Here is a 56,190-nt window from a genome sequence, read left to right on the forward strand (position 1 = left end):
TTCGGGCTGGCTCGAGCTCAAGGGGGCGCCCGGGCCGGCGAGGATTCCGGCCAAGGCGCTGGATGCCGCGGCCGCCGACCGTTTATGGCGGGAGTCGGAGCGATTGACCGGGCTGCGCTTGGAGGTGAAGGCGCGGCGTCCGGTGCCATTGGCAGCCTCGGTCGCCTGACTTCGGGCTCGCGCCCAGGGCTGGATGCGCGGGATCCGTCTCGATGCGGCAGATGCCGCATCGACGAAGGCGGGGACGTTCGAACGGAGCGGCGGGCTCAAGCGGCCTGTGTCGCGAAATCCCGTTCGGAAATCGTCAGCTGCGACAGGACGACCGTCTCGCGGACGTAGCGCCCGTCCTCCAGGACGTTCTTGATGAAGTCGGCGAGATCGACCCGGCTGACGGTGCGCTTGCGCCGATCGCCCGAGGTGCTCTCCACCCAGCGTCCGGTGGCTGCGCCATCCGTGAGTCCGACCGGCTGGACCAGCGTCCAGTCCAGATCGCTGGCCTTGACCAGCGTCTCCTGCCGATCCTTGTCGGCCAGCTGCTCGCCCAACTGCAGCACGCGGAACCAGACCTTGAACGCCCGCGACAGCCGGTCGCGCGTCTCGCCGACCCCGTAGGAGGTGACGCAGATCATTCGCTTGACCGAGGCCGTCCGCATGGCGGCGAGGATGTTGGCCGTGCCGGCCTCGCAGATGTTGGGCGGCGTGTTGCGCTTGACGCCCAGTCTGGCGCCCAGTTTCAGCACCACGGGGTTGAGCGAATCGCCCAGGCTGACGACGACGGCGTCCTGACCGGCCACGGCGGATGCCACGTCGGCGGGGTTCAGTGCGTCGCCCTGGAGGATCCTGAGCCCCTCGTAGGTGTGTTTGGAGAATTTCGCCGGGTCGCGGGCAAAGGCGGTCACCTCGTGCCCCGCGGCGAGCAGGTTCAATGCGACCGTGCGTCCGGTCTTGCCGGTCGCTCCGAAAACAACGACTTTCAAAACAGGTCTCCTGATGTCTGGCCGATCCGCATGCCCAATCCGGGTCCGACGATCGCCGATCCGGAGTCCGGCCGCTCGCTGCGGCGCTAGCGGATTTTCGCGGTCGGGGAGTCTAGCATCAAGGGGGGCGGGCGTCGCCCATGGTTTGCGGGCGGCGCCTATACAATGCCGATGAGCGTCACTATAATCCGCGCGCATTGTGGTTGTTTACAGCGACATCCTGCTCGTCGTCGAGGCCGATTGCGCCTCCCAGTTCGGGGCCGCCCGGTCGGTGTCCGAATCGCTCCGGTCATGCTCCAGCCAGAGACGTGTCTTCATATGACTATTCCAGCGTCGACTCCCCTGGGGGATCGGGATCCTTCTGTCTTCTAGCACTACGTGGTGAACCCCTGCCATGCTATATGCCTTCTTCAAATCCCTGCATATTCTCGGGCTTGTCTTGATGGCCGGGAATGTGACCGTTACCGCGCTCTGGAAGGTGTTCGCCGACCGCACCAACAAGACGCAGATCATGGCCTTCGCCCAGTGGCTGGTGACCGTCACCGATTTCTCCTTCACCCTGTCCGGTGGATTTCTGATGGTGATCGGCGGCTACGGCGCCGCCTTCGTCGGTCATTGGCCGCTGTTTTCGACCCCCTGGCTCGTCCTCGGACAGCTGATGCTCGCCGTGGCGGGCGCCGTCTGGCTCGGCATTCTCGTTCCGCTTCAGGTCAAGCAGGCGCGGCTCGCGCAGGAGTTCGCGGTCATCGGCGAGGTGCCGGCGGAATACCGGAAATACAGCCGCATCTGGCTGGTCTGGGGGCTGCTCTCGACCGTGCCGCTGCTGGCCGGGCTCTATTGGATGGTGGCCAAGCCGATGTCCTATTGGTGGTGATCCCTTGTCGGAGGTGGCGTGATGCGAGCAATCGATTTTGAGCAGCCCGGGACCTTGCGGGCGGACGATGCGCGAGGGAAGGGCGCCCCGGGAGACGGTCTCGGGCTGATCAGCGCCTGCGCGCCCGGGGTCGGGCCGCGCTTCGACGCGGGCGTGATGCCAGAGGGCTATCTCTGGTGGTATGTCGACGCGCTCAGCGACGACGGGCGTTATGGGATCACCCTCATCGCCCAGCTCGGCAGCTGTTTCTCGCCCTACTATGCAAAGGCCCGCCGACGCGGCGACAGCGATCCGCTGAACCACAATTCGCTGAACGTCGCCCTCTACGGCGAGGTCAAGCGCTGGACCATGACCGAGCGGGGACGATCGGCGCTGCGCCGCGACGCCTCCAGTCTGGAGATCGGGCCGAGCGCGCTGTCCTGGGACGGCAGCAGTCTGATCATCGACATCAATGAGATCACGGTGCCGATTCCCTCGCGTCTGCGCGGGCGGGTGAAGGTCTACCCCAACGCGATCGCGGCCAGGCCCTATCAGCTCGACCATGCAGGGCGTCATTACTGGGCGCCCATCGCTCCGCGCGCCCATGTCGAGGTCGAGTTGGACAAGCCGTCGCTGCGATGGTCGGGCAGCGGATACCTGGATTCCAACTGGGGCGTCGAGCCGCTCGAACGGGCATTCCAGCGCTGGGAATGGTCGCGGGCGATGCTGAGTGACGGGGGCGCCGCCATCCTGTACGACGTGACGCAGCGCGAGGGGCACAGGCCGCCGCTCGGTCTGCGCTTCGCCGCGAATGGCGATGTGGAGCATTTCGAGGCGCCGCCGCACGTGCGGTTGCCGAACACCTCCTGGCTGATGCGCCGCGGTACGCGGGTGGATGCGAACAAGTTCGCTCGCGTGGCGGAGACCCTGGAGGACACCCCCTTCTATACCCGCTCGGTGCTGGAGTCCCATCTGCTCGGCGAGCCGGTGACGGCGATGCACGAGAGCGTCTGTCTCGACCGCTTCAATTCGCGCTGGGTGCAGACGCTCCTGCCGTTCCGCATACCTCGGGTCGGCAAGTAGCCCGCGACGGCGGAGGCGGCCTCTTGCGAGGCCGCCGCCCGTCATGCGCTCGGGCGGCGCGCCGAGGCCAGGATGTAGTCGAATCCGGCGTAGAGGTCGGCCTTGGGGAAGCGGCGGACCAGCCAGCCCACGGGGCCGAGCCGCTGGCGCAATCCCTGGTCCTCGAACAGGGCGCCGTACCAGCCCGGGAATACCTGCTCGCGGATCGACTCCAGCTTCACGTCCTCGAACCCGGCCGCGGCGAGTTTCTCGGCATAGACGTCTCTCGGGTAGACGTTGGCGCGCGGAACCGCGAGCGCGGCCCGGATGGCGTCGTTCAGGAAGGCCCGGATCGGGTGCCGCCATGGGTTGACGTCAGGGCCGGTCGGGATCGAGTCCGCGAGCACCAGGCGCCCGCCCGGCTTGAGTATGCGGGCGGCCTCGGCGAAGAAGTGCTCGCGGGTATCGAAATGGAAGGCGCATTCGAGCGCGATGACCGCGTCGCAGCAGGCGTCCGGCAGCCCGGTGGCGGTCGCCGAGCCCTCGCGCAGATCGATTCGCTCCTCCAGTCCGAGTTCGCGGACGCGCTCGCGGGCCACCCGTACCTGTTCCGGCGTGATGTTGATGCCGATGATCCGCTTCGGGCCGAAATGCTGGATCCAGTAGATGTCCTGGTCGGCGAATCCGAAGCCGACGTCCACGACCTCGTCGTCGCTCGAGAGTCCGACCGTGCGGCCGATCAGCTCGACCATCGCCTCGCAGGCCTCGTCGATGTTCCTTGCCTCGGCCCAGTAGCCGAAATTGAGATACATGCCCCGCTCGGTGAAGGCGTGGGTCGAGGCGATGCGATACAGCATGCGTACCGGCAGTGTCGGGAATGTCATCCCGGTGCCGCTATCGCGTGCGCTCTTGGGTTCGCTCAAATGTGGTCTCCTTCTGCTTGCGCCAGGCGGCGCATGCTATGATTCCGCGCGGCCGAGGTGCGGCGAGTCCGGGGCGGGCATGTCCGTCTCTTCTGCATTGACGCCTCGGGTATTGATGTCTATTGTACATGACACCTTATAGTGTCAACTAAACCTTACATTTTTACAGTGAAAATGCGGTTACCGTGGGAGTGTACCGATGGATGCCACGACGAGAATTGAGCAGGCTTTGGCGGCAGCCATCGATCATGTGATCCCAGGCTCTCCTCCGCGGCTGGCCGAGGCCGTGCGGCACGCCGTTTTCCCTGGCGGCGCCCGTGTGCGTCCGCGACTCTGTCTGGCCGTCGCCGCCGCCTGCGGCAGCAAGGATTATGCAGCCGCCGATGCCGCCGCGGCCTCGATCGAGCTGCTCCACTGCGCCTCGCTGGTGCATGACGACCTGCCCTGTTTCGACGACTCTCCGCTGCGTCGCGGCGTGCCCTCGGTGCACCGCGCCTTCGGCGAGCCGCTGGCGGTTCTGGCCGGCGATGCGCTGATCATCCTCGCCTTCGAGCATCTGGCGCGCAGCCTCGAGTCCGAGCGTCTCGGGCCGCTTCTGCTGACGGTCAGCCGCTCGGTCGGCATGCCTTACGGCATCACCGCCGGTCAGGCATGGGAGTGCGAGCCGAGCGTCTCGGTCGAGGACTATCATCGCGCCAAGACCGGTTCGCTCTTCGCCGCCGCCACCGCTGCCGGTGCGCAGGTGGCCGGGGCCGACGCCGAGGTCTGGCGCGTGGTCGGCGATCGCATCGGCGAGGCCTATCAGGTCGCCGACGATCTGCGCGATGTCGCCGCGAGCGCCCAGGAGGTCGGCAAGCCGGTCGGGCGCGATGCGCTGCTCAATCGTCCCAGCGCGGCCGGCGAACTGGGCGTCGACGGTGCCATCGAGCGTCTGCGCGGTCTGGTGAAGGGTGCGATCGACGCCATCCCGCCCTGCCCGGGCGCGGAGCAGCTGGCCGAGGTGCTGATGGTCGAGTCGCGTCACATCATGCCCAAGGATCTCGCCCAGCGGGCGGCCTGAGGGTTTGATTCGCGATTCGGGGGCGTCCGCATGGACGCCTCTTGCCGCCTAGTGGAATCATGCGCGTGTCCTCGATGACGGGTCGGCTGCGTGCCCTCCCGTGTCTTCCCCGTTCCTTCCGCGCCGGGCGCGTCGCCTTGCCGGCGCCTCCCGTCGCTCAGCGCATGATCGCCGCAATCCCCTACATTTGCCGCCCAAGTCCGCGACTCGACTTTGGTTACACTGAGCGGCCCGTTTAGATCCAACTAGCCCAGAGTCCTATCTTGAACCCAGATACGCCGAAACTCGAAGCACTCGCCGTCGTCCTCGAAGAGCCCGAGCGTTTGTCGCTGAAGCGCCTGGAGCTGACGCCACCGGGCGACGCGGACGTCGTGGTCGACATGGAGTGGAGCGGTATCAGCACAGGTACCGAACGCCTGCTCTGGTCCGGCCGCATGCCGCCCTTCCCGGGCATGGGGTATCCGCTCGTTCCAGGATACGAATCGGTCGGTCGCGTCATCCATGCCGGCCCCGAGGCCGGACTGGCCGTGGGGCAGCGGGTCTTCGTGCCGGGTGCGCTTTGCTACGGCGAGGTGCGCGGTCTCTTCGGCGGGGCCTCCTCCCGCGTGGTGGCGCCGGCGGCGCGGCTGATGCCGGTCGAGGAATCGCTCGGCGAGCAGGGCGTGCTCATGGCCCTGGCGGCGACCGCCTACCATGCCATCGCCGGGCCCTCGCCGCACGTCGAGCTGATCGTGGGGCACGGCGTGCTCGGGCGTCTGCTGGCCCGAATCGCCGCGCTGGGGGAGGGGGGGCGTCCCGTGGTCTGGGAGACCAATCCGGTGCGTCACGCCGGCGCCGAGGGCTATGGCTACGACGTCACGACCCCGGACGAGGATCCGCGCCGCGACTATCGCACCATCTGCGACATGAGCGGCGACGCCAAGATTCTCGACAGCCTGGTCGCCCGCATGGCGCGCGGCGGCGAGATCGTGCTCGCCGGCTTCTATCACGAGCCGGTGTCCTTCACCTTCCCGCCGGCCTTCATGCGCGAGGCGCGCTTCCGTATCGCCGCCGAGTTCCAGCCGTCCGATCTGGCGGCGGTGCGCGCCTTGCTCGACTCCGGCCGGCTCTCGCTCGATGGGCTCATCACCCATCGCGTTCCGGCGACCGAGGCCGATTCGGCCTACCGAACGGCATTCGGTGACCCGACTTGCTTGAAGATGATTCTTGATTGGAGATCCATCGCGTGAATGTACCCGTCAATGCTCCGGCGCCGAGCGCCTCAGATTCGTCCGCCGCGCCGGCCGTGAAGGAGACCCAGATCATCGCCATCTACGGCAAGGGCGGGATCGGCAAGAGCTTCACGTTGGCCAACCTCTCCTACATGATGGCCCAGCAGGGCAAGAAGGTCCTGCTGATCGGCTGCGACCCCAAGAGCGACACCGCGACCCTGCTCTTCGGCGGACGCAACTGTCCGACCATCCTCGGCGCCTCCAGCGAGAAGAAGAAGGCGGGCGAGTCGGTCGCCATCGGCGATATCTGCTTCAAGCGCGACGGCGTCTACGCGATGGAGCTGGGCGGTCCCGAGGTCGGTCGCGGCTGCGGCGGCCGCGGCATCATCCACGGCTTCGAGCTGCTGGAGGGCCTGGGCTTCCACGAATGGGACTTCGACTATGTCCTGCTCGACTTCCTGGGCGACGTGGTGTGCGGCGGATTCGGTCTGCCGATCGCGCGCGATCTCTGCCAGAAGGTCATCATCGTCGGCTCCAACGACCTCCAGTCGCTCTATGTCGCCAACAACGTCTGCTCGGCGGTGGAATATTTCCGCGGGCTCGGCGGCAACGTCGGCGTGGCCGGCATGGTCATCAACAAGGACGACGGCACCGGCGAGGCCCAGGCCTTCGCCAAGGGCGTCGACATCCCGATCCTGGCCACCATTCCGGCCCACGAGGAGATCCGCCGCAAGAGCGCCAACTACGAGATCATCGGCGTCCCCGGCGGCGAATGGGGTCCGCTGTTCGCCGAGCTGGCCATCAACGTCGCCGAGGCGCCGCCGGTGCGGCCCAAGCCGCTCGCGCACGAGGCCCTGCTGGATCTCTTCAAGGGCGATCAGGTCGGTCGTCACGTGGTGCTGGAGCCGGCCCGTCCGGAGGACATGTGCGACGCGGCGGCGATCGCCAAGCCGTCGCTCGAAGTCGTCTACGACGATGTCTGAGCCCGAGCGGAGCAAATCGATGGCAAGCGATTCCTCTCGTGACCAGGCGCCGGAGGCGGGCGCCTGCGGCAATCCGGAGACCCTCAAAGCGGCCGCCGTCGCGGCGGGCAACGCCGAGCTGATCCAGCGGCTGGCGGCGGACTATCCGATGGGGCCGCACGATCAGCCCCAGACCATGTGTCCAGCCTTCGGCTCGCTGCGCGTCGGTCTGCGCATGCGCCGCACGGCCATGGTCCTGGTCGGCTCGGGCTGCTGCGTCTACGGTCTGAGCTTCACCGCGCACTTCTATGGCGCGCGCCGCTCGATCGGTTACGTGCCCTTCGATTCGGAGTCCCTGGTCTCGGGTCGGCTGTTCGAGGATGCGCGTGAGGCGGTGCTCAAGCTGGCCGACCCGGAGCGGGTGGACACCATCGTGGCCATCAATCTCTGCGTGCCGACGGCCTCCGGGGTGCCGCTGCGTCTGCTGCCCAAGGAACTCAACGGGGTGCGTATCCTCGGCATCGACGTGCCCGGATTCGGCACCCCGACCCATGCCGAGGCAAAGGACGTGCTGGCCGGCGCCATGCTCCAGTACGCCCGTCAGGAGGCCGAGCAGGGGCCGGTCCAGGCGCCGCGCGGCGGTCGCAGCGAGCGTCCCACTGTCACCCTGCTGGGCGAGATGTTCCCGGCCGATCCGGTCGGCATCGGCATGATGCTGGATCCGCTGGGGCTGGCGGTCGGGCCCGTGGTCCCGACCCGCGAATGGCGCGAGCTCTATGCGGCGCTGGACTGCCGGGCCGTCGCGGCCATCCATCCCCAGTATGCCGCTTCCTGTCGCGAGTTCTCGGTGGCGGGTCGCCCCATCGTGGGCTCGGCCCCGGTCGGGCGCGAGGGCACGGCGGCCTGGCTGGACGCCATCGGCGAGGCCTGCGGGGTCGCCAAGGACAAGGTCGACGCGGCCAAGAACAAATTCCTGCCCGCCATCGGCGGGGCGCTGGCGGCCATGCCGATCAAGGGCCGGGTGATCGTCTCGGGCTACGAGGGCTCCGAGCTGCTGGTGGCGCGTCTGCTGATCGAGTCGGGGGCCGAGGTGCCCTATGTCGGCACTGCCTGTCCGCGCACCCCCTGGAACGAGGGCGATCTCGCCTGGCTCGAGGAACGCGGGGTTCCCGTTCAGTTCCGTGCTTCGCTGGAACAGGACCTGGCGGCGGTCAAGTCGCTCGATCCGGATCTCGCCATCGGCACCACGCCGGTCGTCCAGGCGGCCAAGGAGCTCGAGATCCCGGCGCTCTATTTCACCAACCTGATCTCGGCGCGTCCGTTGATGGGTCCGGCTGGGGCAGGCTCGCTGGCGCAGGTGATCAACGCGGCCCTGGCCAACAAGGAGCGCTTCGTCGCCATGCGCAGCTTCTTCGAGGGCGTGGGGGAGGGCGAGACCAGCGGTGTGTGGCCGCAGATGCCGGTCAAGCGTGGAACCAAGCGTTCGGCGGCCGCCAAGCGCGCCTGACATCGAGTCTGAAGCAAGGGGCGTCGGCCTTGGCTCAGATCGGCGCCGGCGGCCCCATCCACTATCACGAGCGAGACCGCGCCGGCATTGCCGGGGCGGTCTTTGACGAGAGAGCGTTATCCGATGTTGATCAATGACCTCGACCGCGCGGGCGGTTACTGGGGCTCCGTCTATGTCTTCGCCGCCATCAAGGGGCTGCAGGTCATCATCGACGGCCCGGTGGGCTGCGAGAACCTGCCCGTGACAGCGGTGCTGCATTACACCGACGGGCTGCCTCCGCACGAGCTGCCGGTCGTGGTGACCGGGCTGGGCGAGGAGGAGCTGGGGCAGAAGGGTACCGAGGAGGCGATGCGCCGGGCCTTCGAGACCCTGGATCCCGCGCGTCCGGCCGTGGTGGTGACCGGCTCCATCGCCGAGATGATCGGCGGCGGCGTGACGCCCGAGGGAACCGGCATCCTGCGCTTCCTGCCGCGTACCATCGACGAGGACCAGTGGCAGAGCGCCAACCGGGCCATCTATTGGCTCTGGACCCAGTTCGGGCCCAAGAAGGGCGCGACGGTCAAACGCAAGCCGCGCGCGGAGGGCGAGCGTCCCAAGGTCAACATCATCGGCCCCATGTACGGTACCTTCAATTCGCCCTCCGATCTGGCCGAGATCCGTCGTCTGGTCGAGGGTATCGGTGCCGAGGTCAACATGACCTTCCCGCTCGGCAGTCATCTCGACGACGTCGCCAAGCTGGCCGACGCCGACGTCAACATCTGCATGTACCGCGAGTTCGGCCGTACCCTGTGCGAGGCCCTGGATCGCCCTTTCCTGCAGGCCCCGATCGGGCTGCACAGCACGACCAAGTTCCTGCGCGCCCTGGGCGAGCTGCTGGAGCTGGACCCCGAGCCCTTCATCGAGCGCGAGAAGCACACCACCATCAAGCCGATCTGGGATCTGTGGCGCTCGGTGACCCAGGACTTCTTCGGTACGGCGAGCTTCGGTGTCTCGGCGAGCGAGACCTACAGTCGCGGTCTGCGTCACTTCCTGGAGGACGAGCTGGGTCTGCCCTGCAGCTTCGCCTTCGCCCGGCGTCCCGGGGTCAAGATCGACAACGAGGCCATCCGCGCCGCCGTTCACGAGAAGACGCCGCTGGTGCTCTTCGGCAGCTACAACGAGCGCATGTATCTGTCCGAGATCGGTGCACGGGCCACCTATATTCCGGCCTCCTTTCCGGGGACCGTCATCCGGCGTCATACCGGGACGCCCTTCATGGGCTACTCGGGGGCGACCTATCTGGTTCAGGAGGTCTGCAACGCCCTCTTCGACGCCCTCTTCAACATCCTGCCGCTGGGCACGGATCTCGACAAGGTCGATGCCACCCCGGCCAGGATGCACCGCGAGCTGCCCTGGGACGAGGAGGCGCGGGCGGTCTTCGATCGGATTGTGGAGTCCCAACCCGTCCTGGTGCGCATCTCGGCGGCCAAGCGGCTGCGCGACGCGGCCGAGCGGTCCGCGCGGACCGATGGCGAGGAGCGCGTGACCGCGGAGCGCGTGACCCAGACCCAGAAGGCGCTGGCCTCCGGCGCGGCCTGATTTTCCCCGTTTTCCTCTCCTCTCGATGGTCGTCAGCGGCGCTCCTGTCGTCTCTGGCGGCCTTGTGGCGGCGTCTTGTAAAGAGGGTGTCTCGCCCTCCGTTCGACGGCGCTCTCCGGATCCGAAATCTCGTGCAGCGATGCTGGAAGTAGGCGGTCATTTCCGCTCGAATTCATGCTCGATACTCCCCTCCCGGGGTCTGGGTGTGGCGCGGTTTTCTGTTGCCGTTCTGGCGTGAGGTCGGTCTTCTCGCCCTAACATATACGGCTCTGGCCACATACTGCCCTCGATCAGTTTGTCCTTAAAAACAGGTGTAAATGTAGATTGACATCTGTGCCAGTCAAGCTAGACTGACACCCAAATTCGGCTACCCCTTGAGGGCCAATGTCATTGAGGTGCGCCGAGAGATCCGACGCTCGCGTCGGCATGTCCCGAAGTTGACGTTCATTTCCCGTCTGGGTGTCCTCTCCGTCGAGCGGAGTCGGCGACCGAGCGTGAGGGTGGTTCAGGGGCAGGTGAAACGAATTTTGCGGTCTGCTCGATGGGGATCGCTGAATGAGGATGTGCCCGTGCGAACGGGTTGCTTCTCTGTCGTGGCAGGTAGGTCCACGGCACTCCCGAGCCGCACGGGCTGAGTGCGGCGTAACTTTAAGATTCATCTCCAGATTCGGAGGGTTTAACGATGGCTGACAACACCAGCATGACCGGTCTGACCGAACAGGAAGCTCAAGAGTTCCATGGCATCTTCGTGCAGAGCATGACGGCATTTTTCGGGATCGTCGTTATTGCGCACATCCTCGCCTGGCTGTGGCGCCCCTGGCTGTAATTGTTCCAGGCATGGCTGGCCGACGCTCGAATCCGCTGGCTAACTGGTTTTGCCCTATCCGTTATTGATTAGAGGAAAAAACGATGATGTCTCCTGATCTGTGGAAAATCTGGCTCCTGATCGATCCCCGTCGCGTTCTGATCGCCCTGGGCGTTTTCCTGACCATCCTGGGTCTCGCCATTCACATGATCCTGCTCAGCACTGCCGAGTTCAATTGGCTCGAAGACGGCATTCCGGCCGCTTCGGTCCAGCAAGTGACGCCTGCTGTTCCGCAACGGTAATCGCGTCCTTGACGGGGGTGGCAGGCGAGGCATTGTCGACCGGGCAGCCTCCCCTACCGCCGACAGTGCTAAGAGGAGGCAGCCGTTCAGGATGCCTCCCCAGCAGAGGATTTTACGATGGCCATGCTCAGTTTTGAGAGAAAATATCGCGTCCGTGGCGGGACGCTAATAGGGGGAGACCTATTCGACTTCTGGGTGGGGCCGTTCTACGTCGGCTTCTTCGGAGTGTCGGGCTTCTTCTTCGCATTGCTGGGAGTGCTCCTGATCGCTTGGGGCGCTACCATCGGTCCAACCCCCGAGCTTCAGACCTACAATATCTGGCAGATCAGTATCAATCCGCCGGACCTCAGTTATGGCCTCGGGATGGCGCCTCTGACCGAGGGCGGTCTGTGGCAGATCATCACCATTTGCGCCATCGGCGCTTTTGGCTCGTGGGCCCTCAGAGAAGTTGAGATCTGCCGCAAGCTCGGTATCGGCTTCCATATCCCCTTCGCCTTCAGCTTCGCGATCGGTGCCTACATCACGCTGGTCGTGGTTCGCCCGATCCTTTTGGGCGCCTGGGGTCATGGTTTCCCCTACGGAATCCTGAGCCACCTCGATTGGGTGTCCAATACCGGCTACCAGTATCTGCATTTCCACTACAACCCGGCGCACATGCTTGCGATCGCGTTCTTCTTCACCAATTGCTTGGCGCTGTCGATGCACGGCTCGCTGATCCTGTCGGTGACGAATCCGCAAAAAGGCGAGTGCGTAAAGACGGGCGAGCACGAGAACACCTTCTTCCGCGATATCGTGGGCTACTCCATCGGTGCGCTCGCCATCCACCGTCTGGGCTTGTTCCTGGCTCTGAGTGCAGTCTTCTGGAGTGCGGTGTGTATCGTTATCAGTGGACCCTTCTGGACCCGCGGTTGGCCGGAATGGTGGAACTGGTGGCTTGAGCTCCCGCTCTGGTAGGAACTAGGAGACTACAATGCCTGAGTATCAAAATATTTTTACCAGCGTGCAGGTGCGCTCTCCGGCTTACCCCGGGGTACCGCTGCCGAAAGGCCAGCTGCCGCGCATTGGCAAGCCTATTTTCTCCTACTGGATTGGGAAGATCGGCGACGCGCAGATCGGTCCGCTTTACCTCGGGTTTACCGGCACTCTGTCTCTGATCTTCGGTGCCGTCGCGCTCTTTATCATGGGATTCAACATGCTGGCGACGGTTGACTGGAATGTCATCCAATTCGTCAAGCATTTCTTCTGGCTTGCTTTGGAGCCGCCGGCTCCGCAGTACGGTCTGAGCATTCCCCCTCTCTCCGAGGGTGGCTGGTGGTTGATGGCCGGGTTCTTCCTGACCATGTCCATCATCTTGTGGTGGGTGCGTACCTACAAGCGTGCCGAGGCGCTCGGGATGAGCCAGCACCTGTCGTGGGCGTTCGCTTCGGCGATCTTCTTCTATCTGGTCCTGGGCTTCATTCGCCCGGTGATGATGGGTAGCTGGGCGGAGGCCGTGCCTTTCGGCATCTTCCCGCATCTCGACTGGACGGCTGCCTTCTCGATCCGTTACGGCAACCTGTACTACAACCCCTTCCACATGCTGTCGATCGCCTTCCTCTATGGCTCGGCCCTGCTGTTCGCCATGCATGGCGCGACCATCCTGGCGGTGAGCCGCTTCGGTGGCGACCGTGAGATCGATCAGATCGTGGATCGTGGTACCGCTGCCGAGCGTGCCGCTCTCTTCTGGCGCTGGACCATGGGCTTCAACGCATCCATGGAATCCATCCACCGCTGGGCATGGTGGTTCGCGGTTCTGACCGTCATCACCGCTGGCATCGGCATCCTGCTGACTGGTACCGTGGTCGAGAACTGGTACCTCTGGGCGGTCAAACACGGTGTCGCTCCGCAGTATCCGAGCACCGTGACGATTGAAAACCCATATCTGACGGGGGTGTCGCAATGAAGATCGGGAAGCGCGTATCTGTACCCTTTGTCGCTCTCATTGCATCCGTAGCCCTCTTTGGTTGTGAGCGTCCAGGGCATGAGATCGTCCAGACCGGTTACCGTGGTCTTGCCATGCAGCAGAACTACAACCCACGGTTGCTCGAGGCGTCTCTGAAAGAGAATCTGCCGCCCGAGGCCATCCCGGCGGCGGCTCCTGGTGGCCCCAAGGTCTCCGACGTGTACGAGAACGTGCAGGTCCTCAGCGATCTGACCGTCGCCGAGTTTACCCGGACCATGGTTGCCGTCACTACCTGGGTGTCTCCGAAGGAAGGCTGTAATTACTGTCACGTCCCGGGTAACTGGGCCTCCGACGACATCTACACCAAGGTCGTGTCGCGTCGGATGTTCGAGATGGTTCAGGACACCAATGCGGGCTGGAAGCAGCACGTCGCGAACACGGGTGTGACCTGTTACACCTGCCATCGCGGCAACCCTGTGCCCAAGTACGTGTGGACCACGGATCCGGGTCCGGGTCAGCCCTCGGGCGTGACTCCGACCGGTCAGAACTATGGTTCGTCAACCGTGGCCTATGCCGCTCTGCCGTACGATCCCTATACTCCGTTCCTCGATCAGGCGAACGAGATCCGGGTCATCGGTCAGACCGCGCTGCCCGAGGGCAACAAGACCTCGCTCAAGCAGGCTGAATGGACCTATGGTCTGATGATGCAGATCTCCGACGCACTCGGCGTCAACTGCACCTTCTGTCATAACACCCGTTCGTTCTATGCTTGGGATCAGAGCACCCCGAAGCGGACGACCGCTTGGTATGCGATCCGTCACGTGCGCGACATGAACCAGAATTACATCTGGCCTCTGAACGACGTGCTGCCGGAATCGCGGAAGGGTCCCTACGGCGATCCCTTCAAGATCAGCTGTATGACCTGCCATCAGGGTGCCTACAAGCCGCTTTATGCAGCTCAGATGGTGAAGGACTATCCGGCTCTCCAAGGCCCCACGAAGGCGGCAGCGCCTGAAGCGGCCGCCCCCGTGGAACCGGCTCCAGTCGAACCTGAAGCTCCAGCCGCTCAAAAGCTGTAGTTTTGGATCGATTGCTGGCAAGGACGCCAGAATGGTGCTGACGATGGATCCGATGCGCCTGTTCAAAGCCACGGTCAGCCGGCCCTCGATAGGGTGCTTGGCCGTGGAGAGTGAGAATGGCCTTAGTGTCTAATTCGTAAAGCCATCCTGACGATCTTTGAGGAGTCATTCAATGGCTAGCGAGAACCGCTCGATATCTGGACTGACAGAGGATGAGGCCAAGGAATTTCACGGCATCTTCGTGTCCAGTTTCGTCGCGTTCACGGGGATTGTCGTCGTAGCACACATCCTCGTGTGGTTGTGGCGTCCTTGGCTGTAATAGCCTTGGGTTTTTTGTTGTTGACCGACCGGGCGATTGTTGAATACAGCAGAGCCCACCAGTAAGAGACCGGAGAATACACATGCATAAATTGTGGCTGATCTTTGATCCGCGTAGAACCTTGGTTGCCCTGTTCGGGTTCCTGTTCGTGCTGGGGCTGTTGATCCATTTCATCCTGCTCAGCAGCCCGGCCTTCAACTGGCTGAGCGGCTCCTGAGAGACGCAGCAGGCTTAGGCGGCGTCTAGAGGCACTCTAAGAGTCGTCTCTGACGCGCCATCGATTCCTCGCCGCGGGGACCTTCGCGGTAATGGCCAACGGGCCGAAGAAAAGAAATTGAGGGTATTTCAATGGCTGATAAGAGCATGACTGGACTGACCGAAGCTGAGGCTCAAGAGTTCCATGGCATCTTCGTGCAGAGCATGACCATGTTTTTCGGGATCGTGATCATCGCTCACATCCTCGCTTGGCTCTGGCGCCCCTGGCTGTAATTGCCGGGCTTCCACCTTCGGGTGGAGATAAGACGGGAGGCCGGTACCTCAACCGGCGTCCCGTGTTTCGTTCAGGAGACATCTAATGCAGCTGCATAAGATTTGGCTGGTCTTTGACCCGAGGAAGACGCTCATACTTTTGATGAGCTTCTTGCTTGTGCTCGCCTTCGCGATCCACTACATCCTGATGGTCAGCTCGTCCTACTACGATTTCCTTCAGGGTCCGCCGATCCCAGCAGAGGCGGCCGCACAGATTACCCCTTTGCCGTCAAACTGAGTTTGGGGCCAAGGGAATCGACGGGCGGGGAGAGTGTCGTAAACTACCCCGTCCGTTTTCATTTGAGCGCTGTTCGATGCGATTTCACTGCGAGAGCCTGACCATCCCGACGAGCGCCCCGATCCAGATCATCGATGTGACGGAGAGGGTTCGCGATCTGCTGAAGGCCAATCCGATCCGTAATGGCCATCTGATCCTCGCATCCTCCCACACCACGGCCTTCGTCGCCCTCAACGAGCGGGAGACGATGCTGCAGCAGGACATGCTGGATTTCCTCGCCCGCGTCGCGCCTCCAGGCGCCGGGTATCGCCACGATCGGGATCCGGTCGACGGGCGGCCCAATGCGCATTCGCATCTCATCGGGCTGTTCATGAACGCCTCCGAGATCATTCCCGTTGCCGATGGCGAGCTGATGCTGGGTGGCTGGCAGTCGGTCTTCTTCATCGAGCTCGACGGACCACGTGAGGCGCGCAAGCTCAGAATCCAGATCGCAGGGGAAGACTGAGGCATGAAGGATAGCGATTGGGTCGGCTTCTTCGCCGATCCGCAGGCTTTGGAGTCGGATGCCTATATCAGGCTCGAATACTATCTGGAATGTGCTGGCGATCCCGAGATGGCGGCGGCGCATTTCTGTGCCGAGCAGTCGACGGCGCAATGGCGCCGCGTCGGCACGGACGAGGACCTTCGGCCGCGTTTCGGCGCCCGTGTCCTGGGGCTCGAGCTGCTCGAGACCCGCGCCGAATTCAGCTATGGCATCGGCAACCCCAAGGGCGAGCCGGTGCATGCCTGTCGGGTCACCATTGCCCATCCGCATGGCAACTTCGGTCCGCGTATCCCGAATCTGTTGAGCGCCGTCTGCGGCGAGGGGACCTTCTTCTCGCCGGGCGCCCCCGTGGTCAAGCTGCTGGACATCCATTTCCCGGATGCCTACCTGACCCATTTCGAGGGGCCGAAGTTCGGTGTCGACGGTATTCGCGACATCCTCCATGCCTACGATCGTCCGATCTTCTTCGGTGTCATCAAGCCGAACATCGGTCTTCCGGCCGAGGCATTCAGCGATCTCGGTTATCAGAGCTGGCTCGGCGGCCTGGACATCGCCAAGGACGACGAAATGCTGGGCGACACCGACTGGTGTCCGCTCGCTGAGCGCTCGCGTCTGCTCGGCGAGGCGCGTCGGCGCGCCGAGGCCGAGACCGGGACGCCCAAGATCTATCTCGCCAACATCACAGACGAGGTGGACCGGCTCATCGAGCTGCACGATCTCGCGGTCGAGAACGGCGCCAACGCGCTCCTGATCAACGCCATGCCGGTTGGTCTGAGCGCGGTGAGAATGCTGAGCCGGCATGCACGTGTGCCCTTGATCGCGCACTTCCCCTTCATTGCGCCCTTCAGCCGTATGGGGAACTTCGGCATCCATTCGCGGGTCTTCTCGAAGCTGCAGCGGCTGGCCGGGTTCGACTCGGTCATCATGCCGGGCTTCGGCGACCGGATGCATACCTCCGACGAGGAGGTGCTCGCCAATGTCGATGCCTGCCTCGCGCCTATGGGATCGCTCAAGCGCAGTCTGCCGGTACCGGGCGGCAGCGACTGGGCGGGGACCCTGAAGACGCTCCACGACAAGGTCGGCACGGTCGATTTCGGTTTCGTCCCCGGCCGCGGCGTCTTCGGCCATCCCATGGGGCCCAAGGGTGGTGCCATGAGCATTCGACAGGCATGGGATGCCATCTCGGAGGGCGTGGCGCTCGATGAGCATGCGAAGTCGCATACCGAGCTGGAGGCCGCAATCACTGCATTTGGGGGTCGCCGCAAGTGATGGCGGCCGATGGATTCCACCGGACAAGCATTTGGGGGTAACCGTTGAGCGCCAGAATCGTTCCACCTTTGGCGGCAGATGAGCTTGAGCGTCTCAGTCAGCGCGAATCCCTGGAACAGCTGATCCTGGTCGACGAGCAGGACCGTCCATTGGGGGCGGCCGGCAAGTTCGAGGCACATCGCGAGGGTCAGTTGCATCGCGCCTTCTCGGTCCTGGTGTTCGACGCCGAAGATCGTCTCCTGCTGCAGCGGCGCGCCGACTGCAAGTATCATTTCGCGACCCACTGGTCCAACACTTGTTGCGGACATCCGCGGCCTGGCGAGTCGGACATCGTGGCCGCCGGCCGGCGTCTGAAGGAGGAATTCGGTTTCCGGGTGCCCCTCACCGAGCACGAGCAGATGCTCTATCGCGCCGAGGATCGATCCTCCGGCCTGATCGAGCACGAATATCTCCACATCTTCTACGGCGTCTATGCGGGCGATCCGAGACCTGAACCTTCGGAGATCGGTGCCTGGCGCTGGATGTCCATCCCAGCGATACAGCGCGCGCTCAGAATGCATCCGAACTGGTTCACGCCCTGGTTCCATCTCCTGATCGGGCGCTTGTTCCCCGCCTGATCCCGGTCGGATCGGCGTTCGACCGATCCCGGCCATTCCTGCTATTCCGAACGGGTTCGGCCATCCCTATCTGTCCCGTATCTCCACCGTATTCAGGAATCCCATGTCCGATCGCACGAACCTGATTCCACCATCGCGCACGACCCCGGAAACGCATCAGCGCGGTAAGGACAAGCTGTCCCGCATTCCGGTCAAGGTTGCGCCGACCCTCGAGCCGTTGCGCAAGCCGAGCTGGATTCGCGCCAAGGCGCCGGTCGGGCCGGGTGTGGCGCGTATCAAGCGTTTGCTGCGCGAGGCCAAGCTCTCGACCGTCTGCGAGGAGGCCATGTGCCCGAATCTCGGCGAGTGTTTCAACCATGGGACCGCGACCTTCATGATCCTGGGCGACGTCTGTACGCGCCGCTGTCCATTCTGCGACGTGGCCCATGGCCGTCCGAGCCCGGTGGATGCGCAGGAACCGGAGCATCTGGCCCAGTCGGTCGCGGCGATGGGGCTCAGATACGTGGTCATCACCTCGGTCGACCGCGACGATCTGCGCGACGGCGGGGCCGGCCATTTCGCCGCCTGTCTGCGCGCCGTGCGTGCCGGAAATCCGGAGACGCGTCTTGAGGTACTGGTGCCCGATTTTCGCGGTCGCGAGGCGTTGGCCCTGGACTGCTTCGTCGGCGATGGACTGCCCGATGTCTTCAACCACAACCTGGAGACAGTGCCGAGACTCTATCGCCAGGCGCGGCCAGGCGCGGACTACCTTGGATCGCTGGGGCTGCTCCGCGACTTCAAGGCGCGCCATCCGGGGATTCCGACCAAATCCGGGATCATGCTGGGTCTGGGCGAGGAACGCGACGAGGTTCTGGAGGTGATGCGGGACCTGCGCGATCACGGCTGCGAGATGCTGACGCTCGGACAATATCTTCAGCCCTCGCGCGATCACTTGCCTGTTGTGCGTTATTGGAAGCCAGAGGAATTCGATGCCTTGCGTATCGAGGGCGAGCGCATGGGCTTCGCCAACGTCGCCAGCGGCGCCATGGTGCGCTCCTCCTACCACGCCGACCGGCAGGCGAGCGAAATCGTCGATTGAGGAGAAGCGGTCAGCTTCCAGCCACCAGCCTCCAGTTTGTCTGGCGCTCGATTAGCATGTGCTGGCGGCTGGCGGCTGGCGGCTGGCGGCTGGCGGCTGGCGGCTGGCGGCTCTAATCCGGCTTGGGCAGGTGGTCCGAATAGCGTTCCATCAGGTAGCAGAGACAATCCTGGCGGATCACCGTCTCGTCCAGTGTGAGCATGGACGGCATCATGGGGCGGCTCAGACGGATTTCGCCGTCTTCCAGGCGGAAATAGCGTTTTCCGACCTCCTGTCCGTTCGCGTCCAGGACCTCGAATTCGAGCCGCTTGCCGTCGAGCAGTCTGGCGAAGGGCGTTCCGCGCGGTAGCTCGCTGAAATTGAAGCGTTCGAGTTCCGGGCTCAGCAGCAGATCGGCATCCTCCTCCGAGAATCCGAACCTCACCGATTCCGGTATCTTGACCTGGGCCACGGTGTGGAAGAGGTCGACATCCTGCGGTTTGACAGGGTGTTCGGGCAGTTCTGTCAGATGCAGCGCGGCGTCGACGAAGCGCAGGGCATGCTCGATTCCCTGCCGATCGCCGACCTTGCCGCATTCGACCGTCACCGCTGGACAGAGCTCGGCCATGGCCATGGATTGAACCCCGCTGGGGCGGGTGAAATAGACCAGGGTACGGCTGAAGAGCATTGCCAGGTGCAGAAAGGGATTCTGGAGCCGGTTGACGCAGGCGTAATGAGGATTGATGCCGGTGTTGTTGTGCAGGTCCAGACTGGCGAAGACGCCGCGCCGACGCATGGTTTCCACGACCCGGACCATCAATTGCCGCTCGATGCAGGGTTGGACATCGGTGCCTGGCCAGACTCGGTTGTAGTCCGGCTGACCGGGAAGGTGACGCACCCCGTAGGCCGCTGCCGTGACGTTGCCGATGAAGAGACTGAGCGAACGGGGCAGGCGAAGCTCGCCGAATCGTGCCAGCCGTTCGCTCAGCATCTCGCGCATGGCCTCCCAGCCGACCGTCTCGTTGCCGTGCATGAGCACGGAGACGAAGAGAGCCGGCTCTCGAATGCCGCTGAGATGGATCAGGGTCGGGGTGCCCAGACGCTCGGCCAGTTGGCGGCTGTCGCAGTCCAGGAGTCCATCGGGAAGCTGGTCGTATTCTTGAAGCATCGCTGTTCGTTCAACCCGTTCGTGCGCGTTTTTCCTCGCCCTTTCCGCTCTTTCCCGCCCTGGCCTGGAAGGCGGGCGGCCAGCGGCGATGCCGGTCGGCCGTCCTCGTGCCCTGAGGCAGGCGTCTGATCGGCTGGCGTTCATCCACCTCGATAGGGCGCGATCCGTCGCCGTCGTGGATCTCCTGGATCGTCACCAGCTCGAACCCTTTGGATTCGAGCGCCTTGACCAGAGTGCCGGTCGCGTCGATGCCCAGCGGCCGCCTGCCGCCCGGGCGTTCGGGGGCGTCGTGCAGCAGCAGGATATCCCCGTTTCTGGCGCGCTCGGCGATCTCCTGGGCGAAGGTGTCCGCCGGGCCCGACCGAATGGTGTCATACGAGCGTAGGCTCCAGCCGACCGGCGTGATCCCGGATCGACGCAGGACCCTCATCAGCGGTGGCGTCATGAGTCCGTAGGGCGGGCGGAAGAAGCGCCGCTCCCGGATGCCGGTCCGGCTCAGAACCTTCGATGCCTGCAGTACCAGTCTTCGCGCTCGTCCAGGCGAGATCACGAGCCACCAGGAATGCCGGAAGCCATGGCTGCAGACCTGATGCCCGGCCTCGTGCATGGCTGCGATCAGCTCCGGGTGGGCCCTGGCCTTTTCGGCGATGACGAAGAAGGTGGCCCGTTTGTCGCCCAGCGCCTCCAGAACCCGAGGTGTCGTCGATGGATCCGGTCCATCGTCGTAGGTGAGGGCGATGCGTGGGGATATTCCAGGTCTGGGGCCGCACAGTACCGGTCCGAACGTCTGCAGCCTGGGCAGGAAGACGCCGAGGGCGAAGAGTCCTGACAGTGCCAGCCCGAGCATCAGCTCCGGCCAGCCCGGACGGCGTCCGACCAGCAGGTCCAGATAGGGGACGACGGCGAACGATACGGCAAGCGGATTCAGCCAGCCCGCCCACCAGGGGCGGCGCCAGGCGGATGATGTCGAGGGATGTTCGAGACGCGATTCCACCCTGGCAGTCTACTCGGCACGGGCGTGGACGGGGTAGTCCGGGGTGCTCCACCGATCAATCCTCCAAATTCCATTCATGAACGGGCCGTCCGCCGCTCTGGCGATCCAGATAGGCCCCGATCAGTTCCGCCATATCGGGTCCGTGTCGCTGTACCCAGGCACATTGCCAAGCGGCGCCGGTCTGGCGCGTCTCGAGCCGCCGCTCGACGATCCCGATCCAGTGCGCGATCTCCGCCGCATCGATTCCCTGCTCGGCCAGACCGGTTCGGGCGCGCGGGATGAGATCCTCGGCAAGAATGCGCTCGACCGGGAGGTCCACGCTTCCGAACCAGGGGATGGAGGCATCCAGCCCCTCGCGGGCGCAGTCGTAGAAGCCCTTTTGGGCGTGCAGGAACATGAGCCGGGATTCGGGGGGCGGATCCTCCCGGATCAAGGTGCCGATCGCGCCGATATAGAGGGCCATATTGGCGATGACGTCCGGGATCGAAGGGCCCGAGGGCATGACGCGGTGCTCGATCCGGAGATGGGGTCTGCCGGCGTCGTCGAAGCCGATCAGCGGCCGGTTCCAGCGCCAGATGGTTCCATTGTGCAGGCGCAGATGGGTCAGGCGCTCGGTCGGTTCGTCCATGAGCTGGGGCAGCAGCACCGGGTAGCGGTCGATGTTCGACTGGAAGGTCTCCAGGATGGAGCTTCGGGCATAGCGGAAGCCGAAATTGACCCGCTCCTGAAGGACCGCGCCGCCGACCGAGACGGCCTGCTCGAAGAGTGGAATGCGGGTCTCCTGCCAGAGTTCGCGTCCGAACAGGAAGGGCGAGTTGGCCGCGATGGCGACCATGGGACCGCTCAGGATCTTGGCGGCGTTGTAGGCCCGCGCGGCCTCGGACGGGGCGACCTTGAGATGGACCTGGAAGGAGGTCGCCGCCGCCTCCAGCATGACGTCGTCCCATTCCAGGTCGAGCCGGTCGCGGCCCTCGATCAGGAGTCGCAGCGGGCGTCCGTGTCTCAGGGCGAAGACCTGCTCGTTGAGCGCGCGGTAGCGCTCGCGCGGGGTCATGAATTCGAGCCGCAGATGCTCCGGTCGGAGGGTCGGCAGAATGCCGATCATGGCCACTCGGGCGTCCGAGTCCTGCGCCGCACGATTGGCGCGCTCGAGCGTGGCCGAAAGCTCCTCGGCGAGTCTGGAGAAGGCGTCCGATTCGAGCGCCATCGGCGTGCCGTTGAACTCGATATTGAAGGTGGCGAGCTCGGGGACGATCAGCGGATCCGCGAGCGATTCCAGCATCTCCTCCACCTTGGGCGATGGACCCCGGTCGGAACCGGTCAGCCAGGCCTCGGCCTCGAAGCCGATCGTGGTGTCGTCGCACTCGAAGACCGATTCGGCGAACCAGCGTTGCAGCAGACGGGTTTCCTGACGCAGGCGCGCCGAGAACTCGATGAAATCCCGCTCGGTGAAACTCGATGCGGCGATGTTCTGACCCATATCTCAATCCGGAGGCCGGTTGGCGTCCTTCGAGTATGGTCGAGACTGGGACGAATGGAATCCTCGGCGCCCTTGCGGTTCAGCGATGGGTCGTCTATCTCCGTTCGAGCAATCTGTCCAGTTCGGCCAGCCGCTCCGGGGTGCCGATATCGAACCAGAGACCTTGATGGTGTCGTCCACCCACTCTCCCCTGATCCATGGCGCGGCGCAGCAGAGGGGCGAGCGGGAAGGCGCCGGGCGTGCAGCCGGCGAAGAGGTCCGGGTGGTAGATGCCGATCCCGCTGAAGGTCAGTCGGGGCGATCCCTGGGTTCGGACGCGTTCGTCGTCGTCGAGTGCGAAATCGCCCTCGGGATTGTGGGGCGGGTTGTCGACCAGGACCAGATGGGCCAGGTCGTCCCCGGCCAAGCCGACCTCGGGGATCCGGCAGTCGGTCCAGATATCGCCGTTCACGACCAGAAAGGGCTCGGGCCCGAGCAGCGGAAGGGCCCTGAAGATGCCGCCGCCGGTTTCGAGCGCCTCGCCCTCGGGCGAATAGCGGATGCGGACGCCGAAGGCCGAGCCGTCGCCGAGGGCGGACTCGATCTGTTCGCCCAGATGGGCGTGATTGATCGCCAGATCGCGGATGCCCGCCGCCGCCAGGCGCTCGATATGGTGGACGATCAGCGGCTTGCCGCCAGCCTGCAGCAACGGCTTGGGACAGGTGTCGGTCAGTGGGCGCATGCGTTCGCCGCGCCCCGCGGCGAGGATCATGGCGCGCATGCCTCAGGCCTTGCACTCGCGGAAGATGCGCGCCTCGCAGTTGGCGCAGACCTTCTTGTCGAGCTTCTGATAGATGCCGCGGATGGCGGCTGTCTTGGCCTGGAAGACGTTGCGCGCGCCCGTCGCGTCGAGACAGCCGCAGCGCTCCAGCGCATCCCACAGCCCCGGCTTGACCTGGATGAGATACATGCCGCCGCCATCCTTGAAGCGGCGCTGCATCTCGTGGCTCAGGGTCTGGCCGCCCTGCAGGTCGACGAAGTTGATGCCGTTGGCGAAGATGGCCAGATGCTTCTGATCCGGATGCTCCGCCCGCAGACGGTCGAAGGTCTGTTCGACGTGGGCGACCGAGCCGAAGAAGAGCGAGCCGTCGATGCGCAGGAAGTGCAGCTGCGGACACTGTTTGACGTCCGGATCGTCCGAGAATGCGTTGTTCGGCAGCCGGGGATCGGGGGCCATGGAAAAGATGCGCGGCTTGGAGGTGCGCTCCAGATAGAGCACCAGCGAGAGCAACACGCCGGCGAAGATGGCGAATTCCAGCTCGAGGAAGATGGCCGAGAAGAAGGTGACGGCCAGTACGCCGGTCTCGCGTTTGGACGAGTGCAGGATGTGGCCGATCTCCTTGAGGTCGATCAGGCCCCAGGCGACCAGGAAGAGGATGCCGGCCATCGCCGCCTTGGGCAGGTAGGCGGCATAGGGGGCCACCAGCAGCACGATCGCCATCAGCATGAAGGCCGCGAAGATGGAGGCCAGCGGGGTGCGGGCGCCGGCCTCGTAATTGACCCCGCTGCGGTTGAAGGATCCGGTGGCGACATAGCCGGAGAAGAAGGATCCGGCGATATTGGAGAGACCCTGGCCGATGAACTCCTGGTTGCCGTCGATCCGGTAGCCGCCGCGCGCGCCGAGCGCGCGTCCGATCGAGACCGCCTCGGTGAGGGCGAAGAGGGTGACGGCGAGCGCGGAGGGCGCGAGCTCGCGGATATTCTCGAAGGTGAGCGAGGGTGCCGACAGGGGCGGCAGGGTCGCGGGCAGGGCGCCGACCGTGGCGATCCCGGTCCGTGCCGCGCCCAGCCATTCGTTCAGCCCCACGGACAGCAGACTGCCGCCGATCAGGGCGACGATCATGTAGGGAATCTTGGGCAGCCAGCGTTTGCAGGCGATGCCCAGTCCGAGCGTGGTCGCCGCGACCAGGGTCACGATGGGGTTGATTTCGAGCGAGTGCTTGCCGAACTCGAACAGAATCTCGTGCAGATTGCCGCTGCTGTCCATTTCGACGCCGAAGAAATGCTTGATCTGCTTGGCGCCGATCAGGACGGCCGCGCCGGCGGTGAAGCCCACTACCACCGAGTGCGAGATGAAGTTGACCAGCGCGCCCATACGCGCGAATCCCAGGACCAGCTCCAGCACGCCCACCATGAATGTGAGCGTCAGGGCCAGGGCGACATAGTCCGGCGTACCGGGCACGGCCATCGCCGAGAGGGCCGAGAAGAGCACGACCGAGGCCGCCGTCGTCGGCCCCGAGACCAGGTGGCGGGAGGAGCCGAACCAGGCCGCGATGATGGCCGGGATCATGCTGGCGTAGAGGCCGTATTCGGGCGGCATGCCGGCGATGGTGGCGAAGGCGACGCCCTGCGGCAGCACCACGATCGCCCCGGTCAGCCCGGCGAGTAGATCGGCCCGCACCTCGCGCGGGCCGACGCTGGGCAGCCAGGTCTTGTAGGGCGTCGTCCACGACCAGTCCATCGCGCGCGCGGCCTTGGCCGTGGCGCCGAGCGATTGACGGGCCAACCCGTTCAGATCGAGCGAGCGAAAGCTTTTCATCAGAGACAGCAATCCTGGTCTTGAGGCCGATGCCGGGCGGTGTTGGCGGGCGCCTTGGTTGTTATTGTCGGGCCGCCGGCATGCGAGGGTCAGGCTAAATTAATTTTTACTATATTAAGGGACTTTAATGGACCTGAACATAGCGGGTCCCGAATCGGCGACATCCCGTCTCCTTGTGGGGGGCGTTTTGCCGCTCGTGCACCTCGTGCTAGCCTCCGGGCCAATCGAACGTGCCGGAGGTGGCTCGAATTGTTCAAGATCGTTTCGTTCAACATCAACGGAATCCGCGCCCGCCCGCATCAGATCGAGGCGCTCAAGGCGTCTCACGATCCGGACGTCGTCGGCATCCAGGAGAGCAAGGTCGCCGACGAGCAGTTTCCGCTCGATTGGTCCCGGGGGCTCGGGTACGCGACCCATCTCCACGGTCAGAAGGCACACTATGGCGTCGCCCTGCTCAGCAAGGCCGAGCCCCTGGAGGTGGTGAAGGGGCTTCCGGGCGACCCCGAGGACGCCCAGCGCCGACTCATCTCTGGGCGTTACGCCTTGCCCGGCGGTGAGGAGATCTGGGTGATCAACGGCTACTTCCCCCAGGGCGAGAGCCGAGCCCATCCGGTCAAGTTTCCGGGCAAGGAGCGGTTCTATGCCGGTCTGCTCGAGTATCTGAATCGGTCCTTCTCGCCCGACCGGAATCTGGTGCTCATGGGCGACATGAACGTGGCGCCACAGGATATCGACATCGGCATCGGTGCCGACAACGCCAAACGCTGGCTGCGGACCGGAAAGTGCAGCTTCCTGCCCGAGGAGCGCGAATGGTTCCAGGCGCTCGCCGATTGGGGCCTGTTCGACGCCTACCGGACGGTCCATCCGCAAGACGACGCCCATTTCAGCTGGTTCGACTATCGCTCGCGCGGGTTCGAGCGCGAGCCCAGGCACGGCCTGCGGATCGACCATCTGCTGATCACGGCGCCGTTGCGCGAGCGTCTGCTGGACGCGGGGATCGACTACGAGATCCGCGGGATGGAAAAGCCCTCGGACCACTGTCCGGTCTGGATCCGGCTCGATTTCTGACCGCGTGTCTGTGGCGGGAGCCGTTCAGAGACGATTCTGCATGATGACGAACCAGGGGCGGCGTTTGGTCGGTTTCAGATGGCCCTGGGCGTCGAGTTCCAGACGGCTCTTGGAGACCGAGTTGCGGACGTTGCCCCCGATGCTCTCGAGCGTCCGTCCTTCCTTGCCGACCACCAGGTCGCAGTGGGCGCTGACGCCGTACAGCGATCGGGCAGTCGCGTAGCCGTGGATGCTGAAGACGCGCGAGGGTTTGCGGGAGGCGCAGATCAGATCGCCCGGTTCGGGGCTGTAGTCGACGATGCGTCTGGGGACGAAATAGCGTCCCGGCAGCGGGGCCGCATCGATCATTCGGGCGAGATAGATCCAGTGGGCGGTGGTTCGGGCGAACTGGATCGACGGAACCCCGCTCGACTGCATGACCCAGCTCATGAAGGCGGCCGACCAGGGTCTCTGGCAGTCCATGCCGTCCAGCCCCGGCTTGCCGGCGGCGCGCCAGTAGCTGTTGACCCGGCCGCTGCGCAGCGCGTCCTCGTCCTCCCAATAGCCGACGTGCGGGATGCTTTCCTCTTCTCCCCGATGGACCACCGTCTGGCGGCCGAAGTACTCCCATTCGCCTTCCGCGCGCTCGACGATGCGCCGCTTGAGTCCGGGGTTCGGTGCCGGTGGTGCGCCCATGGGTCTCCCCGCCCAGGTCGCCGAGGTGCCCGGTCCGCCTTCCCGGTCCTGCTCGGCTGGGGGGGCCGCGCAGCCGATCAGCAGTAGACAGAGGGAGGCGGGGATCGCCGCTCGGAACCAGGCGCTGGGGCTGTTGCTTCTCGGCACGGGGAACTCCTTGTTGAAGACGGCCGGAATCGATGCGCCGGGATCTCAGCGCGGTGGCCGGACGGTGTCGCGGAACCAGGGGCGATAGGACTCCATTCGCGCCAGCTGATCGCGCGGGGCGCGGCGTCCGCAGGTCGCGCCGTCCGGGCTGTCCTCGGTCGCGCCCCAGCGTCGCTCGATGCAGTCGTTGGGGTTGTAGCCGACCTCGAGTCCGGGTCGGCGGCGATAGATGTCCCCCAGGCTCAGGCGCCAGTCGCTGCCGTCGCTGCGCCGGTAACTGATGGAACGCTCCTCCAGCCGCCGTGCGTGCAGCCGCTCGATACGGGATGCGGCGGCCGAGGGCGATTCCCCGGCGAGGCGATAGAGGTTCGGATAGCGGCGGATACGCTCGGGCAGCGATTCGAGCACCTTCATGGCGATCAGGAGCCGCATGTCGCGCGAGGGGGTCGAATAGTCCTCCCAGGCACCCGTGGTCTCGAAGATCGCCGGGCCGGATGGCATGGCGATGGTCGTGCCCGGATGCGAGCGGACATAGTCTTCGCCGTTGGCGACCGAGGCGACGCGGGTCTCCAGCTGCTCCATGAGCGCGTCCAGGGTCGCCTCGTAGGCGGCGTTCGGGTCCAGTCCTCGCGGATTGATCAGGGTCTCGAGTCGGGCATAGAAGTCGTCCGGCGTCAGCGATGCCTGCTCCGTGGAGTAGCGGGGCAGCCCGTCGCGTCCGTCGAGCGAGGTGTTGGAGACCGGACGTAGGCCGGAGCCGCTTCCAGTCAGGGGGCGGAAGGTCTTGAATCCGGGGCCGGCCGAGTGCGTCTTCGCGAACAGGAAGGTCCCCTCCCAGAAGCGCTTGCGGGTCACCGAGTTGTCCGGCTGGGCATCGACGGCGAGCAGCAATCCGCTCCGATCGCCGCGCTGCGGAACCCATTTCACCAGCACCATCACATGCCCGTAGGGATCGGCGTAGAGGGTTCCCGGCCACAGGGCGTCGCGCTCGAGCGGGACCGGATAGAAGTCGGTCGATTCGTCGCTCAGCGCGGTGCGCGCGCTGCCCGAATGGACGGTGTCCGCCTGTCGGCGGACGATCTCGCGGAAGGTGTCGAGCGAGACCGGGGCGCCCATGAAACGGGTCTCGACCATGGGGCTTCGGCAGCTCGGCGGGCGCTTGCTCGAGCCGCGCGAGCAGGCGCGATAGGCCACGGGCAGGCCCAGCTTCCAGGCGAAATAGCTGCGCAGGAAATAGGGCAGATCGGCGCAGTCCGGCTCGGCCCGGATGCTGCGGTCTTCACCCTGTCCCAGATAGTTGAAGAGGAAATTGCGCTCGGGGTCGCGCAGGACCGGACCGAGCGAGTCGAAGCTCAGCGGCTCATGGGGCGGGGTGTCGAACAGATGTTCGATCCAGACCGAGTAGAGGGCCTCGGTCTCCAGGTTCCAGTCGGCCGTCTCGCGTCGGACGTCCTGCTCGCCGACGGTCACCCGGGTACAGGCCTCGATCCGGCCGAAACGGCTGGTCTCGGTCCGATAGGTGCCGGCCACGGGTCTGAACTGGGTCCCGTAGAGTGCCCAGGGCGGCCCCCCCAGCGACTTGACGCGCAACCGGTCCCTGCGTCCGTTCGGATCCGTGATCAGGATCTGCTCCAATGGCCCATCGGTGGCGACCGCGACGATCTCCAGCGGACTTCCCGGCCGGGGACCGAGCGGCGCGGTCCAGAGACGGACCGCCCGGCCTTGCGGGCAGTCGTCGGCCGCGAGCGCATCCGGCCCATGCGCGCAGAGCGCGAGGGCGAACAGCCATACGGAAGCCAGAATTCTCTGTGCTGACACGAGGTCCACCTGCTGTCAGGTCTTCGGCATGGATTCAGAGTCTATACCCAACCAGGATCCATGTCGGCTCAGGCACCGTCCGTCCCCGGCCGATCCGCTGCGTTCAGATCCGCATCGACCGTCGCCGCGATCACCAGATCGCCCCAGACGTTCAACTCCGTGATGGGATAGTCGAAGAAGCGGTCGACGACCAGATAGAGTGCCAGATAGGTCTGGGGCAGCCCGAGCAGATCCAGCATGAAGGCCATCATGGCGATCCCGCCTCCCGGTATGCCGGCCGTTCCGGCGGACGAGGCCATGGTCAGCAGGACGATGAAGAGTGCCTGGGCGAGGCTTAGGTCCGCGCCCGCGAGCTGCGACATGAAGATCAGCAGGATCGATTGATAGAGCGCCGAGCCGTCCATGTTGAGCGTCGCCCCCAGGGGCAGGGTGAGGCTGGTGACGCGCTCGCCGACACCAGTCGCTTCCAGGGCCTGCTTCGAGACCGGATAGGTCGCCGAACTGGACGCGGTGGAGAGCGCGGTCGTCAGCGGGGCGCGGCAGGCGATCGCCAAGGGCCAGGGCGAGCGCCCGGTGCGCACCCGATAGAGTCCGGGCAGCACCGCCAGGGCATGGAGTCCAGCGGCGATGGCGACGGCCCAGACGAAGGCGCGCAGCTCGAAGACGCCGTCCCAGTCCATTCCGGCCAGGCTCGCGTAGACGAGCGCCGCGATGCCGACCGGTGCCAGTCGGAGCACGCCGCGCAGAAGCTCCATCAGGAGCGCGTCCAGCGCCCGGGCGCCGCCGAGCAGGGGCGCCCGCTGGGACTCGGCGATGCGCCGCGAGGCCAGCGCCGCCACCAGGGCGACGAAGACGATCTGCAGCACGTTGCCTTCGCTCAGCGAGGCGAAGAGGTTGGTCGGGATCAGGTTGGCGATCAGATGTTCCAGGCTGAAGCCGGCCTCGCTCGTCTCGACCGGCTCCAGGTCCAGCAGGCCGGCCGGGATTCCCTGCGAGAGCGTCAGACCGATCAGGGTGCCCAGGCTCGCCGCCATGGTCGAGGTGAAGAGATAATAGAGCAGGGCGCGTCCGCCGATGCGCCGGAGATCGGTGCTGCCCGAGAGCGAGGCGTAGATGGAGACCAGGATCAGCGGCAGGATGAGCAGCTTGAGCAGGGAGACGAAGATCTGTCCCATCCAGGCGACATAGGGCGCCCCGGCGGGGAAGAGCGCGGCCAGCAGGATCCCCAGCAGCAGACCGGCCGGGATGGAATAGAGTCGTCGCATCGGGTGATTTCCTGTGCCGGGGGATGTCCTTGGCGATGGGGTCAGTTCCATCCCAGCCGTTTCAGGTTGCGCTCGACCTCGTCCTGGTCGCTGAAATAGCTTTTGTGCCCGTCGCGGTCGATATAGCGCTCGTGTCCCTTGCCGGCGATCAGGGCCACCCACTGCTCCTCGGCGGGGCGCGCGTCCAGCCAGTCGAAGAGATGGGCGATGGCGGCGGCGCGGTCGAGGATCACCTCGCGTCCCGCCTCGGGCATGCCGGTGAGGATATCGGCGACGATGGCGGCCGGATCCTCGGTGCGCGGGTTGTCCGAGGTGACGATCGCCCGGTCGGCCCCCTTGGCGACGGCGGCGCCCATCAGCGGACGCTTGCCGTGGTCGCGGTCGCCGCCGCAGCCGAAGACCGTGATCACCCGCGCCTGGGGAAAGCCGGTACGGATCGCTCGGAGAATGGTGTCGAGCGCATCCGGCGTGTGGGCGAAATCGATTACGATGGTCCGGTTGCCGATGACCCGGCACTCGAAGCGTCCGTCGACCGCCTGGAGATGGCGCCAGTGCGGATTCCCGGCCTCGGACCCACCCAATGCCGCGTCGGCCAGTGCGGCGGCCAGGGCATAGTTCCGGCGGTTGTGCTCGAGCGTCAGGAAGGGCTTGGCGGCGATCGCCTCGGGCGGGAGCGGGGCCGGGCGCAGGAGCTCGACCGCGACCCTGGGTTCGCCCTGATCCAGCAGTCGCTCGACGACCGCAGGGCTGGCGCAGAAGAGCCGTCCGCCCGGCCGGGTCAGATCCAGGATGCGCGCCTTGGCGGCGAAATAGGATGCCTCGTCGCGGTGATAGTCGAGATGGTCCTGGGTGAAGTTGGTCCAGCCGGCGTTCTGGAAGGGGATGCCGTGGACCCGGCCCTGATCCAGGGCATGGCTGCTGGCCTCCATCACCGCCAGGTCGCAGCGCTCCCGGTTGGCGTGCAGCAGTCGGCGCAGCTCGATCTGGGGCGGCGAGGTGAAGCCGGTCTCGTTCAGACGTTCGCCGTCGAGAAAGACGCCCAGGGTGCCGATCGAGAGCACCCGGCGTCCGTGCGCGGCGAGGATGGATTCGAGATACTTGAGCGTCGTGGTCTTGCCGTTGGTGCCGGTGATGCCGATGAATCCGATCGCGTCCCTGTCGAGGGGATAGACCCGGTCGCAGAAGCGTCCGACCGTCTCGGCCCATCGGCCGGGACGGGTGACGTAGACACCCTTGCCGTGCAGGCGGTCGAGACAGTCCAGCATGCGGTTGACGACCAGCACCGAGAAGGGGCTGCGGGCGAGATAGCGCTCGAAGAGCTCGCGGTCGCTGCGCCCGTCGTCGAAGCGCTGGAAGAAGAGGATGGATCCCGGGTCGCAGGCGTCGGCGCGCCACTGGATGTTGGTGAGGGTCGGCGTTCGCAGCGGATCGCGCCGCCAGGCGAAGTCGGTGGTGGCGAGCAGCTGGTTGAGCGGGTCGTTTGACATGGCCGTGGATCGCATCGAGATGAAGGGGGAGTCCATGTGCATTCTCGCCGAGGAGAGGATCGTCCGTGAACTGCTCGGGCGCTTCGGGCTCGAGTATCGGCTGGTGAGCGAGGGCGAGTCCATTCCCGGGTCCTATTGGGGCGATCCCGAGGCAGGTCTGGTCGGCGGCCGTCTCTATGCGCTGCCGTCGACACCGCTGCACTCCATCCTGCACGAGGCCTGTCATTGGATCTGTCTCGACCGGGGGCGGCGCGCGCGGCTGCATAGGGATGCGGGGGGCGACGACGCCGAGGAGAGCGCGGTCTGCTATCTCCAGGTGCTGCTGGCCGATGCCATCCCGGGTGTCGGCCGCGAGCGTCTGTTCGCCGACATGGACGCCTGGGGCTACAGTTTCCGGCTCGGCTCCGCGCGGGACTGGTTCGAGCGCGATGCCGAGGACGCCCGCGCCTGGCTGCTGGCCGAGGGGCTGATCGACGAGCGGGACCGGCCGACCTGGCGGGTTCGTCTCTGAGGTCGCCCGGCCTATACTTCGCCCATTCGTTTCCCCAACGCCCAACCCGGAGTCGCCCATGCGCAAGATCCCGCTGATCGCCGCGACGCTCGTCGCTCTGCCTGGCCTGGCCCTCGCCTGGACGCCCTACGGGCCGGTCCCCTATGGCTATCCCGAGCCCGCGCCCTATTCCATGCCCTTCTACGGTTCCGCTGGACCAGGCTACCCGGGTTCGCCCGGCTCCGTTCCTCAGCCGCCCGGCGTGCCGGATGCGCAGTCCGCTCCGTCCGTTCCCGAGGCGCGCGTCCTGCCCCAGGGCATCCCGCAACGGAGCCTCCCGCTCTGGCCTCGGCTCGAGATCCGGCGGGCGATGCAGGGCGGCGACTATGTCGTCGACGTCCTGCTTCAGAACATCGAACCCGACGCCGTCGAGATCCATCCCTCCGGCAATGCCCTCGTCATCCGCTACGGCACCGAGCGTCACCTCGATCGCCAGAACGAACGGCCCGACGGCAGCTATAGCCATCGCTACAGTGTCTCGCGCGGCTCGGCGAGCCGTCGTGTCGGTCTGCCTGGAGACGCCGATCTGAACGCCATGTCCACCGAGATCGAGGACGGGCGCATCCAGATTCGCATCCCGCGCGCCGCCAACCCGAACGCTGGCTGGCCGTCTCCATCGGCGCGGCATTGAGAATTTGAACCGCAAAGCGACACAGTTGCTTTGCGGTTCGATCCATTCCCCTATCCATCAGGAATTCCACCGAATGAGCTATGAAACACCGCAGGCGGCCGAAGACGCCTATTACGACGCGCTCGAATCCGGAGACGTCGAGGCGATGGCCGGAGTCTGGGGCGCGGACGAGGAGGTCGCCTGTCTGCTGCCCATGACCCCGGCCGCGATCGGTCCTCAGGTGCAGCGCATGTGGCGGGCGATCTTCGAGCAGGGCGGGCGCTTCGATCTGCAGGTGACCCATCTCGGATGGGTCGAGGGCGCCGATCTGGCCATCCATCTGGTCGAGGAGCGCGTGGTCGCACAGCCGGGACGCGAGGTGCCTTCGCCCATCTATGCCACCAACGTCTTTCGCCGCGGCCCCGACGGCTGGCGCCTGATGCTGCATCAGAACTCGCCGACCCCTCCGCCGCCGCCCACCATGCCCGGCGACGGCCAGACGGCGTTCGCCTAGCCTCGTGTCAGCGAACCGGGGCGTGCGTCTCGAAACGCTCGGCTGCCGTCTCAACGAGGCCGAGCTCGAGGCATGGAGCCGCGAATTCGAGCGCCGGGGCTTCCATGTCGTCGGGGCCGGAGAGCCGGCCGCGCTGGTGGTGGTCAATACCTGTGCCGTCACCCAGGAGGCGGTCCGCAAGTCGCGCCAGATTCTGCGCCGCGCCCATCGGGCCGACCCGTCCGCGCGTCTGTTGGTCAGCGGCTGTCTCGCGGCGCTGGAATCCGAGGCGCTGGCCCGCGAGTCGGGCGTGGATCTGGTCGTGACCAATGGCGACAAGGACCGCCTGGTCGGGATCGCGCTGGAGGCCCTGTCGATCCCGGCCATGCCCGAGCTGGCGATCGACGAGGCGGCGTCGCTCTTCGCCCGCGGGCGTCAGCGCGCCTTTCTCAAGGTCCAGGACGGCTGCCGCTACCAGTGCACCTTCTGCATCACCACCCAGGCGCGCGGCGAGGAGCGCAGCCGCCCCATCCGGGAACTGGTGGAGACGGTCGGCCGTCTCGCCGGACAGGGGCTCCGGGAGATCGTGCTGACCGGGGTGCATCTGGGCGGCTATGGCAGCGATCTGGGGACCGATCTGGCGGCGCTGATCCGCCGTCTGCTGGACGAGACGGATATCCGGCGGATCCGCCTGGGATCGCTCGAACCCTGGGATCTGCCCGAGGGTTTCTGGCATCTGTTCGAGGACGGACGGCTCATGCCCCATCTGCACCTGCCGCTGCAGAGCGGATCGGATGAGGTCCTGAGGCGTATGGCGCGCCGCTGCAAGACGGACGCCTTCGCCAGACTGGTGGGCGAGGGCAGGGCGGCGGTGCCGGATCTCAATTTGACCACCGACATCATCGTCGGCTTCCCCGGCGAGACCCGGGACGACTGGCGCCGGACGCTCGATCTGGTGCGCGCGATGCGCTTCGGTCACATCCATGTCTTCAGCTTTTCGCCCCGGGCGGGCACGCTCGCGGCCGGGATGCCGAACCGGGTGGATGCCGAGACCCGCAAGCGCCGTTGCCAGGAGCTCCAGGCCCTGGCCGAGGAGCTGCGCCGCGACCTCTTGCAGGAGCAGATCGGCCGGCGTGCATCGGTACTGTTCGAGGGGCCACCGGTTCTGCCGCCCGACACCGGACGCACCGGCTACACGCCCAACTATCTGCCGGTGCGCCTCGCACCGGGTCTGCCGATCGCGAGCAACCAGCTGGTCGAGGTGCATCTCACCGGTGTCGATCCGGACGGCTCGACCCTGATCGCCGAACTGCTCGACGACTTGGATGGACAGGAATCCTCCTCCAGGTGCGCGTCCACCCGGCCATCACCGGCGGCTATCTGGTCCAGAGGGTTCTGATTGCGCGAATGGTCGGTCATTCACGATCCCAGAGGTCGTGAATGCGATAGAGGCCGAGGATGTAGCGCAGCTGTTGACGGTTGTCCGCCCCCAGCCGCTGGCACAGTCCGGTCAGCAGTTTGTTGGCGTACGCGGGCGTGACCTCCTCTCCGTCGATGTTCTTCAACGGGCGTCCTGTGGCCAGGAACTCCAGGATCTTGCGCTCCTTGTCGGAAAGGTTCGAGAGATGCTCGAGCATCATGCTCTTGCGGCAGAGCGGATCGGAGTGGATGCGGTCGTGGAACAGACGCACGAGATTGCGCAGCACCTCGATCCGCTCGTCGAGCAGCTTGCTGAAGAGCGGCCCCTTGTCGCGGCTGACCAGGCTGGCGCCGGCGATCTCCTCCTTGTTGCTGAGGGTGGGAATGGAGACCCCGTTACATAGCCCGTAGTCGTGGCGAGCGACCTCGATGACGGTCCGTTCCTCCGGCTCCAAGACCCCTCGCTCGTCCTCGCGCCACCAGTCGATCGGTTTCAAGTCTCCCTGCAGGATGCGCTTGATGGTGAAGTCCCGATCGGAGAATTCGGCCTCGACATAGTGCTTCAGGAAGGACGCGTCGAAGCCTTCCGAGCGCAGGAGCACGGGCGATGCGCCCTCCTTCAGATATAAGAGATAAGAGCTATAGACGAGGCCGTCGAATCCGAGTCGGACGACGGCCCGCTCCAATGCCGCGAAGCACTGTTCGAGGCCCTCGGCGGCACAGAGTTCTCTGACGTAATCGACGACCGGTTGCATACCTCGGATTCATGACTCCGCGAAGCACAGACACATTGGGAAATGCCGATCAGCCGACGAGCACGAGATCGAAGGTATCCACGGCGAGGTCGGGTCGTTCTCGAACTGGGGCCGTCAATCGCAGCGCCAGCTGATCCAGCTCGCTCAAGGTGAGGTCATAGCCGGTGAGCGGTCCCCGTGATGGCATGGGAATGCGATTCGCGCGCACGGCCACGAATTGACGCCAGCCCAGGCCGTCGGCGGACTCGAACTCCAGGTTCCCTCGGGCGGGATAGCGCAGATCGGCGCCCTCGAAGCGATTGACGAAATACTCGCCGTCCAAGGGTGCGAGTTGCACGAATCGGTCGCGACTGCGGATGAGCAGGAACAATTCCTGGTCGCGTCGTCCGGAGCAGCTCAGGAACCAGGCGGCGTTCAACGGAATCCTGGGCAGGCCATCCTCGCAGGGGGCGCTGTCCAGACGTACCAGGCGCAGATCGGTATCCGTCCTCGGAACGAACCTGAGGATGCCGGCCCGCAAGGAGGCGTCGGCCATCAACCGGCCCCAGGGGCTGATGTCCGGATCGGTTCGCAGCAGCGGCAGGAAATCCTTCAGGCCGAGACAGTCGGCCAGCTTGCTGGCCGGTCCCTTGTCCACGCAGTCTCCGCTCCACGCCTTGCGCACGACGCCGACGCTCATGGTCTCGGGCACACGGATCCGTTTCCGGTAGAGGATCTCCAATTGCTGCTGTGTCTCGACCCCCAGCTTGCGAGCATAGGCGCGCACCTTCTCGGCGTCGAGCTTCACGCAGCGATTTCGTCGGGTTGTCATCCGGGCCGCGGTTTCAGACGGGATAGATACGATGAAGCTCGGAAAATAACCAAGTCGAGACCGTCGGGAAAGAGCGCGAGATCATGAGGAACTCGTGAACGTCGAGTCCGGATCGGCGTTCGGTCGGGTCCCGTCGTGCTCGAACCGTCCTCCAGGCACCCCTTATCCGTCTTAAACGATCCTTAAGCCTCCCAATGGAAGGCTCGGCCAGGGATATCCTGCTCTGCGAGCGCTATCGGTCAGGACGTCTTGACATCTGTTTTCTTGTTCGAACGGAGGTCGAAGCATGACAATTCAGAGCCCATCGGCCGTCCTCGGTGGACTACCCGCGGCCGCGTGCATGCACGCGTCGTGGAGCGAGGCCCAGGGCAGCCTGTGCGAAATCGTCCGGGTCCGAGGGCGTACCGAGCTCGTGCTCGATCCCAGGCCCGAGGGTATCGAGCAGGATCGCATCCGAGAGGGGATCTGGGATCTGCGTCAGCGCGTCTACTCCCGCAAGTTTCCGGAGGTGAACCAGGTCCGGGACGATCCTTACGATTACCAGTCCTGCGTCATCTACTCCCGTTCCACCGAGGGGCGGGTGTGCGCGACCGCCCGTATCGCCTTCGACGGCGATTTGGGCATCCCCGAGGCCGCCCTGGTGGATCGGCTCGTGGACGGCTATCGCCGCGACGGCGTCCAGTTCGCGGAGCTGGGGCGGTTCATGATCGACGACGAGGGCCGAGGCATACTCGATTCCTTCTACCGCGCCTATTACGAGCTCGGCGCGGCCTGGGGCATTCAGCTCTATCTGATGTTCGTTCCGGACAACAAGGTCTCGCTGTACCGGCGGCTGATGGACGCCCGGGTCGCGATCTCCTTCCGCGATCTCACCTTCGGCGGAAACCACCCCTACGTGTGCATGGAATGGTGGCTCGACAGGACCAGGCCGCGCTTCTTCTCCTGGAGCGGGGCGAGCCGGTCCGGCGATGCGGCGGCCGTTCAGGTCCGGGGGGAGGGCGAGCGATGAGCGCCGAGGCCTATCCTTCCACGCTCTGGAACGGCTACGCCCGTTCCCACGCCTCCGTCACGACCTCCTTCCAGTTGTCCCTGTATCGCGAGGCGGCGGGGCAACTCGGCGGGGACGTCCTGGACTGCGGCTGCGGCACCGCCCGGCTCGCCCCCTTCCTGGCCGACGATCCTGGGGTGACCTCCTACACCGGCGTGGATCTCGCTCCGGACATGGTGCGGATGGCCCGCTGGACGATCGAGCGGCTGGATCGGGAGCGGTTCGTCATCGAGCAGGGCGCGATCGAGGCGGTGCAAGGACAATTCGACAGCCTCGTCTCCATTCACAGCTATTATGCCTGGCCGCGTCCGCTCGATGTCCTGGCCCATATCCGCCGCCTCATGCGGTCTGGGGGGCGCTTCGTGCTGGCGACACCCAACCGGCGGCTGGACATGGAGCGCCTGCTCCGGGAGTCGTCCCGGGAACTGCTCGCACACCCCGACTTTCCCGAATTCGAGCGTCTCAATCTCGCGTTCGCCGGGAATCCGGGGGCCGCCTTCGTGGATATGGATCTGCTGATCGGGCAGTCTCGCGACGCGGGTTTCGCGGTCCTGGAATGTCATCAGCGTCACTACCTGGGCGGGGTCAACCTGTTGGTGCTGTCGACGCCCTGAATCGGGCCGCGCACCCGGGATTCAGGCGATGCACACGAAGCCGGCCCAGTGAAAGGGATGCGCGAAGGGGCGCTCTCCGGGCGATCCGTCCGGAGGGTCGTCCGGAGGGTCGTCCGGCACCCATTTGATGCGCATCGGACTCGGGGCCGCGCTCAATTCGCCGGCCGTTCGGACGCGCGGATCCAGCTGCTGGACCAGGGACTGAAGCTCGTCTCCGAGCGCATCCCTCAGCCACCTCTGGGCCGAGCGCAGGGCGGACGGGGGCGATGCCCCGGCATGCAGGTATTCGTAGAGCTTGAGCATCAGGACTCTGGTGGATCGGTCCGGCACCGGCCACAGGGAGCAGATGACCGCGCTCGCACCGGCGCCGAGAAAGGCGAGCGGCAGGCCGTAGGTCTCGTCGGGCAGTTCGCGGTACTCGGCGATCCCGCTCTCGCAGGCGGATAGGACCACGAGCGTATCGCAGCCGAGCCGGATGCGGCCCAGGATCTCCGAGAGCTGCAGGATCTCGCCCCCCGCCATCAGCAGGCCGGACGCCTCCGGATGGCGCCAGCGAAAGCGGCCGTGACAGGCGAAGTGCAGATAATCCAGGGGTCCGGCGGTGGAGATGGCGTCCAGCACGTGCCGCTTGGTGGCGCGCTTGCCCAACAGACTCGAGGCGCCCTGGAACAGGGCGCCCAGCATCTTTCCCTCGGCCCGGCTGTGGGGCAGGTCGCCGGTGGGATCCGCCACCACGAGCAGGCGGCGGCCGGCATTCCGGGCGGCGAACGTCGATGCGTTCGACAGCCCTCCCACGGCGCTCGCGAGGTCGAAGCGATGCATGATCTTGCGTTCGCCGCCGCGTACCATCGTCGGGGGAAACAGGGACAGGGGTCCCGAAGGGGCGATACGCAGACGCCGCACCGAGACGGGCAAGCTGTCCAGGATCTGCCACAATGGGGCGAGATAGCCGTCCAGGGCCTCTGCGACCCGTTCCATCGCTCCGGAGAATGCCGTGGGGTCGCCCTGTTCGAGGAGCACCTGATAGCCGTCGAGCCAGCTCGATTCCCGGCCCGCCTTGCACTCGAAGAGCGATTCCAGGGCGGCGCGGTCGAGTCCGGTCAAACGGGCCAGGCGCACGGGGTGCGCCCGATCGTCCGAGCAGGCGACGAACACCGGCAGGTCGCGACCGTCCAGGGGTGGGACGCAGAAGGCGATGACGGCCTCGCCTGGGGAGGGAAAACCCGGCTTGGCATCGTCCGGGCCAAGCGCGGCGGGTGCGCGTCCGGCCCCGAGCAGGGCCCGATGCACGAGTCCGCGTCCCTCTATCAGGAATGCGAAGGCATCCGCCGGATTCCCCCGCTCGGCGATCGCGAGTACCCCCAGGTTCTTGGTGGCGCTGGCGGCACCGATCAGGCGGCGCATCTCGTACCAGTTGCCGAGCCCGGCGATGGCGCCCCCCAGGAATCGCATGACCTCGCGGGCGATGCGCTCGACCTGCGGCCAGTTGCCGGTCTGCATCTCGGTCAGGGCGAGGCTGTGCTGGGAGCGCAACCAATCGGTGGGAAAACGCTCGAGGGTGCGAACCGAGAGTGCGGCGCGCAGATGGACACGCGAGCGCTTGAGGTTGGCTCCGGCATCGCCTCGAGACCGTTTGCGATAGGCCACGCCGAGGTTGTGTTGCACGCGCGCCCAGTCGTCGGCGAACCGGGCGCGCTTCCAGACGCGCAGCGCCGCCCGGTAATGTCCGATGGCGGATTCGACGTTGTCGGCCCGGTTTCCGGCGATTCGCGACCGGTACATGCTTCCCAGATTGTTGTGGAGGCGCGCCCACTCGGTATTGGCGGGGAGTGCGTCGCAGATTCGGAGCGCGAGGCGGCCGAGCGCGATCGCGTCCTCCATGTTCTCCTCGCGATCGCCCGCGATCCGAATCTCGTAGGCATGGGCCAGGTTCGCCGCACAGCGGCAGTAGAGGTCGGGGTAGTCGCGGGGATTGAAGATCTCGAGTGCCGCGCGGTAGCGGCCGATGGCATGCTCGATGTTCTCGCGCGGATCGCCGACGATCCGCTGCAGGAATGCGTTGCCCAGATTGGCCTGGGAAGAGGCCCAGAGACGCGGATCGCGCTCCCGCTCCAGGTGGTCCCCGATGCTCGCGAGACAGTCCATCGCCCGTTCGAGATTGGCTGCGCGCGGCTCCTTGACGCGGCGGCGCCAGGCGACGGAGCAGTTGCTCATGACCCGTGCCCAGGTCAAGGGGTCGGTTTCGGGAGAGCAGAACCTAAGGGTCCGCTCGTAGGAGGCGATCGCCTGCTCGATGTAATCCGCCGCGCCTTCGCCCGGCATCTGCACCAGGATATTGGCTCGCATGAGTTGCAGCGCAGCCCAGTTCTCTCCCTCCTGGAGATCCGCCAGGGCCTCGTCCACCTCGGCGAGCCTGGCCAGCCCGCTCCGCTCGCCTTCCACCGGACCGCCCACTCGATCCAGGAATCGATCGATCGCGTCCGCGTCCATCCTGATCTCGCCTCGCCCTCGATGGATTGCCCATAACGAGGCGCAAGGATCGGCTTTTCTCACGGCCGTCACAACGAGTGGAAAATGCACCTCCCTGTGCAAGCTTGGTCTGGATCGCCAGCTTCGCGTGTCGGCGGGCATGTCTCAAGGTTAGAATTCGAACCTTGACAATGCGGCCATGATCGGATCTGCGGTCGCCTGCGCTCGGGAGGGTCTGCCCCGCGTCGGAGCGGGCGCGAACTCTTCGTCCACCTCGCTGAAGTTCGGTGGCTGGCCGTCCTCAGAGGCCGCCCTCGATCTGGGTTGCCCGCCTGGCATCGATCTCGGTCGCGATGTAGGAGAGCGCGATCCCCATCTCGCGGGTCCAGGACAGCTCGATGTACCAGGCGTTCGAAGCATCCCAGTGATGGATGGCGCGACCCTCGCCGCGGCGGATGGAGGCGAGCTTGAAGGCCGGTGTGGAGGCATACTCGGGAAAGCGGCTGCGGTCCTCGCCCAGTCCGTATTTTTCGCGCAGCTGGTTGTAGAGATCGTCGAATTTCAGCTGGGTGGCGGTCTCGTAGGCGCGAACCACCTTGTAGATACGGTTCTCGAAGGCGAGCAGATAGAGCCGGTTGGCCCCGTCCGGGTAGACCAGGGCGAGGCTGTCCCCCTGGCTTTGGCGGGCCAGCGGGGAGGGTGCCGATCGAAGGGCTCGCTCGATGTCGCCGCCAAGACAGTAGCGGCCGAATACCAGCTTGAGACAGGAGTCGTCCCCGTTCGCCGTGCCTGCGATCAGCGTGGCTCCCAGCGCCAGAATGCCGAACTCTCTAGCCAGTCGCCAACCCATGAGGTTCCCCTTGTGACCGATGTGCCCGGGAGAGGATAGCCGAGCGTTCGGTGTGGTTCTGTCTCAGACCCCTTCCAGAGCCAGGCCGCCGAGTGAGAAGGGGGCTTCCTTCGTCTCAGGCTCGGGCAGTCTTTCTACCAGTATTTCGGATCCCCAGAGCTGGCTGATGAGCCGTTGAGTCCTGGCGGTCTGACCGCTGGTCCAGAAATGCTCGCGTCCGCAGCGGCCGGACGGGACGAGCAGGCCCGACTCGTCCAGTTTGCGCCGTACCTGTCGGGCGACGGCCGCGCCCGAGTCGAGGACGGTCACCCCGTCTCCGGCGATCTCCCGGATCAGCGGCGTCAGATAGGGATAGTGGGTGCAGCCCAGCACCAGCATGTCGGCGCCGCGCTCCAGCAGGGGGTCGAGGTAGCGGGTCAGGAGGTCGCGCAGCGCCGGGCCGTCCAGCTCGCCGGACTCGATATGCTCGACCAGTCCCTGACAAGGCTGCAGCTGGATGTCTGCGCCCTGGCCGACGCGCTGCAGCAGCACCGAGAAGTTGTGGCTGGCCAGGGTCTGGCGTGTCGCCAGCACCCCGACGACCCCCGAGCAGGTCCGTTCCACCGCCGGCTTGACGGCCGGCTCCATGGCGACCAGCGGAACCGGATAGCGCGATCGCAGCAGCTTGGCGGCCGCCCCGGTCGCGGTGTTGCAGGCGACCACGATCGCCTTGGCGCCCCGCGAGAGCAGGAACTCGGTGATGGCGGTCGACCTGGACTCGATGAAGTCCTTGGACTTGTCGCCGTAGGGCGCGTGCCCCGAATCGGCGACATAGAGCAGGTCCTCGTGGGGCAGCTCGCGTCGGATCTCACGCAGCACGGTGAGACCGCCGACTCCGGAATCGAAGACACCGATCGGGTGGCTGGTTGTCATTGTCTTCAGTGGGTCGCTGTGGTCGGGGGAGGCGTCGCCCGCATCTCGGGCGGCGATCGAACGGACGGGTTCGCAGTTTATGGCCGCGACGGCCGAAGAGGCAATGGGAATGCTGTGATCAGCCGCCAGCCGCCAGCGTTCGGCCGCTGGTGGCTGGAAGCTGGCAGCTCCACTCACAGATGTCCGTGCGTCCAGCGTACGATGTCGGCCGTGCCCATGGCGCCGGGCTGGCGCGCGATCTCTCGCCCCCCCTTGAAGAGCGCCAGGGTAGGGATGCTGCGGATCCCGTAGCGGGCGCCGAGCGTCTGCTCGGCCTCGGTGTCGACCTTGACCAGGCGCACCCTGGGCTCCAGCTGGGAAGCGGCCTGCTGATAGGCTGGCGCCATCATGCGGCAGGGGCCGCACCAGGGGGCCCAGAAGTCGACCAGGATCGGGATGTCGCTGCGGTCGAGGTGCCGCTGGAAGCGCGGTGTCGTCAGCTCGACCGGGTGTCCGCCGAAGAGCGGGGCGTGGCACTTGCCGCATTTTGGGCCCTCGCCGAGCCGCGCGGTCGGGATGCGGTTGACCGCGTCGCAGGCGGGGCAGACGATGTGAAGTGAGTCGCTCATGTGTTCCGTCCGATATCTTTCGTTTTCGTCATTGCTGGAGGCTGTGCAGCCGGGCGCGCAGGCGCTCCATCTCCTCCAGCAGTTCCAGGGCGAGCGCGGCCCCGGCGGCGTTGACGCCCAGGTCGCGCTCCAGACGCTGTGCGCAGCGGACGCGCCGGATGCTGACCGCGCTGAAGCGCCAGCGGGCCGGGTCGCGGCCGAGCGGATCCACGACGCCTTCCTCGACCAGTTCGAGCACCCGGTCCGCCGGCAGCCGGCAGGCCCGGCACAGCTCCGAGAGCGTCAGTTCGATGTCCTCCTCCAGCAGGTCGCCGGAGACGCGTGCGATGACATGGTTCTCGCTCATCCTTCAAACCCCCAGATGGGCGCGCGGGTTGAATCCGAGCGCCTTCTCGAATGCCGCATAGGCGGCCTTGGCGGATTCGGAGTCGGCCTTGGGCAGGGCCACCTGCAGGACCACGTAAAGGTCGCCCGGCTCCTTGGCCGGAATGCCCCGGCCCTTGAGTCGCAGCTTGCGGCCGCTCGTCGAGTTGGGCGGAATCTTGAGGTCCACCGCGCCGTTCGGCGTCGGCGCCTTCACCGTGGCGCCGAGCGCGGCCTCCCAGGGCGCGACCGGAAGCGTCAGATAGACGTCCTTGCCCTCGACCCGATAGACCGAATGGGGATGGAATTCGACCTCCAGAAAGAGGTCTCCCGGCCCGCCCTTGCCGGTTCCGGCACCGCCCTGTCCGGCGAGCCGGATGTGCTGTCCCTGGCGGATGCCCTTGGGGATGGAGACGTTGAGATTGCGCTCGGCGAGGCGCGGGCGTCCGTCCGGTCCCAGCTCGGTATGGCGCAGGTTGAGTGTGCGGGTCGTACCCCGGTAGGCGTCTTCGAGGTCGATCAGCACCTTGGCGTGGCTGTCCTCGCCGCGGGCGTGGAACTCGCGGCGCGATGACCGGGCATGGGCGCCGCCGAATCCGCCGCGTCCGAACAGGGACTCGAAGAAGTCGCTGAACTGGTCCGGGTCGGCACCGGTGAAGCCGCCGCCGTGGAACTCGAAGCCCTGGTCCCAGTCCGGCGGCGGACGGAAGTCCTGTCCGGACTTCCAGTTGGCGCCGAGCTGGTCGTAGGCGGTGCGCTTCTCCGGATCCTTCAGGACCTCGTAGGCCTCGCCGACCTCCTTGAATCGGGTCTCGGCCTCCGGCTCCTTGCTGACGTCCGGATGATACTTGCGGGCCAGCTTGCGATAGGCACGCTTGATCTCGTCCTGCGTGGCGTCGCGCTTGACCCCCATGATGTCGTAATAGTCTTTGAACTCCATACGCTTACCCATCGCGTTGCGTATCGATGCTGTCTTCCGTCCCCGAGGATCGGTCCCTGAGTCATCGGGACCCGAGTCCCGGGGCTCCGTCGTGCAAGATGGAGACGCCGGCAGTCATTCCACAGGCGGCGCGCGGGAATCCGTTCGGGTCCCAGTCTCTACGGATCAGGCCACCTCGCGCAGATCGGCGACTCTCCGCTCGCGCTCGCGATAGACGGCCAGCTGATCCCGGATCTGGCGTCTGACCGTCTCGCGATAGGGCAGGAAATGCTCGATGTAGGCGCAGAGACCCAGATAGCTGCCGATGCCGCGCCGATTGTGCCGGAACATCTGCCACAGGTGCCGCCAGAAGACGAGACGCGTCTTGCGCACCACGCCCTGGCGCCACAGGATGGTCAGTGCGGCTCGGGCGAGACTGGGGTCGGACGGACGCTTGGCCTTGAGCTTGCGTCGGCTCGGGTTGGTATGGACGTCGGCCCGACCCAGCACCCGGTAGTGGGCATAGGTGCGATCCAGATAGCGCCGGGCGTCGAAGAGTTCGTAGAAGCCCTCGACATATTCGCGCGCGATCTCTTCGACCGGACGGGTGGGGACGAAGTTCAGCAGCGAGGTCTGGTTGAGATGCACCTCGCCTTCGCGCAGCCGTCCCTCCTTGGCGAGCCGTTTCCACAGGGCGGTCCCGGGCAGCGCCTGGAGCATGCTGAAGGTGGTCAGCGGGATCTTGTTGCGTTCGACGAAATCGACGATGCGCTGACCGGCACCGGGACGCTCGCCGTCGAATCCGATAATGAATCCGGCCATGACCCGCAGCCCGCTGCCGGCGATGGCCTCGACCGCCGCATCGAGCGAGGCGCGGGTGTTCTGGGTCTTGTGGCTGGCCAGCAGGCTCTCCTCGTCCGGGGTCTCGATGCCGATGAAGACCGAGCCGAAATTGCAGTCGACCATCAGGTCCATGAGTTCCTGATCGCGCGCCAGATCCAGGGAGGCCTCGGTGGAGAAGTTGAAGGGGAAGCCGTGCTCGCGTTGCCAGACGAGCAGCGCCCGCAGCATCTCCTTGGCTCGCGCCTTGTTGCCGATGAAGTTGTCGTCGACGACGAAGACGCTGCGCCGCCAGCCCAGCGCGTAGAGCCTATCCAGCTCGGCCAGCACCTGCTCCGGGGTCTTGGTGCGCGGCCGGCGGCCGTAGAGGACGATGATGTCGCAGAACTCGCAGCGGAAGGGGCAGCCGCGCGAATACTGGATGGCCATCTCGCTGTAGGCGTCGAGGTCGAGCAGATCGAAGCGCGGGATGGGCGTCCGGGTGATGTCCGGCTTGACGCCCTCGGCGCGGAAGGTCCCGCCCTCGACGCCCCTGGCCAGTGCCTCCAGCCACAGGGGGACGGTGATCTCGGCCTCGTCCAGGACCAGGTACTCGACCCCGGCCCGCTCCAGTTCCTCGGGCAGTGCCGTCGCATAGGGGCCGCCGCAGACCGTCGGCTTGCCGTGCCGCCGTGCCTCGGCGATGGCGGCGAGCATGTCGTCCTTCTGCACCAGCATGCCGGACAGCATCACCATGTCGGCCCAAATCCAGTCTTCCTCGTCGATCTCCTCGATATTGCGGTCCCGCAAGCGCAGCTCCCAATCCTCGGGCAGCGTGGCCGCGACCGTGATGAGCCCGAGCGGGGGCATCATGGCCCGTTTGCCGACGAGTTCGAGCGCCTTCTCGAACGACCAGTAACTCTCCCGAAACTTGGGATAGACCAACAGCGCGCGCATCCTGTGTCCTCGTTATCATCTCGCCCTCGAACGGGGCGTATCACGGGGCGGCACGCTAACAGACTTGTGGGCGGCTTCAAACGTCTATCGGCCGATGAAGCCAACCCACAGCGCACGCGATTGCCCGATGGTCTCGCGCCGTGGAATCGAGAGGACAGGCCAGGATTTCTCGTGGCGGGCTGGCAGGAAGATGGGCTGCCCAGTAACGTCACGCCCGGCGGGCGGACGTGACGAACGACGGCTTGGCGGGAATCTGGTGCTGGCGGGGCTATTCTGACGCCGGCTCGGATCCCTGTCCGGGATTCGCGTCCGTCGTCGGTCCGAGACGGGCCGTCAGGCCGTGACGTTGATGTTTCCGCCGACACCCTCCGGCAGGCCGGCGGAGCTGGTGCCAGAGACGGACTGGATCAGTTGGGTCGCCGCCTGTTCCTGGGTGTCCATCGCCTTCTTGAGCACGGAAACGCTCACGGCGTTGCCGACCTCCGCGTTGCTCATCGCGGTGGACAGTTGGCCGATGGCTGCGGGCGAGCCGCTGAACGAAGAGATATCCATGGGGCGATTTCTCCAGTGATGCTTTGAGTGGATACGGTATAAGTGGTTATCGGCACGCGAACCGGATTCTCAAGCGGGAGTATATCGATGAGGCCGTTTTCGGCCGACGAACGCGTCACAGATTCGAGCACATGTCGACTGCAGGTCGGATTGCGGCGAAGGCTCGATTGGGGCGGCGACGAGGAGCCGAGGAGCGGGAGGGCAAAAGAAAACCGGCGCGAGGCCGGTTTCTTCGTATGTGGTAGCGGGGGCAGGATTTGAACCTACGACCTTCGGGTTATGAGCCCGACGAGCTGCCTGACTGCTCCACCCCGCATCTGTCTGTATCGCCGCGCTTGGGCGCAGCCGAAAATGCTTGTCAAGTTGGCTGGCGCCTAACTGAGCTGCATATCATATTGTCTTTGACTGCTTCAGTCAAGGCCGGATGACCGAGCGACAGTCGACCGTTATCCGAGCGCGACTGCGGCGGGGTTGGGATAGACTGGGTGCGGCATCGATCCTTGTCGCGCCGGCGAGGGACGGGTTGGCGCCAATAGGGGATGGGGGAATGAGGTTCCATTTCAACTGGTTGGGGTTTTTCTTCTTGCTCGCTACGCTTGCGCTCGCTGGGGCCGCGTCGGCACGGGCACTGATGGTCAACGCCTACTATGGCGAGTATCTGGCGGACACCAAGGAACCGGGCATTTCTGCGGCCTCGCTGAAGGGACCGATTTTGGAGCCCTGGCGATTCGTCGAGCGGGCCCGAGGCTCCTATACGATCGGTGTGCTCTTTCCACAGCTCGAGGATTCCTACTGGGGCGCGGTCGATTTCGGGATCGCCGAGCGGGCGGTTTCGGGCGGCGTCGCCTTCGACCTCCTGGAAGCGGGGGGCTATCCCAACCTGGCCGTTCAGGTCCAGCAGCTGCATCGGCTGCGGGACCTGGGTGTGGATGGCGTGATCCTGGCCGGGGTGGCCTACGACAAGCTGGATTCGGAGGTGGCGCTGACGGTGGCGGCGGGAATTCCGGTGGTGGCGGTGATCAACGACATCCGGGCGCCGCGGATCCAGGCCAAATCGATGGTGCCCTTCTACGAGATGGGCGCCAAGGTGGGTGAATATCTGCGCGAAAAGCTGGACGTGCGGCCGCTGAAGGTCGCCTTCTTCCCCGGCCCCAGGGACAGCGGCTGGGCGCCCGAGAGCCTGGAGGGGTTCGTCGAGGCGCTCGAGGGCGTACCGGGGATCCGGACGCTGACGCCGCTCTGGGGCGATACCGACGAGAGAACCCAGCGCAGCCTGATTCGACGGGCCTTTCATTTCTATCCGGATATCGACTGTCTGGTGGGCAACGCGGTGATGGCCGAGGTCGCCCCGAGCGTTCTCGGCGAGCTCGGACGCCCTCCCGGGGCGGTACGCATCCTCTCGACCTATTTGACTCCGGAGGTCTATGCGCATATTCAGGCCGGCCGGATCGAGGCCGCGCCGGCCGATCTCAACATCGACCAGGGGCGTATCGCCATGGACATGATGATCCGGCTCCTGGACGGACAGCGCCCCGGGGTAGATTTCCCCTTCCGCGCCGGTCCGCAGATCCCGATCCTGACCACGGAGACCATCCGGGAGTATCCGTTCGAGCGTCTGTTCGGCGATCGCGGCTTCGAGCCGGTCTTGCGCTACCGACCGGACGTGTCCGAGGCCGAGGCGCCATGAAGATCGCCTACAAGCTGCTGATCCCGCTGGTGATGATCCTCATCCTCGGCTTCGGGTTGCTCTATGCCATTTGGATCCACTCGGAGCGGGCGATGATCGACGCCTTCGAGGAGCAGTCGGGCCGGGTCATCATGGATCAGCTGATGCAGGATCGCCAGCGGCGATTCGAGATCGAGCGTGGCTATCTGGAGTTCGTCGCCAGCATGGCGGCCAAGGTGGCGGTCGAGTTCGTCTCCAATATGAACTATGAGGGCATCGAGCAGCCGATCTCCGAGCTGCTTGTCCTCGATGGCGTCAAGGCCGTGCATGTCTTCGATGCCACCACGGATCAGACCTTCGTCGCCGCCTACCGGGAGGGCGGGCGCTCCCTGGTCGGTACCGAGCTGCCACAGGGTTTGGCGGACTACCAACAGTTTCGCCATCGGCTGACGGGCCACTTCGACGCTCGGGATGTCGATTACGGCTATATCGCGATCTACTACGACGACGCTCGCCTGCTCGGGGAGATCGATGCCATGGAGCATGTCTCGCTCGGTCGTATCGAGCAGATCAAGACGGACGTCCAGCACATGCTGGCGCGGCGGATCTCCTTCCAGCTCCTGGTCTTCGCCGCCGCCGCCCTGTTGCTCGCCGGTGGCGTCTTTCTGCTCGTCTATCGCTTCGTGCTGGTGCCGCTGCGCGCGCTGCACCTGGGGCTGGACGGATTCTTCGCCTTCTTGCAGCGCCAGGAGGATCGGATCGAACCCATCGCGCTGGGTGGCGGCGACGAGTTCGGCGACATGGCCCGCGCGCTCAACAAGAACATCGAGGTCAGTGCCGAGCTCCTCCAATCGATCAACGCCTTGAACGCGACGCTCGAGCAGAAGGTCGAGGCCCGCACCCGCCAGCTGCGTCTGGCCAACGAAAAGCTGGAGCTGAGCCTCGAGGGTGGGCGTCTGGGCTCCTTCGACTGGGACATCCCTCGCGACCGCTACAGCATCGACGTGGGCTGGGCGGACATGCTCGGCTTCGACCTCGGTGAGATGGGTCCGGGGCTCGATGCCTGGAAGTCGCTGGTTCACCCCGAGGACATCGCTTTGGTGAACGCGCGCTTCGGGCGCTATCTGGCCGGCGAGGTTCCGCACTACGAGTCTCAGTACCGGGTGCGCACCAAGGACGGCGGCTATCTGTGGATCCTGGCGCGGGGCAAGATCGTCGCCCGCGATCCCGATGGACGCCCGGTTCGGGTGGCGGGAACCCACATGGACATCACCCATATCAAGGAGACCGAGCAGCGACTCCTGGATGCGACCCAGCGGGCGGAGAGCGCCTTGGCGGAGCTGCAGTCGACCCAGGCGCAGCTCATCCAGTCCGAGAAGATGGCGGCCCTCGGGCACCTGATCGCCGGTGTCGCCCACGAGATCAACACCCCGCTGGGCGCGGTCAAGTCCAGCGGCACCAACATCGCCCACTCCTTGGAGCAGGCGCTGGGCAACCTGCCCGACCTCTTCGGTCTGCTCACGCAGGAGGAGGCGTCCCTGTTTCTGGACCTGCTGGCGCGCGCGCGGGCACAGACGGGCATCCTCCCCAGCCGCGAGGCACGTCGGCTCACCCGCGGGCTGACCGAGGAGCTCGAGGGAGAGGGGGTGACGGGTGCGCGCCGCATCGCCGACATCCTGGTACAGCTCGGGGTCCGCGACTCGCTGGCCCCCTATCTGCCCTTGATTCGTCATCCCCGCAGCGATTTCATCCTCGATACCGCCTACAGCATTGCGGCGATCGCGACCAATGCCGCCAACATCAACCACGCCGTCGAGCGTGCCGCCAAGATCATTACGGCGCTCAAGTCCTTTTCCCGGCTCGACGCGGGCGGCAAGCGCAGCGAGACCGACCTGCGGCAGAACATCGAAACCGTGCTCACCCTCTATCACAATCAGATCAAGCAGAGCACCGAGCTGGTGTGCCGCTATGCCGAGGTTCCTCCGCTGCCCTGTTATCCCGATGAACTCTGCCAGGTGTGGACCAACCTCGTACACAATGCCTTGCAGGCGATGGACTCTCGTGGCACGCTCAGAATCGCTCTCGAGGCCGAGAACGGAGCCGCCGTGGTGACCGTCGCCGATACCGGCGGCGGGATAGCGCCCGAGATCCGCGAGCGCATCTTCGAGCCCTTCTTCACCACCAAGCGGGCGGGCGAGGGCAGCGGATTGGGGCTCGACATCGTCAGGAAGATCGTCGCCAAGCATGGCGGCCATATCGAGATGGAGAGCGAGGTGGGTGTCGGCACGACCTTCAAGGTCTATCTACCCTATCCGGAGCCGAGATGATGGAGCAGGGGATCCTGCTGTGCGTGGACGACGAGATGATGGTACTCAGCGCCCTGCGGGATCAGCTGAGGCGCGTCTATGGCCACCGTCACCTGATCGAGATCGCGGAGAGCGCGGAGGAGGGCCTGGAGATCCTCGACGAACTGGCCGGCGAAGGCTATATCCCACTGGTCATCATCTCGGACTGGCTGATGCCCGGCATGAAGGGCGACGAGTTCCTCATCGAGGCGCATCGCCGCTTTCCTCACGTCATCAAGATCATGCTCTCGGGGCAGGCCGACGATGAGGCGGTTCTGCGCGCGCGCGCCCACGCCAATCTGCATGAGTTCATCGTCAAGCCCTGGTGCGCGGAGGTGCTGATCGCCTCGATCGACGCCGGACTCGACGCCTTCTGGCGGCGTGAGGGGGCATGATGGTCGCGCGCTCGCCGATGTCCGGGGCGACGCGGGGTCAGAGCGGGCAGGCTGCCGGCGGGCCGAGGCGGCGCGGATGACCCAGAGCGCGATTCTCTGTGTCGATGACGAGCCCATGGTCCTCAGCGCGCTGCGCACCCTGCTGGAGCAGCACCTCAAAGAGGTCCAGGTGATCGAGGTGGCCGAGTTGGCCGTCGAGGCGTTGGAGGTGGTGGACGAGCTGCTCCAGGATGGGATCGAGCTGAAGGCGGTCGTCGCCGATTACCTCATGCCTCAGATGCGTGGCGACGAGCTGCTGGTACGCATCCATCGGCGGTTGCCGCGGACCAAGACGATCCTGCTCACCGGGCAGAGCGACATCGGCGGGGTGAAGCGGGCGATCAACGAGGCCGATCTCTATCGCTTCATCGAGAAACCCTGGCACAACGAGGACCTGCTGCTGACGCTGAGGGGCGCGCTCACCGCCTACGACCAGGGGCGCGAGCTGGAGCGTCAGAACGATCAGCTGCGCCGGCTCAACGAGGAGCTGGAACTCAAGGTCGCCGAGCGTACCCGCGAGCTGGCGGAGAAGAACCGGGAGCTCGAGCGCCTCTCGGCTACGGACTGTCTCACCGGCCTCTGCAATCGCCTGAAATTGAACGAGGAGCTCGAACGCGAGCTGTCGCTGGCCAAGCGTTACGGCACGCCCTTTTCCATTCTGCTGATGGACATCGATCGCTTCAAACGGGTCAACGACACCTATGGCCATCAGGCGGGCGATCGCGTCCTGGTCGAACTCGCCGGCATCCTGCGCCGTTCCGTTCGCGACACCGACCGGGTCGGACGCTGGGGGGGAGAGGAATTCCTCACCATCTGCGCCGAGACCCCTCTTGCCGGAGCCTCGCGTCTGGCCGAGAACCAGCGTGCCGCGATCGCGGCCCACGACTTTCCGATCGTCGGCGGCTGCACTGCGAGCTTCGGGGTCAGCGAATACCGCGAGGGCGACAGCATCGAGAGCCTGATCTCTCGGGCGGATGCGGCCTTGTATCGGGCCAAGGAGGCCGGGCGCAATCGGGTCGAGGCCGGATGAGACCCTCGCCGCCCCACAGGCGGGGCGACGCGGGCCGATGCGGCATCCTCAATACAGCTCCGGGCGCCGATCCTGCAGATAGTCGGTGTTCTCCGGGTGCGTCGGGCCATAGTCGGAGGGGATGCAGTCGGCGATCAGAAGGGTCGGCTCGTTCTTGGCGGCGACCATCGGCTCGCCATGGGGATTGGCGATCACACTGTTGCCCAGGTAGCGCCCCACGGGCTCCGAGTCCAGCGTCTCGCCCTGGCAGCGGTTGCTGTAGCACACGAAGAGCCCGTTTTCCCAGGCGTGCGCCGGGATCAGGGTCTTGGCGATGTCCGGGTAGGCGGGCGAGGTCCATTGCCCGGTCGAGAGCCGGGTCGATTCGTCGGCCGCGGTGGGGATGACCACCAGCTTGGCGCCCTCGAGCGCGAGCCGTCGCGTGAGCTCCGGGAACTCGGCCTCGTAGCAGTTCAGCAGGCCGACCGGGAAGCCGTTGATCGCGTGGACGGTGAGAGCCGGTCCTTCCTCCGGGTAGAGATATCCGGGCGTCCAGATCTTCTTCTCGTCGGGGCCCCAGAGGTGGGTCTTGCGATAGTTCTTGAGCAGGCTTCCGTCGGGACCGAACAGGGCGATCGCATCGTAGTAACGGGTCTCGCCGGCGACCTCGGCCCGCTCGGGATAGGGACAGACGATGCCGATTCCCTTCTCCCCGGCGATCGCCGCGACCTCGCTCAGGGTCTCGTCACCGGGGCTCATGGCGAGCGCATAGAGCCGGTCCGGCGGCACCGCATAGCCGCTCAGGTAGAGCTCGGGAAAGCTGATCAGCTGGGCGCCAAGGCCGAGCGCGATCCCCGCGGCGGATTCGAGCCGGTCGAGATTGTGTCGCACGGCATCGGTCGTTCCCGCCGGCCCCGTGTCCTGGAACACGGCCAGGCGAATGCCCTGGCCGTGCGCGGGAGGTGTCGTCTTGATATAGCTGTTGATGATCATGGCGTCCTCGTTTCGGATGAGTGCCGCATTGGCTCGGGTCTGTCGCTCAGTGCGCGAACCGTGGTGCAGGTGCCCTGGGTTCGTGTCCGCTCAGTCCCTCGAAGTGATCGACCGCCTTGCCGATATCGGCGAGCAGCATCTCGGCCATGTCGGCGCTGAATCCCTCGCGCACCACGATGCGCAGCACCGCGACCTCCTCGGCATGCTCGGGCATGGTGTAGGCGGGCACCTGCCAGCCCGATTCGCGCAGCTTGTGCGAGACGTCGAAGACGTTGTAGCCCTGGATCGAGTCTTTCAGCTTGAAGGCGAAGACGGGGATGGTGCTGGCGTCGCTGACCAGCTCGAATGGACCGAGCGCCTCGATGCCCTGGGCGAGGGTCATGGCCGTGTCGCGCAGGGCCTCCATGATCTGGGTGTAGCCGGCCCGGCCGAGACGCAGGAAGTTGTAGTACTGGCCGACGACCTGATTGCCGGGGCGCGAGAAGTTCAGGGTGAAGGTCGGCATGTCGCCGCCGAGATAGTTGACGTGGAACACCAGATCCTCGGGCAGATCGGCGTGGCTGCGCCACACCACCCACCCGATGCCGGGGTAGACCAGGCCGTACTTGTGGCCCGAGACGTTGATCGACTTGACCAGCGGCAGCCGGAAGTCCCACTTCAGCTCCGGCTGCAGGAAGGGCGCGACGAAGCCGCCGCTGGCGGCGTCGACGTGCATCGGGATCTCCCAGCCGCTGGTCGCGTTCTGGGCGGCAAGTGCATCGTGGATGGCCTCGATCGGCTCGTACTCGCCGGTGAAGGTGGTGCCGAGGATCGCCACGACGCCGATGGTGCGCTCGTCGGTGCGCTCGATCACCTCATCGGGCGTGATCACGTAGCGGCCCTTCTGCATCGGGATGTAGCGCGGCTCGACGTCCCAGTAGCGGCAGAACTTCTCCCACACCACCTGGACGTTGGCGCCGAGGATCAGGTTGGGACGATGGGTGTCCTTGCCCTGCGCCCGGCGGCGCTCGCGCCAGCGCCACTTGAGCGCCATGCCGGCCAGCATCACCGCCTCGCTGGAGCCGATCGCGGAGGCGCCGACGCCCTGGTCCGGGGCGTTGAACAGATCGGAGACGATGTTGACGCAACGCGCCTCGATCTCGGCCGTGCGCGGGTACTCGTCCTTGTCGATCATGTTCTTGTCGAAGGCCTCGGCCATCAGCCGCTCGGCCTGCGGCTCCATCCAGGTGGTGACGAAGGTCGCCATGTTGAGCCGGGCGTTGCCGTCGAGCATCAGCTCGTCGTGGATGAGGTCGTAGGCGGTGTCGGGGGCCATCTCGTGCTCGGGAAGCCGGTACTTGGGCACCGCGTTCTGCATGCCTCGACGCGCATAGGCGGGCGCCAATAGCTCGTCGGCGTCTTCCGGGCGGATCGCTTCGATCTTCTTGGTCAGCATCTCGGATCACTCCGTGTGGGTGGCTCGGGACTGCGGGGCCGATGCTCTCACATCCGCGGGCGGGCTGTCCTTCGCGCATGCTCGTCGCCCGAGGGGGTATCTCGCGCGGCGATGCCCGGGCATGCGGTCAAATTCCTTGTTCGCAGTCTTCTCCCGATGCTAGGGTCCAGGCTCATCACAGAACCGGCCGCGATACACTCCAGCCACGGATGCCCGACACCAGCTTCAACTATCTGACCGCCGACAAGACGGACCTCTACCGCACCCTGATGCGCGCCTTCTCCGAGGCCAAGGAGCATTTCCTGGTCCACCTGCGTCCGGAGGACGTGCTTGATCGCGTCAGGCGCGACGGCCGGCAGCTCGATCTCGACGCCATTCAGGCCGCGCTCGGCCAGCTGGTCGAATGGGGCAACCTCCAGGCCGAGCCCGACACCAGCCGGGTCACCACGGTCGAGGACTTCTACCGCGCCCGCTATCTCTACCAGATCACCCGCGAGGGCGAGGCCGCCGAGGCCGCCCTGGCGACCTACGAGCGCATGCTCGGGCACCATGGCGCGCTCCAATCCGTGGCCCTGGCCGACATCGCCAGCCAGCTGCGCGCCCTGCGGACCCTGCTCGACGCCCAGGACGGCGAGGGCGAGATCGACAGCGCCAAGGCGCATCTGCTGCTGCGCGACATCACCCGTGTTTTCACCGATCTCGCCGACAACGCCCGCGACTTCATGGCGGGGCTGGCCCGAGGGCTCGATCTGCGCCGGGCCGAGCGCGCGGCCTTCATCGACTACAAGGATCGTCTGCTCGACTATCTGCGCCGCTTCATCGGCGACCTGGTGACCCGCTCCGCCGAGATCGCCGGGCTGATCCTCGACATCCAGCGGCACCCGGCCTTCCGCCCGCTGCTGGAGCGGATCGCCGAGCGCGATGCTGCCGACCTGGCCCCGACGCCCGGTCTAGACGTGGCCGAGCCCGTCCCACTCGACCCGGCCCTGGCCCGGGCCAGAATGCTCGACGAATGGCAGGCCCGCTGGTCCGGGCTCGAAGCCTGGTTCATCGGCTCGTCGGACCGGCCGTCCCAGGCCGAGCTGCTGCGCTCGCGGGCGCGCCGCGCCATCTCCGACCTGGTCGACGCCGTGGTCCAGCTCAACGAGCGCCGGCTCGGGCGCAGCGACCGCTCCGCCGACTACCGCACCCTGGCCGCCTGGTTCATGGACTGCGAGACCGATGCCGAGGCCCATCGACTCTGGCGCGCCGCCTTCGGGCTGACCCCGGCGCGCCATCTGGGCATCGACGACGACAGCCTGCAGGCCCGCGCCGAGGAGCCGGTGCCGCCGTCCCGCCCCTGGGCCGAGGCGCCGCCGCTGCGCATCAGCCCGCGTCTGCGCGAGACCGGCAGCCACGCCAAGCGCGGCGTCCCGCCAAAGGTCCGGGATCGCAGCGCGGACAAGCAGAAGCTGCGGGCGCGGCTGGACCGGGAGAGCCTTCAGGCGCGCGACGCCCGCCGCCGTCTGGCAACCGGCGAGGAGACCCGGCTCAGCGAGATCGGGCGCCTGGATCCTGCCAGCTTCGACCTCTTCCTGCGTCTGCTCGGCGAGGCCCTGGCGGCCACCCGGGATCCGGAGCAAGCCGTGCGGACGGTCACCGGCGATGGCACCATCGACATCCATCTGGAGCCCCTCGGACCCGAGACCCGCGCGGTCATCGAGACCCCGGACGGGGCCTTCGGCGGCCGCGACTATCGGGTGCGCATCACCGATCTGGAGTCCGGGGCGATCCCGGCTCCGCAGCCCGAGCGGACGCCGGAGCGGAATCCGGCGCCGGGCGACGAGGCCGCCGCATGAGCCAGACCAGTCTCGAACTCGGCGACCGACTCTCCCAGCTCAGGGAGGACGAGCGGCGCCGGGCCCTGCGCGCCCTGCTGATGCAGCCGCTGCTCTATGCCGATCACCCCGCCTACCGGCTGGTCAAGCGTCACATCGACTGGCTCCGGGAGTGGCTGCACAGCGAGACCCGCTGGGACCTGCGGCTCGAGGCCGACTTCGCCCGCCT

The 56,190-nt window shown here is 65.8% G+C and carries 56 protein-coding genes and 1 tRNA gene; 33 read left to right on the forward strand and 24 right to left on the reverse strand.

Annotation, left to right across the window (positions count from 1 at the left end; genetic code table 11):
• Positions 1-266 precede the first annotated feature (266 nt).
• The gene (locus D779_RS19215; protein WP_043757481.1) at positions 267-977 is read right to left on the reverse strand and encodes an NAD(P)-dependent oxidoreductase; all 711 of its coding nucleotides are present in this window, start codon (positions 975-977) and stop codon (positions 267-269) included.
• A gap of 394 nt (positions 978-1,371) precedes the next feature.
• Between D779_RS19215 and D779_RS19220 the strand changes: the two genes are divergently transcribed.
• On the forward strand, positions 1,372-1,851 hold the full coding sequence (locus D779_RS19220; RefSeq protein ID WP_043757483.1) for a DUF2269 family protein: 480 nt from the start codon (positions 1,372-1,374) through the stop codon (positions 1,849-1,851).
• A 21-nt stretch (positions 1,852-1,872) separates the two neighbouring features.
• Positions 1,873-2,913: a carotenoid 1,2-hydratase gene (locus D779_RS19225; RefSeq protein ID WP_043757486.1), complete on the forward strand. Its 1,041-nt coding sequence runs from the start codon at positions 1,873-1,875 to the stop codon at positions 2,911-2,913.
• 41 nt (positions 2,914-2,954) lie between these two features.
• Here D779_RS19225 and D779_RS19230 read toward each other — a convergent pair whose 3' ends face one another.
• Positions 2,955-3,815 carry an SAM-dependent methyltransferase gene (locus tag D779_RS19230; RefSeq protein ID WP_157726466.1) on the reverse strand — a complete coding sequence of 287 codons (861 nt, stop codon included), beginning with the start codon at positions 3,813-3,815 and terminating at the stop codon, positions 2,955-2,957.
• A 199-nt stretch (positions 3,816-4,014) separates the two neighbouring features.
• Between D779_RS19230 and D779_RS19235 the strand changes: the two genes are divergently transcribed.
• The 18 genes from D779_RS19235 to lipA all read left to right on the forward strand — a co-directional run bounded on the left by D779_RS19235 (position 4,015) and on the right by lipA (position 18,854).
• Positions 4,015-4,875, forward strand: a complete 861-nt coding sequence (locus D779_RS19235; RefSeq protein ID WP_043757489.1) for a polyprenyl synthetase family protein — start codon at positions 4,015-4,017, stop codon at positions 4,873-4,875.
• Positions 4,876-5,138: 263 nt separating this feature from the next.
• Positions 5,139-6,104, forward strand: a complete 966-nt coding sequence (bchC, locus tag D779_RS19240; protein WP_043757492.1) for a chlorophyll synthesis pathway protein BchC — start codon at positions 5,139-5,141, stop codon at positions 6,102-6,104.
• Positions 6,101-7,069 (forward strand): chlorophyllide a reductase iron protein subunit X, encoded by a 969-nt coding sequence (locus D779_RS19245; RefSeq protein WP_043757494.1) that lies wholly within the window; start codon positions 6,101-6,103, stop codon positions 7,067-7,069. The genes bchC and D779_RS19245 overlap by 4 nt, the downstream gene beginning before the upstream one ends.
• A 19-nt stretch (positions 7,070-7,088) precedes the next feature.
• A complete protein-coding gene (gene bchY / locus D779_RS19250) occupies positions 7,089-8,555 on the forward strand; it encodes a chlorophyllide a reductase subunit Y (RefSeq protein ID WP_043757592.1) in 1,467 nt (488 codons plus the stop codon).
• Between the two features lie 123 nt (positions 8,556-8,678).
• Positions 8,679-10,133, forward strand: coding sequence for a chlorophyllide a reductase subunit Z (gene bchZ, locus D779_RS19255; protein ID WP_043757496.1), 1,455 nt, complete (start codon positions 8,679-8,681; stop codon positions 10,131-10,133).
• Between the two features lie 682 nt (positions 10,134-10,815).
• Entirely contained in the window at positions 10,816-10,959 is a 144-nt protein-coding gene (gene pufB / locus D779_RS19260; protein ID WP_007039479.1) for a light-harvesting antenna LH1, beta subunit, read from the forward strand.
• An 83-nt stretch (positions 10,960-11,042) separates the two neighbouring features.
• Positions 11,043-11,240 (forward strand): light-harvesting antenna LH1, alpha subunit, encoded by a 198-nt coding sequence (pufA, locus tag D779_RS19265; protein WP_198295756.1) that lies wholly within the window; start codon positions 11,043-11,045, stop codon positions 11,238-11,240.
• A 117-nt stretch (positions 11,241-11,357) separates the two neighbouring features.
• Positions 11,358-12,194 (forward strand): photosynthetic reaction center subunit L, encoded by an 837-nt coding sequence (pufL, locus tag D779_RS19270; RefSeq protein WP_043757500.1) that lies wholly within the window; start codon positions 11,358-11,360, stop codon positions 12,192-12,194.
• A gap of 16 nt (positions 12,195-12,210) precedes the next feature.
• Positions 12,211-13,182, forward strand: coding sequence for a photosynthetic reaction center subunit M (gene pufM / locus D779_RS19275; protein WP_043757503.1), 972 nt, complete (start codon positions 12,211-12,213; stop codon positions 13,180-13,182).
• The gene (gene pufC / locus D779_RS19280) at positions 13,179-14,261 is read left to right on the forward strand and encodes a photosynthetic reaction center cytochrome PufC (protein ID WP_052348295.1); all 1,083 of its coding nucleotides are present in this window, start codon (positions 13,179-13,181) and stop codon (positions 14,259-14,261) included. The genes pufM and pufC overlap by 4 nt, the downstream gene beginning before the upstream one ends.
• 172 nt (positions 14,262-14,433) lie before the next feature.
• Positions 14,434-14,580 (forward strand): light-harvesting antenna LH1, beta subunit, encoded by a 147-nt coding sequence (gene pufB / locus D779_RS19285; protein ID WP_043757507.1) that lies wholly within the window; start codon positions 14,434-14,436, stop codon positions 14,578-14,580.
• A gap of 82 nt (positions 14,581-14,662) precedes the next feature.
• Entirely contained in the window at positions 14,663-14,797 is a 135-nt protein-coding gene (gene pufA, locus D779_RS21895) for a light-harvesting antenna LH1, alpha subunit (protein WP_081763610.1), read from the forward strand.
• Positions 14,798-14,928: 131 nt separating this feature from the next.
• Positions 14,929-15,069: a light-harvesting antenna LH1, beta subunit gene (pufB, locus tag D779_RS19290; RefSeq protein WP_043757510.1), complete on the forward strand. Its 141-nt coding sequence runs from the start codon at positions 14,929-14,931 to the stop codon at positions 15,067-15,069.
• A gap of 85 nt (positions 15,070-15,154) precedes the next feature.
• Positions 15,155-15,346: a light-harvesting antenna LH1, alpha subunit gene (gene pufA / locus D779_RS19295; RefSeq protein ID WP_232424248.1), complete on the forward strand. Its 192-nt coding sequence runs from the start codon at positions 15,155-15,157 to the stop codon at positions 15,344-15,346.
• 76 nt (positions 15,347-15,422) lie between these two features.
• Positions 15,423-15,851, forward strand: a complete 429-nt coding sequence (locus tag D779_RS19300) for a secondary thiamine-phosphate synthase enzyme YjbQ (protein WP_043757513.1) — start codon at positions 15,423-15,425, stop codon at positions 15,849-15,851.
• A gap of 3 nt (positions 15,852-15,854) precedes the next feature.
• A complete protein-coding gene (locus D779_RS19305; RefSeq protein WP_043757516.1) occupies positions 15,855-17,159 on the forward strand; it encodes a RuBisCO large subunit C-terminal-like domain-containing protein in 1,305 nt (434 codons plus the stop codon).
• A 44-nt stretch (positions 17,160-17,203) separates the two neighbouring features.
• Positions 17,204-17,776: an isopentenyl-diphosphate Delta-isomerase gene (idi, locus tag D779_RS19310; protein ID WP_043757519.1), complete on the forward strand. Its 573-nt coding sequence runs from the start codon at positions 17,204-17,206 to the stop codon at positions 17,774-17,776.
• Positions 17,777-17,879: 103 nt separating this feature from the next.
• The gene (gene lipA, locus D779_RS19315) at positions 17,880-18,854 is read left to right on the forward strand and encodes a lipoyl synthase (protein ID WP_052348296.1); all 975 of its coding nucleotides are present in this window, start codon (positions 17,880-17,882) and stop codon (positions 18,852-18,854) included.
• A gap of 112 nt (positions 18,855-18,966) precedes the next feature.
• Here the strand turns inward: lipA and D779_RS19320 are convergent, their stop codons facing one another.
• The 5 genes from D779_RS19320 to D779_RS19340 form a co-directional block, all read right to left on the reverse strand.
• Positions 18,967-20,001 carry a M14 family metallopeptidase gene (locus tag D779_RS19320; RefSeq protein WP_043757521.1) on the reverse strand — a complete coding sequence of 345 codons (1,035 nt, stop codon included), beginning with the start codon at positions 19,999-20,001 and terminating at the stop codon, positions 18,967-18,969.
• A gap of 10 nt (positions 20,002-20,011) precedes the next feature.
• Positions 20,012-20,995, reverse strand: a complete 984-nt coding sequence (locus D779_RS21330; protein ID WP_052348297.1) for a polysaccharide deacetylase family protein — start codon at positions 20,993-20,995, stop codon at positions 20,012-20,014.
• Positions 20,996-21,050: 55 nt separating this feature from the next.
• The gene (locus D779_RS19330; RefSeq protein WP_043757524.1) at positions 21,051-22,475 is read right to left on the reverse strand and encodes a glutamate--cysteine ligase family protein; all 1,425 of its coding nucleotides are present in this window, start codon (positions 22,473-22,475) and stop codon (positions 21,051-21,053) included.
• A 94-nt stretch (positions 22,476-22,569) separates the two neighbouring features.
• Positions 22,570-23,235, reverse strand: a complete 666-nt coding sequence (gene murU / locus D779_RS19335) for an N-acetylmuramate alpha-1-phosphate uridylyltransferase MurU (protein WP_043757525.1) — start codon at positions 23,233-23,235, stop codon at positions 22,570-22,572.
• Between the two features lie 3 nt (positions 23,236-23,238).
• A complete protein-coding gene (locus D779_RS19340) occupies positions 23,239-24,975 on the reverse strand; it encodes a SulP family inorganic anion transporter (RefSeq protein WP_043757607.1) in 1,737 nt (578 codons plus the stop codon).
• Positions 24,976-25,302: 327 nt separating this feature from the next.
• Here D779_RS19340 and xthA point away from each other — a divergent pair, with 327 nt between their 5' ends.
• Complete coding sequence (gene xthA, locus D779_RS19345; RefSeq protein WP_043757528.1) at positions 25,303-26,121, forward strand: exodeoxyribonuclease III; 819 nt, start codon at positions 25,303-25,305, stop codon at positions 26,119-26,121.
• A gap of 24 nt (positions 26,122-26,145) precedes the next feature.
• Here xthA and D779_RS19350 read toward each other — a convergent pair whose 3' ends face one another.
• The 4 genes from D779_RS19350 to D779_RS19365 all read right to left on the reverse strand — a co-directional run bounded on the left by D779_RS19350 (position 26,146) and on the right by D779_RS19365 (position 31,513).
• The gene (locus tag D779_RS19350) at positions 26,146-26,943 is read right to left on the reverse strand and encodes a DUF2272 domain-containing protein (protein ID WP_052348298.1); all 798 of its coding nucleotides are present in this window, start codon (positions 26,941-26,943) and stop codon (positions 26,146-26,148) included.
• A gap of 45 nt (positions 26,944-26,988) precedes the next feature.
• Entirely contained in the window at positions 26,989-28,761 is a 1,773-nt protein-coding gene (locus D779_RS19355) for a hypothetical protein (RefSeq protein ID WP_043757613.1), read from the reverse strand.
• A gap of 68 nt (positions 28,762-28,829) precedes the next feature.
• The gene (locus D779_RS19360) at positions 28,830-30,026 is read right to left on the reverse strand and encodes a dicarboxylate/amino acid:cation symporter (protein WP_043757531.1); all 1,197 of its coding nucleotides are present in this window, start codon (positions 30,024-30,026) and stop codon (positions 28,830-28,832) included.
• Between the two features lie 41 nt (positions 30,027-30,067).
• Positions 30,068-31,513 (reverse strand): Mur ligase family protein, encoded by a 1,446-nt coding sequence (locus D779_RS19365; RefSeq protein ID WP_043757534.1) that lies wholly within the window; start codon positions 31,511-31,513, stop codon positions 30,068-30,070.
• 34 nt (positions 31,514-31,547) lie between these two features.
• Between D779_RS19365 and D779_RS19370 the strand changes: the two genes are divergently transcribed.
• The 4 genes from D779_RS19370 to mtaB all read left to right on the forward strand — a co-directional run bounded on the left by D779_RS19370 (position 31,548) and on the right by mtaB (position 34,565).
• Positions 31,548-32,024 carry a hypothetical protein gene (locus D779_RS19370; RefSeq protein WP_081763615.1) on the forward strand — a complete coding sequence of 159 codons (477 nt, stop codon included), beginning with the start codon at positions 31,548-31,550 and terminating at the stop codon, positions 32,022-32,024.
• A 58-nt stretch (positions 32,025-32,082) separates the two neighbouring features.
• Positions 32,083-32,694, forward strand: coding sequence for an Hsp20/alpha crystallin family protein (locus D779_RS19375; RefSeq protein WP_043757541.1), 612 nt, complete (start codon positions 32,083-32,085; stop codon positions 32,692-32,694).
• 73 nt (positions 32,695-32,767) lie between these two features.
• On the forward strand, positions 32,768-33,187 hold the full coding sequence (locus D779_RS19380; protein WP_043757544.1) for a YybH family protein: 420 nt from the start codon (positions 32,768-32,770) through the stop codon (positions 33,185-33,187).
• A 22-nt stretch (positions 33,188-33,209) separates the two neighbouring features.
• On the forward strand, positions 33,210-34,565 hold the full coding sequence (mtaB, locus tag D779_RS19385) for a tRNA (N(6)-L-threonylcarbamoyladenosine(37)-C(2))-methylthiotransferase MtaB (protein ID WP_232424249.1): 1,356 nt from the start codon (positions 33,210-33,212) through the stop codon (positions 34,563-34,565).
• A gap of 16 nt (positions 34,566-34,581) precedes the next feature.
• On the opposite strand, the gene D779_RS19390 is transcribed toward mtaB, so the two are convergent.
• The gene (locus tag D779_RS19390; protein ID WP_043757545.1) at positions 34,582-35,340 is read right to left on the reverse strand and encodes an autoinducer binding domain-containing protein; all 759 of its coding nucleotides are present in this window, start codon (positions 35,338-35,340) and stop codon (positions 34,582-34,584) included.
• Positions 35,341-35,389: 49 nt separating this feature from the next.
• Positions 35,390-36,127 carry a hypothetical protein gene (locus D779_RS19395; protein WP_043757547.1) on the reverse strand — a complete coding sequence of 246 codons (738 nt, stop codon included), beginning with the start codon at positions 36,125-36,127 and terminating at the stop codon, positions 35,390-35,392.
• Positions 36,128-36,437: 310 nt separating this feature from the next.
• Here D779_RS19395 and D779_RS19400 point away from each other — a divergent pair, with 310 nt between their 5' ends.
• Positions 36,438-37,160: an N-acyl amino acid synthase FeeM domain-containing protein gene (locus D779_RS19400; RefSeq protein WP_157726467.1), complete on the forward strand. Its 723-nt coding sequence runs from the start codon at positions 36,438-36,440 to the stop codon at positions 37,158-37,160.
• Positions 37,157-37,813, forward strand: coding sequence for a class I SAM-dependent methyltransferase (locus tag D779_RS19405; protein WP_043757552.1), 657 nt, complete (start codon positions 37,157-37,159; stop codon positions 37,811-37,813). Before D779_RS19400 ends, D779_RS19405 begins: the two co-directional genes overlap by 4 nt.
• 21 nt (positions 37,814-37,834) lie before the next feature.
• On the opposite strand, the gene D779_RS21335 is transcribed toward D779_RS19405, so the two are convergent.
• The 9 genes from D779_RS21335 to D779_RS19450 form a co-directional block, all read right to left on the reverse strand.
• Positions 37,835-40,303: a CHAT domain-containing protein gene (locus D779_RS21335; RefSeq protein WP_052348300.1), complete on the reverse strand. Its 2,469-nt coding sequence runs from the start codon at positions 40,301-40,303 to the stop codon at positions 37,835-37,837.
• Positions 40,304-40,583: 280 nt separating this feature from the next.
• On the reverse strand, positions 40,584-41,132 hold the full coding sequence (locus tag D779_RS19415) for a hypothetical protein (RefSeq protein ID WP_043757556.1): 549 nt from the start codon (positions 41,130-41,132) through the stop codon (positions 40,584-40,586).
• A 63-nt stretch (positions 41,133-41,195) separates the two neighbouring features.
• Complete coding sequence (gene murI, locus D779_RS19420; RefSeq protein ID WP_043757558.1) at positions 41,196-42,044, reverse strand: glutamate racemase; 849 nt, start codon at positions 42,042-42,044, stop codon at positions 41,196-41,198.
• Positions 42,045-42,217: 173 nt separating this feature from the next.
• On the reverse strand, positions 42,218-42,652 hold the full coding sequence (gene trxC / locus D779_RS19425; protein WP_043757561.1) for a thioredoxin TrxC: 435 nt from the start codon (positions 42,650-42,652) through the stop codon (positions 42,218-42,220).
• 28 nt (positions 42,653-42,680) lie between these two features.
• Positions 42,681-42,998: a chaperone modulator CbpM gene (locus D779_RS19430; RefSeq protein ID WP_043757564.1), complete on the reverse strand. Its 318-nt coding sequence runs from the start codon at positions 42,996-42,998 to the stop codon at positions 42,681-42,683.
• A gap of 3 nt (positions 42,999-43,001) precedes the next feature.
• Positions 43,002-43,955 carry a DnaJ C-terminal domain-containing protein gene (locus tag D779_RS19435; RefSeq protein ID WP_043757569.1) on the reverse strand — a complete coding sequence of 318 codons (954 nt, stop codon included), beginning with the start codon at positions 43,953-43,955 and terminating at the stop codon, positions 43,002-43,004.
• A 165-nt stretch (positions 43,956-44,120) separates the two neighbouring features.
• Entirely contained in the window at positions 44,121-45,710 is a 1,590-nt protein-coding gene (locus D779_RS19440; protein WP_043757572.1) for a B12-binding domain-containing radical SAM protein, read from the reverse strand.
• A gap of 333 nt (positions 45,711-46,043) precedes the next feature.
• Complete coding sequence (locus D779_RS19445) at positions 46,044-46,262, reverse strand: YjfB family protein (protein WP_043757575.1); 219 nt, start codon at positions 46,260-46,262, stop codon at positions 46,044-46,046.
• 239 nt (positions 46,263-46,501) lie between these two features.
• A tRNA-Met gene (locus tag D779_RS19450) sits at positions 46,502-46,578 on the reverse strand.
• 231 nt (positions 46,579-46,809) lie between these two features.
• On the opposite strand from D779_RS19450, the gene torT reads away from it, so the two are divergent.
• The 4 genes from torT (at position 46,810) to D779_RS19470 (ending at position 51,737) form a co-directional block, all read left to right on the forward strand.
• Positions 46,810-47,949, forward strand: a complete 1,140-nt coding sequence (torT, locus tag D779_RS19455) for a TMAO reductase system periplasmic protein TorT (protein ID WP_081763613.1) — start codon at positions 46,810-46,812, stop codon at positions 47,947-47,949.
• The gene (locus D779_RS21340) at positions 47,946-50,255 is read left to right on the forward strand and encodes a sensor histidine kinase (protein ID WP_052348302.1); all 2,310 of its coding nucleotides are present in this window, start codon (positions 47,946-47,948) and stop codon (positions 50,253-50,255) included. The genes torT and D779_RS21340 overlap by 4 nt, the downstream gene beginning before the upstream one ends.
• On the forward strand, positions 50,252-50,668 hold the full coding sequence (locus tag D779_RS19465; RefSeq protein ID WP_081763614.1) for a response regulator: 417 nt from the start codon (positions 50,252-50,254) through the stop codon (positions 50,666-50,668). Before D779_RS21340 ends, D779_RS19465 begins: the two co-directional genes overlap by 4 nt.
• Positions 50,669-50,744: 76 nt before the next feature.
• Positions 50,745-51,737 carry a GGDEF domain-containing response regulator gene (locus D779_RS19470; protein ID WP_043757625.1) on the forward strand — a complete coding sequence of 331 codons (993 nt, stop codon included), beginning with the start codon at positions 50,745-50,747 and terminating at the stop codon, positions 51,735-51,737.
• Positions 51,738-51,785: 48 nt separating this feature from the next.
• Here D779_RS19470 and D779_RS19475 read toward each other — a convergent pair whose 3' ends face one another.
• Positions 51,786-52,709, reverse strand: coding sequence for a carbon-nitrogen hydrolase family protein (locus tag D779_RS19475; RefSeq protein WP_043757580.1), 924 nt, complete (start codon positions 52,707-52,709; stop codon positions 51,786-51,788).
• A gap of 46 nt (positions 52,710-52,755) precedes the next feature.
• A complete protein-coding gene (locus tag D779_RS19480; protein ID WP_043757583.1) occupies positions 52,756-54,144 on the reverse strand; it encodes a glutamate decarboxylase in 1,389 nt (462 codons plus the stop codon).
• 209 nt (positions 54,145-54,353) lie between these two features.
• Here D779_RS19480 and D779_RS19485 point away from each other — a divergent pair, with 209 nt between their 5' ends.
• Positions 54,354-55,982, forward strand: a complete 1,629-nt coding sequence (locus D779_RS19485; RefSeq protein ID WP_043757585.1) for a TIGR02677 family protein — start codon at positions 54,354-54,356, stop codon at positions 55,980-55,982.
• A partial coding sequence (locus D779_RS19490; RefSeq protein WP_043757588.1) for a DUF2398 family protein occupies positions 55,979-56,190 on the forward strand: 212 nt, incomplete at its 3' end. The genes D779_RS19485 and D779_RS19490, both read left to right, overlap by 4 nt.

Source organism: Imhoffiella purpurea (assembly GCF_000585215.1).
GTDB lineage: Bacteria > Pseudomonadota > Gammaproteobacteria > Chromatiales > Chromatiaceae > Imhoffiella > Imhoffiella purpurea.

Coding starts and splice junctions, on each gene's coding strand:
- D779_RS19220 (WP_043757483.1), top strand. CDS start 1,372: ATGCTATATGCCTTCTTCAAATCCCTGCATATTCTCGGGCTTGTCTTG.
- D779_RS19225 (WP_043757486.1), top strand. CDS start 1,873: ATGCGAGCAATCGATTTTGAGCAGCCCGGGACCTTGCGGGCGGACGAT.
- D779_RS19235 (WP_043757489.1), top strand. CDS start 4,015: ATGGATGCCACGACGAGAATTGAGCAGGCTTTGGCGGCAGCCATCGAT.
- bchY (WP_043757592.1), top strand. CDS start 7,089: ATGGCAAGCGATTCCTCTCGTGACCAGGCGCCGGAGGCGGGCGCCTGC.
- bchZ (WP_043757496.1), top strand. CDS start 8,679: ATGTTGATCAATGACCTCGACCGCGCGGGCGGTTACTGGGGCTCCGTC.
- pufB (WP_007039479.1), top strand. CDS start 10,816: ATGGCTGACAACACCAGCATGACCGGTCTGACCGAACAGGAAGCTCAA.
- pufA (WP_198295756.1), top strand. CDS start 11,043: ATGATGTCTCCTGATCTGTGGAAAATCTGGCTCCTGATCGATCCCCGT.
- pufL (WP_043757500.1), top strand. CDS start 11,358: ATGGCCATGCTCAGTTTTGAGAGAAAATATCGCGTCCGTGGCGGGACG.
- pufM (WP_043757503.1), top strand. CDS start 12,211: ATGCCTGAGTATCAAAATATTTTTACCAGCGTGCAGGTGCGCTCTCCG.
- pufC (WP_052348295.1), top strand. CDS start 13,179: ATGAAGATCGGGAAGCGCGTATCTGTACCCTTTGTCGCTCTCATTGCA.
- pufB (WP_043757507.1), top strand. CDS start 14,434: ATGGCTAGCGAGAACCGCTCGATATCTGGACTGACAGAGGATGAGGCC.
- pufA (WP_081763610.1), top strand. CDS start 14,663: ATGCATAAATTGTGGCTGATCTTTGATCCGCGTAGAACCTTGGTTGCC.
- pufB (WP_043757510.1), top strand. CDS start 14,929: ATGGCTGATAAGAGCATGACTGGACTGACCGAAGCTGAGGCTCAAGAG.
- pufA (WP_232424248.1), top strand. CDS start 15,155: ATGCAGCTGCATAAGATTTGGCTGGTCTTTGACCCGAGGAAGACGCTC.
- D779_RS19300 (WP_043757513.1), top strand. CDS start 15,423: ATGCGATTTCACTGCGAGAGCCTGACCATCCCGACGAGCGCCCCGATC.
- D779_RS19305 (WP_043757516.1), top strand. CDS start 15,855: ATGAAGGATAGCGATTGGGTCGGCTTCTTCGCCGATCCGCAGGCTTTG.
- lipA (WP_052348296.1), top strand. CDS start 17,880: ATGTCCGATCGCACGAACCTGATTCCACCATCGCGCACGACCCCGGAA.
- D779_RS19320 (WP_043757521.1), bottom strand. CDS start 20,001: ATGCTTCAAGAATACGACCAGCTTCCCGATGGACTCCTGGACTGCGAC.
- D779_RS19330 (WP_043757524.1), bottom strand. CDS start 22,475: ATGGGTCAGAACATCGCCGCATCGAGTTTCACCGAGCGGGATTTCATC.
- murU (WP_043757525.1), bottom strand. CDS start 23,235: ATGCGCGCCATGATCCTCGCCGCGGGGCGCGGCGAACGCATGCGCCCA.
- D779_RS19340 (WP_043757607.1), bottom strand. CDS start 24,975: ATGGACTGGTCGTGGACGACGCCCTACAAGACCTGGCTGCCCAGCGTC.
- D779_RS19360 (WP_043757531.1), bottom strand. CDS start 30,026: ATGCGACGACTCTATTCCATCCCGGCCGGTCTGCTGCTGGGGATCCTG.
- D779_RS19365 (WP_043757534.1), bottom strand. CDS start 31,513: ATGTCAAACGACCCGCTCAACCAGCTGCTCGCCACCACCGACTTCGCC.
- D779_RS19370 (WP_081763615.1), top strand. CDS start 31,548: ATGTGCATTCTCGCCGAGGAGAGGATCGTCCGTGAACTGCTCGGGCGC.
- D779_RS19375 (WP_043757541.1), top strand. CDS start 32,083: ATGCGCAAGATCCCGCTGATCGCCGCGACGCTCGTCGCTCTGCCTGGC.
- D779_RS19380 (WP_043757544.1), top strand. CDS start 32,768: ATGAGCTATGAAACACCGCAGGCGGCCGAAGACGCCTATTACGACGCG.
- D779_RS19390 (WP_043757545.1), bottom strand. CDS start 35,340: ATGCAACCGGTCGTCGATTACGTCAGAGAACTCTGTGCCGCCGAGGGC.
- D779_RS19400 (WP_157726467.1), top strand. CDS start 36,438: ATGACAATTCAGAGCCCATCGGCCGTCCTCGGTGGACTACCCGCGGCC.
- D779_RS19405 (WP_043757552.1), top strand. CDS start 37,157: ATGAGCGCCGAGGCCTATCCTTCCACGCTCTGGAACGGCTACGCCCGT.
- D779_RS21335 (WP_052348300.1), bottom strand. CDS start 40,303: ATGGACGCGGACGCGATCGATCGATTCCTGGATCGAGTGGGCGGTCCG.
- D779_RS19415 (WP_043757556.1), bottom strand. CDS start 41,132: ATGGGTTGGCGACTGGCTAGAGAGTTCGGCATTCTGGCGCTGGGAGCC.
- murI (WP_043757558.1), bottom strand. CDS start 42,044: ATGACAACCAGCCACCCGATCGGTGTCTTCGATTCCGGAGTCGGCGGT.
- trxC (WP_043757561.1), bottom strand. CDS start 42,652: ATGAGCGACTCACTTCACATCGTCTGCCCCGCCTGCGACGCGGTCAAC.
- D779_RS19430 (WP_043757564.1), bottom strand. CDS start 42,998: ATGAGCGAGAACCATGTCATCGCACGCGTCTCCGGCGACCTGCTGGAG.
- D779_RS19435 (WP_043757569.1), bottom strand. CDS start 43,955: ATGGAGTTCAAAGACTATTACGACATCATGGGGGTCAAGCGCGACGCC.
- D779_RS19440 (WP_043757572.1), bottom strand. CDS start 45,710: ATGCGCGCGCTGTTGGTCTATCCCAAGTTTCGGGAGAGTTACTGGTCG.
- D779_RS19445 (WP_043757575.1), bottom strand. CDS start 46,262: ATGGATATCTCTTCGTTCAGCGGCTCGCCCGCAGCCATCGGCCAACTG.
- torT (WP_081763613.1), top strand. CDS start 46,810: ATGAGGTTCCATTTCAACTGGTTGGGGTTTTTCTTCTTGCTCGCTACG.
- D779_RS21340 (WP_052348302.1), top strand. CDS start 47,946: ATGAAGATCGCCTACAAGCTGCTGATCCCGCTGGTGATGATCCTCATC.
- D779_RS19465 (WP_081763614.1), top strand. CDS start 50,252: ATGATGGAGCAGGGGATCCTGCTGTGCGTGGACGACGAGATGATGGTA.
- D779_RS19470 (WP_043757625.1), top strand. CDS start 50,745: ATGACCCAGAGCGCGATTCTCTGTGTCGATGACGAGCCCATGGTCCTC.
- D779_RS19475 (WP_043757580.1), bottom strand. CDS start 52,709: ATGATCATCAACAGCTATATCAAGACGACACCTCCCGCGCACGGCCAG.
- D779_RS19480 (WP_043757583.1), bottom strand. CDS start 54,144: ATGCTGACCAAGAAGATCGAAGCGATCCGCCCGGAAGACGCCGACGAG.
- D779_RS19485 (WP_043757585.1), top strand. CDS start 54,354: ATGCCCGACACCAGCTTCAACTATCTGACCGCCGACAAGACGGACCTC.